The organism is Chryseobacterium arachidis (assembly GCF_900129245.1).
GTDB lineage: Bacteria > Bacteroidota > Bacteroidia > Flavobacteriales > Weeksellaceae > Chryseobacterium > Chryseobacterium arachidis.
Map to the genome: position 1 here is coordinate 285,603 of NZ_FQUT01000002.1, position 57,671 is coordinate 343,273.

52 protein-coding genes (2 of these 52 cut by a window edge) are annotated in these 57,671 nt (G+C 35.3%); 33 read left to right on the top strand and 19 right to left on the bottom strand.

The genetic code is table 11. The features are described from left to right. The 8 genes from BUA89_RS05080 to rimP all read right to left on the bottom strand — a co-directional run. Positions 1-1,094: the 5' portion of a LysM peptidoglycan-binding domain-containing protein gene (locus tag BUA89_RS05080; RefSeq protein WP_072953692.1), read on the bottom strand. The gene continues 838 nt to the left of window position 1, outside the view; the window shows 1,094 of its 1,932 coding nt (coding positions 1-1,094); its start codon is at positions 1,092-1,094; its stop codon lies off the left edge, out of view. A 37-nt stretch (positions 1,095-1,131) separates the two neighbouring features. Beyond that, complete coding sequence (bshC, locus tag BUA89_RS05085) at positions 1,132-2,718, bottom strand: bacillithiol biosynthesis cysteine-adding enzyme BshC (RefSeq protein ID WP_072953694.1); 1,587 nt, start codon at positions 2,716-2,718, stop codon at positions 1,132-1,134. Positions 2,719-2,730: 12 nt separating this feature from the next. After that, on the bottom strand, positions 2,731-4,665 hold the full coding sequence (locus BUA89_RS05090) for a putative porin (protein WP_072953696.1): 1,935 nt from the start codon (positions 4,663-4,665) through the stop codon (positions 2,731-2,733). A gap of 147 nt (positions 4,666-4,812) precedes the next feature. Beyond that, positions 4,813-6,252, bottom strand: a complete 1,440-nt coding sequence (locus BUA89_RS05095) for a RagB/SusD family nutrient uptake outer membrane protein (RefSeq protein WP_072953698.1) — start codon at positions 6,250-6,252, stop codon at positions 4,813-4,815. A 10-nt stretch (positions 6,253-6,262) separates the two neighbouring features. Next, positions 6,263-9,058 carry a SusC/RagA family TonB-linked outer membrane protein gene (locus BUA89_RS05100; RefSeq protein WP_072953700.1) on the bottom strand — a complete coding sequence of 932 codons (2,796 nt, stop codon included), beginning with the start codon at positions 9,056-9,058 and terminating at the stop codon, positions 6,263-6,265. A 298-nt stretch (positions 9,059-9,356) separates the two neighbouring features. After that, a complete protein-coding gene (gene infB, locus BUA89_RS05105) occupies positions 9,357-12,401 on the bottom strand; it encodes a translation initiation factor IF-2 (RefSeq protein WP_072953701.1) in 3,045 nt (1,014 codons plus the stop codon). Positions 12,402-12,479: 78 nt separating this feature from the next. Continuing rightward, the gene (gene nusA, locus BUA89_RS05110; protein WP_072953703.1) at positions 12,480-13,715 is read right to left on the bottom strand and encodes a transcription termination factor NusA; all 1,236 of its coding nucleotides are present in this window, start codon (positions 13,713-13,715) and stop codon (positions 12,480-12,482) included. A gap of 15 nt (positions 13,716-13,730) precedes the next feature. Continuing rightward, positions 13,731-14,198, bottom strand: a complete 468-nt coding sequence (gene rimP / locus BUA89_RS05115) for a ribosome assembly cofactor RimP (RefSeq protein WP_072953705.1) — start codon at positions 14,196-14,198, stop codon at positions 13,731-13,733. Between the two features lie 376 nt (positions 14,199-14,574). On the opposite strand from rimP, the gene BUA89_RS05120 reads away from it, so the two are divergent. The 23 genes from BUA89_RS05120 (at position 14,575) to BUA89_RS05230 (ending at position 37,446) form a co-directional block, all read left to right on the top strand. Then, positions 14,575-15,885 (top strand): UDP-glucose dehydrogenase family protein, encoded by a 1,311-nt coding sequence (locus tag BUA89_RS05120; RefSeq protein ID WP_072954287.1) that lies wholly within the window; start codon positions 14,575-14,577, stop codon positions 15,883-15,885. A gap of 61 nt (positions 15,886-15,946) precedes the next feature. Then, positions 15,947-17,026 (top strand): dTDP-glucose 4,6-dehydratase, encoded by a 1,080-nt coding sequence (gene rfbB, locus BUA89_RS05125; protein ID WP_072953707.1) that lies wholly within the window; start codon positions 15,947-15,949, stop codon positions 17,024-17,026. Positions 17,027-17,042: 16 nt separating this feature from the next. Further along, positions 17,043-17,906, top strand: coding sequence for a glucose-1-phosphate thymidylyltransferase RfbA (gene rfbA, locus BUA89_RS05130; RefSeq protein ID WP_072953709.1), 864 nt, complete (start codon positions 17,043-17,045; stop codon positions 17,904-17,906). Between the two features lie 162 nt (positions 17,907-18,068). Continuing rightward, complete coding sequence (locus BUA89_RS05135) at positions 18,069-18,911, top strand: ABC transporter permease (RefSeq protein ID WP_072953711.1); 843 nt, start codon at positions 18,069-18,071, stop codon at positions 18,909-18,911. Continuing rightward, positions 18,911-20,104 (top strand): ABC transporter ATP-binding protein, encoded by a 1,194-nt coding sequence (locus BUA89_RS05140; RefSeq protein ID WP_072953713.1) that lies wholly within the window; start codon positions 18,911-18,913, stop codon positions 20,102-20,104. Before BUA89_RS05135 ends, BUA89_RS05140 begins: the two co-directional genes overlap by 1 nt. Positions 20,105-20,113: 9 nt before the next feature. After that, on the top strand, positions 20,114-21,196 hold the full coding sequence (locus BUA89_RS05145) for a DegT/DnrJ/EryC1/StrS family aminotransferase (protein ID WP_072953715.1): 1,083 nt from the start codon (positions 20,114-20,116) through the stop codon (positions 21,194-21,196). Positions 21,197-21,198: 2 nt separating this feature from the next. After that, positions 21,199-21,831 (top strand): acetyltransferase, encoded by a 633-nt coding sequence (locus BUA89_RS05150; protein ID WP_072953717.1) that lies wholly within the window; start codon positions 21,199-21,201, stop codon positions 21,829-21,831. Continuing rightward, the gene (locus BUA89_RS05155; protein ID WP_083531609.1) at positions 21,828-22,697 is read left to right on the top strand and encodes a glycosyltransferase family 2 protein; all 870 of its coding nucleotides are present in this window, start codon (positions 21,828-21,830) and stop codon (positions 22,695-22,697) included. The genes BUA89_RS05150 and BUA89_RS05155 overlap by 4 nt, the downstream gene beginning before the upstream one ends. Before the next feature lie 71 nt (positions 22,698-22,768). Further along, a complete protein-coding gene (locus tag BUA89_RS05160) occupies positions 22,769-23,683 on the top strand; it encodes a glycosyltransferase family 2 protein (RefSeq protein ID WP_072953721.1) in 915 nt (304 codons plus the stop codon). Beyond that, positions 23,673-24,488 carry a glycosyltransferase family 2 protein gene (locus tag BUA89_RS05165; RefSeq protein ID WP_072953723.1) on the top strand — a complete coding sequence of 272 codons (816 nt, stop codon included), beginning with the start codon at positions 23,673-23,675 and terminating at the stop codon, positions 24,486-24,488. The genes BUA89_RS05160 and BUA89_RS05165 overlap by 11 nt, the downstream gene beginning before the upstream one ends. Further along, entirely contained in the window at positions 24,488-25,369 is an 882-nt protein-coding gene (locus tag BUA89_RS05170) for a glycosyltransferase (protein ID WP_072953725.1), read from the top strand. The genes BUA89_RS05165 and BUA89_RS05170 overlap by 1 nt, the downstream gene beginning before the upstream one ends. Positions 25,370-25,375: 6 nt before the next feature. Continuing rightward, the gene (locus tag BUA89_RS05175) at positions 25,376-26,044 is read left to right on the top strand and encodes an NAD-dependent epimerase/dehydratase family protein (protein ID WP_072953727.1); all 669 of its coding nucleotides are present in this window, start codon (positions 25,376-25,378) and stop codon (positions 26,042-26,044) included. A gap of 9 nt (positions 26,045-26,053) precedes the next feature. Beyond that, entirely contained in the window at positions 26,054-26,974 is a 921-nt protein-coding gene (locus BUA89_RS05180) for a glycosyltransferase family 2 protein (protein WP_072953728.1), read from the top strand. Between the two features lie 78 nt (positions 26,975-27,052). Further along, positions 27,053-27,982 (top strand): glycosyltransferase family 2 protein, encoded by a 930-nt coding sequence (locus BUA89_RS05185; RefSeq protein ID WP_072953730.1) that lies wholly within the window; start codon positions 27,053-27,055, stop codon positions 27,980-27,982. Beyond that, on the top strand, positions 27,975-28,673 hold the full coding sequence (locus tag BUA89_RS05190) for a WbqC family protein (protein ID WP_072953732.1): 699 nt from the start codon (positions 27,975-27,977) through the stop codon (positions 28,671-28,673). The genes BUA89_RS05185 and BUA89_RS05190 overlap by 8 nt, the downstream gene beginning before the upstream one ends. After that, the gene (locus BUA89_RS05195; protein ID WP_072953734.1) at positions 28,670-29,299 is read left to right on the top strand and encodes an acetyltransferase; all 630 of its coding nucleotides are present in this window, start codon (positions 28,670-28,672) and stop codon (positions 29,297-29,299) included. Before BUA89_RS05190 ends, BUA89_RS05195 begins: the two co-directional genes overlap by 4 nt. Positions 29,300-29,303: 4 nt before the next feature. Next, complete coding sequence (rffA, locus tag BUA89_RS05200; protein ID WP_072953735.1) at positions 29,304-30,428, top strand: dTDP-4-amino-4,6-dideoxygalactose transaminase; 1,125 nt, start codon at positions 29,304-29,306, stop codon at positions 30,426-30,428. 10 nt (positions 30,429-30,438) lie between these two features. After that, entirely contained in the window at positions 30,439-31,224 is a 786-nt protein-coding gene (locus BUA89_RS05205) for a class I SAM-dependent methyltransferase (protein ID WP_072953736.1), read from the top strand. A gap of 3 nt (positions 31,225-31,227) precedes the next feature. Beyond that, on the top strand, positions 31,228-32,799 hold the full coding sequence (locus tag BUA89_RS05210; protein WP_072953737.1) for a hypothetical protein: 1,572 nt from the start codon (positions 31,228-31,230) through the stop codon (positions 32,797-32,799). Between the two features lie 14 nt (positions 32,800-32,813). Next, positions 32,814-34,610 (top strand): asparagine synthase (glutamine-hydrolyzing), encoded by a 1,797-nt coding sequence (asnB, locus tag BUA89_RS05215; RefSeq protein WP_072953738.1) that lies wholly within the window; start codon positions 32,814-32,816, stop codon positions 34,608-34,610. After that, entirely contained in the window at positions 34,610-35,545 is a 936-nt protein-coding gene (locus BUA89_RS05220) for a glycosyltransferase family 2 protein (protein WP_072953739.1), read from the top strand. The genes asnB and BUA89_RS05220 overlap by 1 nt, the downstream gene beginning before the upstream one ends. Further along, positions 35,546-36,487: a glycosyltransferase family 2 protein gene (locus tag BUA89_RS05225; protein ID WP_072953740.1), complete on the top strand. Its 942-nt coding sequence runs from the start codon at positions 35,546-35,548 to the stop codon at positions 36,485-36,487. It abuts the gene before it with no gap. Positions 36,488-36,504: 17 nt separating this feature from the next. Then, positions 36,505-37,446 carry a glycosyltransferase family 2 protein gene (locus BUA89_RS05230; protein ID WP_072953741.1) on the top strand — a complete coding sequence of 314 codons (942 nt, stop codon included), beginning with the start codon at positions 36,505-36,507 and terminating at the stop codon, positions 37,444-37,446. Here the strand turns inward: BUA89_RS05230 and BUA89_RS05235 are convergent. The 4 genes from BUA89_RS05235 to BUA89_RS05250 all read right to left on the bottom strand — a co-directional run bounded on the left by BUA89_RS05235 (position 37,421) and on the right by BUA89_RS05250 (position 41,759). Next, positions 37,421-38,371, bottom strand: coding sequence for a hypothetical protein (locus tag BUA89_RS05235; RefSeq protein WP_228420522.1), 951 nt, complete (start codon positions 38,369-38,371; stop codon positions 37,421-37,423). The two genes, BUA89_RS05230 and BUA89_RS05235, sit on opposite strands and share 26 nt — an antisense overlap. A 1-nt stretch (position 38,372) precedes the next feature. Next, entirely contained in the window at positions 38,373-39,806 is a 1,434-nt protein-coding gene (locus BUA89_RS05240) for an MBOAT family O-acyltransferase (RefSeq protein ID WP_072953742.1), read from the bottom strand. Positions 39,807-39,940: 134 nt separating this feature from the next. Beyond that, entirely contained in the window at positions 39,941-40,969 is a 1,029-nt protein-coding gene (locus BUA89_RS05245) for an acyltransferase family protein (RefSeq protein ID WP_143152266.1), read from the bottom strand. 19 nt (positions 40,970-40,988) lie between these two features. Next, complete coding sequence (locus BUA89_RS05250) at positions 40,989-41,759, bottom strand: class I SAM-dependent methyltransferase (protein ID WP_072953744.1); 771 nt, start codon at positions 41,757-41,759, stop codon at positions 40,989-40,991. Between the two features lie 90 nt (positions 41,760-41,849). Between BUA89_RS05250 and BUA89_RS05255 the strand changes: the two genes are divergently transcribed. The 10 genes from BUA89_RS05255 (at position 41,850) to BUA89_RS05300 (ending at position 50,563) form a co-directional block, all read left to right on the top strand. After that, a complete protein-coding gene (locus tag BUA89_RS05255; protein ID WP_072953746.1) occupies positions 41,850-42,689 on the top strand; it encodes a glycosyltransferase family 2 protein in 840 nt (279 codons plus the stop codon). Continuing rightward, positions 42,689-43,852 carry a glycosyltransferase gene (locus tag BUA89_RS05260; RefSeq protein WP_072953747.1) on the top strand — a complete coding sequence of 388 codons (1,164 nt, stop codon included), beginning with the start codon at positions 42,689-42,691 and terminating at the stop codon, positions 43,850-43,852. Before BUA89_RS05255 ends, BUA89_RS05260 begins: the two co-directional genes overlap by 1 nt. Next, positions 43,849-44,412, top strand: coding sequence for an acyltransferase (locus tag BUA89_RS05265; RefSeq protein ID WP_072953749.1), 564 nt, complete (start codon positions 43,849-43,851; stop codon positions 44,410-44,412). The genes BUA89_RS05260 and BUA89_RS05265 overlap by 4 nt, the downstream gene beginning before the upstream one ends. After that, positions 44,412-45,563: a glycosyltransferase gene (locus BUA89_RS05270; protein ID WP_072953751.1), complete on the top strand. Its 1,152-nt coding sequence runs from the start codon at positions 44,412-44,414 to the stop codon at positions 45,561-45,563. Before BUA89_RS05265 ends, BUA89_RS05270 begins: the two co-directional genes overlap by 1 nt. A 43-nt stretch (positions 45,564-45,606) precedes the next feature. Continuing rightward, positions 45,607-46,164, top strand: coding sequence for a serine acetyltransferase (locus BUA89_RS05275; protein WP_072953753.1), 558 nt, complete (start codon positions 45,607-45,609; stop codon positions 46,162-46,164). Between the two features lie 324 nt (positions 46,165-46,488). Then, a complete protein-coding gene (locus BUA89_RS05280) occupies positions 46,489-47,157 on the top strand; it encodes a carbonic anhydrase (protein ID WP_072953755.1) in 669 nt (222 codons plus the stop codon). A gap of 22 nt (positions 47,158-47,179) precedes the next feature. Then, positions 47,180-47,479, top strand: a complete 300-nt coding sequence (locus BUA89_RS05285) for a hypothetical protein (RefSeq protein ID WP_072953756.1) — start codon at positions 47,180-47,182, stop codon at positions 47,477-47,479. A gap of 135 nt (positions 47,480-47,614) precedes the next feature. After that, the gene (locus tag BUA89_RS05290; protein ID WP_072953758.1) at positions 47,615-49,207 is read left to right on the top strand and encodes a SulP family inorganic anion transporter; all 1,593 of its coding nucleotides are present in this window, start codon (positions 47,615-47,617) and stop codon (positions 49,205-49,207) included. A gap of 62 nt (positions 49,208-49,269) precedes the next feature. Beyond that, positions 49,270-49,905 carry a carbonic anhydrase gene (locus BUA89_RS05295; RefSeq protein WP_072953760.1) on the top strand — a complete coding sequence of 212 codons (636 nt, stop codon included), beginning with the start codon at positions 49,270-49,272 and terminating at the stop codon, positions 49,903-49,905. A 232-nt stretch (positions 49,906-50,137) separates the two neighbouring features. After that, on the top strand, positions 50,138-50,563 hold the full coding sequence (locus tag BUA89_RS05300) for a hypothetical protein (RefSeq protein ID WP_072953762.1): 426 nt from the start codon (positions 50,138-50,140) through the stop codon (positions 50,561-50,563). Between the two features lie 41 nt (positions 50,564-50,604). Here BUA89_RS05300 and pth read toward each other — a convergent pair whose 3' ends face one another. The 7 genes from pth to mfd all read right to left on the bottom strand — a co-directional run. Next, complete coding sequence (gene pth / locus BUA89_RS05305; protein WP_072953764.1) at positions 50,605-51,168, bottom strand: aminoacyl-tRNA hydrolase; 564 nt, start codon at positions 51,166-51,168, stop codon at positions 50,605-50,607. A gap of 89 nt (positions 51,169-51,257) precedes the next feature. Next, a complete protein-coding gene (locus tag BUA89_RS05310; RefSeq protein WP_072953766.1) occupies positions 51,258-52,229 on the bottom strand; it encodes a hypothetical protein in 972 nt (323 codons plus the stop codon). A gap of 102 nt (positions 52,230-52,331) precedes the next feature. Continuing rightward, on the bottom strand, positions 52,332-53,207 hold the full coding sequence (locus tag BUA89_RS05315) for a hypothetical protein (protein ID WP_072953768.1): 876 nt from the start codon (positions 53,205-53,207) through the stop codon (positions 52,332-52,334). 145 nt (positions 53,208-53,352) lie between these two features. Beyond that, complete coding sequence (locus tag BUA89_RS05320) at positions 53,353-54,075, bottom strand: hypothetical protein (protein WP_228420523.1); 723 nt, start codon at positions 54,073-54,075, stop codon at positions 53,353-53,355. A gap of 22 nt (positions 54,076-54,097) precedes the next feature. Continuing rightward, the gene (locus BUA89_RS05325; RefSeq protein ID WP_072953772.1) at positions 54,098-54,919 is read right to left on the bottom strand and encodes a hypothetical protein; all 822 of its coding nucleotides are present in this window, start codon (positions 54,917-54,919) and stop codon (positions 54,098-54,100) included. Positions 54,920-54,934: 15 nt separating this feature from the next. After that, positions 54,935-55,753 carry a hypothetical protein gene (locus BUA89_RS05330; protein ID WP_072953773.1) on the bottom strand — a complete coding sequence of 273 codons (819 nt, stop codon included), beginning with the start codon at positions 55,751-55,753 and terminating at the stop codon, positions 54,935-54,937. A gap of 591 nt (positions 55,754-56,344) precedes the next feature. After that, positions 56,345-57,671 carry the 3' end of a transcription-repair coupling factor gene (gene mfd / locus BUA89_RS05335; RefSeq protein ID WP_072953775.1) on the bottom strand. 2,045 nt of this gene lie beyond the right edge of the window, so the window shows 1,327 of its 3,372 coding nt (coding positions 2,046-3,372); its start codon lies off the right edge, out of view; its stop codon occupies positions 56,345-56,347.

The window sequence follows — 57,671 nt, forward strand, 5'->3', positions numbered from 1 at the left end:
TCGTTTCCTGAATCCACAATTTTTATATCTAATTTCTGTCCGTTTCTGGCATTTCTTTCAATGGCAAGCTTAGCACCTGTAAGGAAATCCATCGCCATAGCTCGGTATTGAGTTTCACCTGTATTATATCCGAAAGGCAACATTAAAACAACACTCAATGCATCTCCGCTTTTCTTTACATAAGCCGGATCCAGTTTTTTAATTTTCAAAACCATTCCGGACTTTAAGCCGTGGGATAATTCCGGATTTAATGCAATTAATTCATCAATCGTAATTCCGAATTTGTTTACGATAGAGAAAACCGTGTCTCCCGACTGAACTGTGTATGTTACATAATCATCAGCAGCAACAGTATTTGTGTTGGTTGAAGATCTTTCATTCCCCGAATCTACTTTTGTTTTGGAGTTTGTTTTCTCTTCAAAAACATCACCTTCCACATTCGTTTTTGCAGCAGATTTAACTTTGATGGCTTCACCCGGCTTCAAGCCTCTTTCTTCAAGACCTGGATTTAAAGCAAACAATTCGTCTTTTGTGATATTGAACTGCTTTGAAATTCTGTAATAGTTATCTTTCTGCTGAACGATATATTCGCCTTCAGAAGCAGTAACAGAAGTTTCAGCGGTGTGTTCATCCGGTTTTGTCGCAGGCAGAGTCGTTGCAACGGCCTGCTGCTGATTACCACCATATTTTTTAATACTTTCAAGAGGTAACGTAATTTCGTCACCGATCTTTGTGTGAGAATCCAGATCAGGATTCAGCTTTCTAAGGTCGGTTTCAGAAATTCTGTATTGCTTCGTAATTCCGTAGATGGTTTGTTTTGGCTGAAGAATAATGGTTCCAACCTTTGTATTTGCAGGAGTAACAGCTTTTGGTGCCGAAGCTGTTGTCTTATCGTTTTTCACTGTCAAAACCTCTCCAAGCGCCAGCTTTCCGTCTTTCACTTTAGGATTTAGTTTCAGCAATTCATCTACTGTCAGTCCGTATTTTTTTGCAACATTATAAGGAGTATCTCCTTTTACAACGGTGTGCGATTTCTGAGCAGAAACGCCCAAAACCATACATAAACTGGATAGTATAAAAAACCTCTTTATCATATTCGGTGATTATATCTGCAAAAATACTTCTTTAAAATTAAATGGCAACTATTATTAGTTTGGACTCTTCAATTTGCATTTCTTCTAAACAAGTTTCAAGCCATGAATATCCGTGATCCGCGAAAAATACGCTGAAATTGTAAACCCTTTCCTGCCAATTTCCGGAAGGATTTACATCTAAAAACAAATTCTCCAGCCTTTCCAGCAATTCGCTCTGTTTTATTTTTTCGGCGTGCAGAAGACGTTTTTTCATTCTTTTGAAAGATTTCAGCTGTCTTACTTCTTCCGCTTTTACCATATTTCCGAAAGATTTTTCGGTAGTTTCGGCGATATTCTTTAATTCTGAGAACTGAGTGATTAAAAGATTTTCTTGCTGGTTTAGTAACTCAAGTATAGCATTATCTTTTAATATTTTGTTGTTGGTAATGGTTGTAAAATTTTGGAAAAAATCTTCAATTTTAAGGTCTAACTTTTCAATCTTACCCAATGTTTTTTCCTTTAAAAACAACATTGAATTTCTAGGAATCAAAACAGGGAAAGGAATATTGAGTTTTGTAAAATAATCTTTCAATTCAAGCCAATACATGATCTCGGCATTTCCTCCAATGTATGCTAAATTCGGTAAAACAGTTTCCTGATACACTGGGCGCATCAAAGCATTTGGACTGAATTTTTCAGGAGAATTTTCCAGTTCATTTAAAATTTCCTCCTCTGTGAATTGGATATTTTTATCAACAATGATATAATTTTTTCCGTCAAAATCTATTCTGTCACGAGTTTCTGAAAGATAAAATAGATTAATCTCTCTCGGATTTACCTGAACTTTTCCGTATTTCTTCGTTAAGAAATCTACCTTTTCTTTCGAGTTTTTATGCAAATTGAAATTCAGCAATTCATCTTTAAAAGTTTCTTTAATCTGATGCTTAAGCTCTTTAGAATCTCCATCTAAAATCAACAGCCCAAATTCTGAAAACAACCTGTTTACCAAAATCTGAATAGCCTGTGTTAAAGTATTTCCGGCCTTATAGGCTTCTTTCAGCATTAAGATCAATTCGGTTCCGAAAACAAAATCCTTAAATTCTTTCTCAAATTCTGAAATAAAAAAGGTATCCGTAATCTCAATTCTTCCAACCGCTCCACCCGATTTTTCGTTGATTTCGTAGAAATTCGTCTCCGTTTTAAAATGATTGATTTCCGCAAAATCGTGATCTTCAGAAGCCATCCAATAAACAGGAACAAAATTGAAATCAGGGAAATTTTCTTTTAAATAAGAGCATGTTTTAATCGTCTGTAAAATTTTATATACGAAAAAAACAGGTCCGGAAAAAAGGTTCAACTGATGTCCGGTGGTAATGGTAAATGTATTGGGAAGCCTTAGATCTTCTAAGTTTCCTTTTTGTTTTGACGAAAGTTTAAGATCAGCAAGCTGCCTTTCTAAAGTATCGGCTAAAATATTTCGTTGATCCATCGTGAAGGAATTTTGCTTCAGATGAATCTGCTTTTTAAAATGATCTAAAGAAAATGTGCTTTCTTCGAAACCCTCAATTTTATGATTCAAAAAATCCTTTATCAGCTGAGGAATGCTTTCTATATCCTGAAAAGATATTTTATTAATAGTTTTCAACTCTGTAAAATTTTAGTTGAACAAATACCACACAATCCCAAGATTCAGCCTGAAATCATACATTGGATAGCTTGGAAATGCATACGATTTGTTGTGTGAAAGAAAAGTTCCGACCTGCTGCCCTTCAATGAAAAAGAACATTTTTTTAACCTTCATATTAAAATAAACATCGGCGATCGGCTGCCCACCAATAGAAAATGAATTGGAATTCGGCAAAATATATTCGTTAAGAATCGGGAAATACTCTCTTGATGCAAATTTCGAGAAATAATATACTTTAATCCCCGCCTGAATTTCTGCTGCTTTTTTAAATGCTTTAGCCTGATAGAAAAAATTAGCACGGCCAATAAAGCCAGGCATCGGTAAAAGATCTTTATTTGTCAACACATTCTGAAACTGCAATCTTGTATTCAAATGGAAATTTCCATAGCTGAACGTTGCATCGCCCCCGATTTGAGAAATATTTAATGAACTTCCACTTTGCCGGGGCATTGCCGCCATATCAAAATAGGTATAGTTGTCGATTCTGAAATAATTGGCAAATAGCTCCGTTTTGAACCATTTCAGTCCAACGCTTCCTCCAATTTCTGTGATGGCCTGATTTTGGGCATTTTGCAGATAATAATTGTAGTTATTATAAATGGAAGTATTCAATAAATAATTGAATGACGGATACACACTTTGGAAATTAACTTTTGCATTGACAAAATAATCTTTGATGGGTTCAAATTTTAAATTGTTCGTGGTTTTCATGTACGTTCCAAATTCGCTCCCGTTAGAAAATTCCAGAAATGAGTTCAGCTGGATTTTATCGAAAAGTTTAATCTGTAAATTTCCAATCGCCCCGATTCTGCTTTCCTTTATTTCTGTCGGAATCTGTAAAAGCGGCAAACTGATTTGATTGGTTCCGAATTTTAACATCTGGTACCGCAGTCCTGCATCCAATTTAAATTTTTCATTATCCCAAACCAAACTCACCGTATTGCTGAAATTGTCAGAATATTTTTTTGAAGTAAGAGGACCTCCATCTACCAATTGTAGCGGTGCATCATACCAGTAAGCTTCCGGAGCATTTTGGGTATAATAGTATTTATTTCCCTGATGAGAAATCGTATGCCTGATCTTAAACGGAATTTTCTCCGAATTAAAAGGCGCAAACTGATGCGTTAAAAAATATCTTCTGTAAGAAAACTGCGAACTCGATCCAGCCAGATTTACCTGCATATTCTGCCGGTTTCGGGAATTGCTGTCACCATTTTGGAAAAGACTATCCACTGCAATTCCTCCATTTTCCTGATTGTTTACATTCTGATGTAAATAATGGGCGAACAATTCATAATTGCCACTTTTTGAAGTATAATGTCCGGTAAACAAGGTATTGTTATTTGATGCAAGGGAATTTCTATACATCCCCTGAGAACGCAACCCGCTGTACTCCATAGAAAAATTGAATCTTTTTCCTATGTTTTGAGTATACATAGATTTCAAAGCTGCCCCATTTTTCATGGCATTATGGTAAATGAAAGTTGCTGTCGGCGTTTTTACATCATAATAGTTGATATCATCTGCACCTAAGATCCAATACGATTTGTTGGTTGGCAACAAAGACAGGTTCTGCTCAGAAATTACTTCATAAGATAAAGGATTAAACCCCGCACCAATATTAGCGAATTGAGCTTTTCCAAAATTATCTTTATTATTATACTGAGAGAAAATATACGTTTTATCGAAAGTCATTACCGTATCAAAAATCTTTTTCTCCGAAAAGTGTTTCTGATATAAGTAATCGTTAATGGTAGGTTTAAATATTTTTAAGGAATCCTTTTTTCCCGAGTCGATGACCAGAGTGTCCTCTTCTTTCGGAAGCTTATTGGAGTCTGTTTTATTTACCACCTGAGCTTGTGCCGTGAGGCTGAGGAAGAGTATTATTGAAAGTATATACTTCATGCGTTAATTTATATTATACAAAATCAACTTTAAACCTAATGGTTTCATTTCAAATTTTGTACAGCAAAAATAAGAAATAATGGGGAATAAAAAACCCCGCAATATTTTGCGGGGTTTAAAAAAATATTCAATTTAAAATTGATTGATTTAGTAACCAGGGTTTTGCTGGATTTGAGTATTATTATCAATTGCTCCTTGTGGTATTGGCAATTGCCATTTATGACTAGCCACAGGAAGTGATAAGATACTTGCCGGATTCCCTGCCCCGTCTGCCTCAGGACCAAAATTAGACCTTTGAACCGGGAGAGCCAATCTTTTTAAAGTAAAAAATCGATCTGTTTCAAATGCTAGTTCCAATCTTCTTTCCAACATGATAGCATTCCAAAGATTTTGACCTGTTTCAATTCCTGGAACATATCCAGTATATCTCTGAGCTCTTAATGTATTCAATAATGCAAGTGCTCCAGACTCATTTCCCTTTTTAAACATTGCTTCAGAAACATTCAGTACCACCTCAGCTGTTCTTAAATACTTAATATCTACAGCTTCAATAGGCTTGCCTGTAGCTTGTTTATACTTAATAACATTATTATATGTTTTACCATTAAAGACTGATGTTAGAATGTAAGAGCTTTTTCTTATATCATTTGCAGCAAACTTAGTATATAGATCATAATCTACAACATATTCAGACTTAATTTGTCCTCCTACAGTTTGATTATAGGCAGAACCAGTTTTAATGTTTTCAATACTTGAGTTTAAAATCTTGAATAAAACTCCATCATTAGATGAATCTGCCCAAATATTTTTGAAATTTGCATTTGTACCAACACTTGGGCTTATAGCCAATGCTTTTTGTCCCCACAAAATTACATTATCATAGTCTCCTTTGTATAAATATACTCTAGATAGCATACCTTGTATTGCTGCTTTAGTAAGTTTACCTACGCTTGCAGTTTGAGATATATTTTGCTCTGCAAATAATAAATCATTTAAAATTTTATCGTACACCTGAGAAACATTTAAGTTTCTTGTTGTAACTAAATAAGGATCATAAATTTCTACATATGCAATGCCTATTGATCCTGCGGCATCAGCTGATTGTGTAGGAATTTTACAATACCTTCTTACAATATCAAAATGAGCAATAGCACGGATCGCTTTAGCTTCCGCCTCTATATTATTTCTAAATGCACCCGGAGATAAATTATTAATTTTATCTAAAACAGCATTAGCTCTTGCAGCTACAGCATATCCTCCTCCATAAGCAGAAGTTACATCCCCTACATTTGCTGCAATATCAAAAATATATGCAGAATTATTAGATCGTCTACCTTGAGGATTTTGAATTAAATTATCGGATAATATATCTGGGATTATAGCTTGTGAATTATCTCCAGAATAATATCCTGCAATTTTAAATGCATCATAAGCATAATCCACTCCTTTTCTAAAGTCATTTTCTGTTGTATAATACGTATCTATTACCAATCTATCATTAGGTAAAACAGTTAGATCATCTGTACATGATACTGCAGTTACAGTCACAGTAAAAAGTGCTACTATTTTTATTATATATTTTTTCATAATAATTTTATTAAAAATTAACTTGTAATCCTAAAAGGAATGTTCTAGTTGTTGGATAGTTATAAAGACTAATAGCTCCTGGAATAAATGTTCCGTTATTAACTTGAGTTTCTGAAGCTACAGCAACTTCTGGATCTCCAGTAAATTTAGTCCATAGTGCTAAGTTTTGACCTGATCCATAAACTCTTACACTACTTAGTGGTAGATTACCTAGGATTTTCTTATCAAATGTATACCCTAACTCTAATGATCTAAATCTAATAAAATCCGTTTTTTGTAAAAATGCATCTGTAGTTTCAAATCCATTAACCGTTGGAGCTGGTAAAACATTTGTATCACCTGGATTTTTCCAATAATTAAAAGCAGCAGTACTTAAATTTTGATTGTAAGCTGAAAAGTCAACTAAGTTTTGAGCCATGATATTATAATTATATCCTCCTGTTTGAAAAGAGAAATCTGCATTTAAATCAAATCCTTTATATCTAAATGTTGTTCCAAACCCACCATAGGCATTTGGTAATGTCGATTTTCCATTTAAGAATTGAGCATCGCTTGAGCTATATACATTAGTTATAGAACCGTCTGGTCTATAATATAAAGCTTCTCCTGTTTGAGTATCTACCCCAGCGCTCTTTACCATTTTGAAAGTTGTTGGCTCCATCCCAATACTCATAAATGTATATCCATCCAGATTTAACTGAGTAGCTGTACCATATAAACTTTTTACTTGATATTTAAGCATTGAAATATTACCTCTTACAGACCAATCAAAATCCGCACTTTTTATTATTTCGACATTTAACTCAGATTCTAAACCTTTAATTTCAATATTACCAGCATTTGTAATACTTGAGAAAAGATATCCACCTCCCTCATATTGTGTACTTGGAATTGCATATAAGAAATCTTTTCTATCATCCTTAAATACCTCAGTGGTAAGTTTAATCCTATTTTTAAACATTGAAATATCTACTCCTAAGTTTTGTGATGTCTTAGACTCCCATTTTAAATCTTTATTACCAACAAAATTTGAAGGTCCAGAAGTTGGATCTGCTCCGTAATCTCCAGATACTATTGAAATAAGATTTTGATAATCGGCTAAAGATGCTACGTTTCCTGTTGTACCTATACTATATCTGAATTTAATATCATTAAAAAACGGCACATTAAAGAATGATTCTTTTGCTAAATTCCAAGCAATTGAAGCAGACCAGAAGTTCCCATATTTGTTATTAGCACCAAGTCTAGAATTCCCATCTCTTCTTATTGATCCAGATAATAAATATCTACCTGCGTAATTATAGTCAACAACTCCTAACATACTTACATATCTTGTGGATGTTGTTGCTCCAGTAATTGCAAAAGGTGTCGCAGCCGAACCGATGTCTGTTACATCTGGGCCTAACATTACTCTTTTAGTTCCAGACAAACTTCCAAATTCTTCTTGGCTATATTCAAAAGCTGCAACAGCACCGATTTTATGTTGTCCAAATGACTTACTAAAATCTAATCTATTATTAAATACATATGTCCAAAAATCAGATCTAGTATCTCTGATACTTCCATCCGGATAGCCATAAACTGCTGCAATATCTGATCCTTTCTTTACAACATATTTATTTTTTCTAAGATCATAGATATTTCCAAAAGTTGACTTAAAAGTCAAACCTTTAAAAAATTCATATGTCCCAGATATCTGAGCATTAAATCTTGTTCTCCAATCTGTAGTAAGTTCATTCCTTCTAAGATCTATTGGATTTATAGAATTTGTTGTTGGATTAAAACTACCATCCGAATCATAAATTGTTTCATATGGATTCAGAGTATATATTGAATAAAACGGACTTAAAGCATTGTATGAAAACCTTTGATCTTGAGTTTTTGTATTTACTATACCAAAATCAAATCCCATCTTTAGTTTATCAGTAATTTTTTGATCAAAATTAAATCTTGCATTATACCTTTTAAATCCGTCAAGTTCCTGTAATATTCCTGAATCTGAATCGTAACCTAATGATACAAAGTAAGAATTGGTTTCACTTCCTCCTCTAATCGATAGATTATGATATTGTATCGTAGAATTTCTTAAAATATCTTTTGACCAATCATGATCATTTGCTAACAGGAGTGCTGCTTCTTCAGATGTATATACTGGATTAGGATTTATACCTAAACCTGACATTTCGTTCTCATATTGTATTTTTTGAGAAGTATTCATCATCGTAAAGTTCTTATCTTTTGGTTTGAAAGCAAATCCAAATCTCGTATCATAAACAATTGATGGCTTACCTGACTTACCTCTTTTAGTAGTTACAACAATAACTCCGTTTGCAGCTCTTGCCCCATAAACAGCAGTAGAAGCTGCATCTTTTAGCTCTGTAACAGATTCTATATCTGATGCAGGTATTGCATTAAATTGACGTTGAGTCATATAAATACCATCAACAACAAAAAGAGGATCTGAAGCTCCCAAAACTGAAGAAACATTAACAGCACCTCTAATTCTAATTGATCCTGGTTCCCCCGGCTTACCCGAATTTGTTGAAACTTGCAGACCAGACATTTTACCCTGCAACATATTCGTAATTCCAGTACTTGACGCTGACATTCTTGTAAGTTCTTCACCCCCAACTACAGAAACAGCCTGAGTAATTTCTTCTTTTTTCTTTTTTTGTACCCCAACTAATACAACTTCTTCAATCTGTTTAACCTTTGTAGTCGTATCTCTTTTAACAGTCTGAGCATTTATAGATTGTCCAGTAAAAAATAGAACACCTACTGTCAATACACATAATTTCACATTCATATTAACAAATTTTAATATTTAAGAAAGCAAATATGTTAATAAATAATAACATTAACAAATTTTTAACTATCGCTAAATAACTTTATTATAATATTTTTAGCTTAATTTACAACGTGATGCATAATTCATTTAAAAGAGTTCAGCTGATTACAATTTTAATTTCAAATATTTTAATAAAACGAAATAACTTTAACAACACTTTGATAATATTTGAAATATTATTTAAAAACATTCTAAATTAAATATAAAAAGACCACTCTATTAAGAGTGGTCTTTTATTTACATCAAAAAAGTAGAGTTATTTCAACTTTTTCTTAACAGCAACCTCTTCGTATACTTCAAGAATGTCACCTTGTTCAATATCGTTGTAACCTTTCAGGTTCAATCCACATTCGTAACCTTTCGTTACTTCTTTTACATCATCTTTGAAACGCTTTAAACTTTCAAGCTCTCCGTCGAATTTCACGATACCGTCTCTTAGTAGTCTTACTTTCGACTGTCTTGTTACTTTTCCGGTAAGAACCATACAACCTGCAATCGTTCCAACTTTAGAAATTTTGAATACCTCACGAATTTCCACGTTACCGATTACCTGTTCCTGAATTTCCGGAGAAAGCATTCCCTCCATCGCTTCTTTCACTTCATCGATGGCTTTATAGATTACAGAATAGGTTCTGATTTCGATTTCTTCACGGTCTGCAAGATCTTTAGCATTTGCTCCAGCTCTTACGTTAAATCCGATAATAATCGCATCTGATGCTGCCGCCAAGTTGATATCAGATTCTGTGATCTGCCCAACACCTGAGTGAAGGATTTTCACGCTGATTTCCTCTGTTGATAATCTCTGTAACTGATCAGAAAGTGCTTCCACAGAACCATCCACGTCACCTTTAAGGATAATGTTCAATTCCTTGAATTCACCCAAAGCAATACGTCTACCCAATTCTTCAAGCGTCGTATGCTTCTTAGTTCTGATTGATAATTCTCTCTGTAATTGCTCTCTCTTGTTTGCAATAGCCTTACCTTCACTTTCGTCGGCATAGACACGGAATTTATCACCTGCTGTAGGCGCTCCGTCTAAACCTAAAATTGTTGCCGGAATTGATGGACCTGCCTCTGCAAGGTTCTTCCCTCTTTCATCAAGCAAAGCTTTTACTTTACCGTGATTTTTACCAGCTACTACATAATCTCCAACTCTTAAAGTTCCTGTCTGTACCAACATGGTTGCCACATACCCTCTACCTTTATCTAAAGATGCTTCGATTACAACTCCGTTTGCTGCTCTGTTAGGATTCGCTTTTAATTCAAGCATTTCTGCCTGCAATAATACTTTCTCTAATAAAAGATCCATATTATTACCCATTTTGGCTGAAATTTCCTGAGCCTGTACATTACCTCCCCACTCTTCTACTAGAATATTCATTCCGGAAAGTTGCTGACGGATGTTATCAGGATTTGCATTCGGTTTATCAACCTTGTTGATGGCAATGATCATCGGTACTCCTGCAGCCTGCGCGTGAGAGATTGCTTCTTTCGTTTGAGGCATAACGTCATCATCGGCAGCAATTACAATAATTGCAATATCCGTAACCTGTGCACCTCTCGCTCTCATCGCGGTAAAGGCCTCGTGACCCGGCGTATCTAAGAATGTAATTCTCTGACCGTTTTCCAGTTTCACGTTATAAGCACCAATGTGCTGTGTAATACCTCCTGATTCACCGGCAATAACGTTAGTTTTTCTGATGTAATCCAATAAGGAAGTCTTACCGTGGTCTACGTGACCCATTACTGTTACAATCGGAGCTCTTGGAAGAAGATCTTCTTCGTTATCGATTTCGTCTTCTGCATCTGTATCTTCAAGATCCGCATCAGAGAACTCAATTTTATATCCGAACTCATCAGCTACCAATAATAAGGTATCGGCTTCCAATCTTTGGTTCATGGTAACCATTACTCCTAATGAGAAACAAGCAGAAATTACTTCTGTAGGAGAAACATTCATTAAACTTGCCAATTCACCAACAGTGATGAATTCCGTTACTTTTAATGTTCTGTCTGCTGCATCAATTTCTTGCTGACGCTCGTCTTGTTCTCTACGGAAGTTTCTCTTATCTTTTCTGTGTTTAGCAGATTTAGATTTACCTCCTTTATTCGTTAATTTTTCAAGGGTTTCCTTGATCTGGTTTTTAACTTGTTCGTCAGTTAATTCAACAGGCATTGTTCTTTGACCAGGTCTGTTACCTCCTTGTCCGCCTCTGTTGAATCCACCTCTGTTACCTCCTTGTCCACCTTGACCCTGAGGACGGTTTCCTTGGTTGTTGCCAAAACGGTTTCCACCTCCTTGACCTCCTTGTCCACCCTGACCTTGAGGACGGTTTCCACCTTGTCCGCCACCTTGGTTGTTGCCAAAACGGTTTCCGCCTTGTCCACCTTGTCCCTGGTTACGGTTTCCACCTTGTCCACCTTGACCTTGAGGGCGGTTTTGTCCACCTTGATTGTTATTTCCTCCTTGCTGATTATTGTTTCCACCTTGTTGGTTGTTACCTCCTCCAGGTTTCTCAATTCTCTTTCTTTTCTTCTTAGCTCCGGCTCCTTGTTTAGGGGCAAACTGAGTTAGGTCGATTTTTTCACCAACAATTTTAGGACCGTCCAGTTTTTGGTAAACTGTTTCGATTTTTTGAGGTTCCTGAGATTCTTCCTCAGTTTTTGCCGGCTCAGCAGCTTTTACCTCAGCTGGTTTTGCAGGTGCCTGAACTGGTGTTTCAGCAACCGGCTTTGGAGTTTCTTTTACAGATTCCACAGGTTTTTCTATAGGTTTTTCCTCTTCTTTTTTCTCCTCCAATTTTGGTTTGTCTTTTTTTACGGGTCTGTTTCTAGACTCGATTTGAGACAAATCTATTTTATCCAGAACTTTGAATTCCTGTTTCTCAGGAGTTGCTTTTACTTCAGGAGCAGGGGCAACTTCTTCTTTCTTCTCTTCTACCACAGGTTCCGGTTTTGGAGCAGGAGTTTCTTCAATTTCAGGTTTTTTAGGCTCTAAGTCTATTTTACCTAAAATTTTAGTTTCTGGCTTGTTTGCTTTAGCTCTTATTACTTCAGGGGTTTTCTTTTCCTCAATTTCCAGTTTTTCTTCCGGAACTTTTGTGATCACCACCTCATGGGAAGCCTTTCTTTGTTCGCCGTCCTTGGCAAACTCAGCCTCCAATGCAGAATATGCCGCTTCTTCCAATTGAGCGTTAGGATTGCTTTCAACCTCGATACCCTTAGCTTGTAAAAATTCTACTAATCTGGACATCGAAATATTGAATTCCTTAACCGCTTTATTTAATCTAATTTTTGGCATCTATATTATTTACTGTTTTTTAATTCTTAAAATTAAAGTATTTCTTTTTTACTGTTTATTAAAATTTATTTAAAAATCTTAATCTTCAAATTCTTCTCTCAGAATACGTTTCACCTCTTCAATTGTTTCCTCTTCAAGATCAACCATATTCAGTAAGCTCTCAGTTTCTTTATCCAGAACCGATTTTGCAGTAGTAAGACCTACTTTCTTAAATTCATCCAAAATCCACTGCTCGATATCATCATTGAATTCTCTTAATTCAACATCATCATCTTCGCTGGACTCTCTGTGTACATCAATTTCATAACCTGACAACCAAGAAGCAAGTCTGATATTCTGACCTTGTTTTCCGATTACTTTAGAAATCTCTTCAACCGGCGTATATACTAATGCGTAAGTACTGTCCTCGTTGATGTCAATTTTATTGATGGTAACATTTCCTAAAGCTCTCTTCACCAAAATCTCAGGGTTTTTCGACCACTGAATAACATCGATGTTCTCATTTTTCAACTCTCTTACCACTCCGTGAATTCTCGAACCTTTCACACCCACACAAGCTCCTACAGGATCGATTCTGTCGTCGTAAGCATCCACTGCGATCTTTGCCTTCTCACCAGGAATTCTCACTACCTTTTTCAAGATAATGGTTCCGTCCTGAATTTCAGGAATTTCCAGCTCTAATAATTTCTCCAAGAATTTAGGCGCAGTTCTGGAAATAATAATCTGTGGTTTTGAACCCTTGAAATCTACTGTTTCAACAATAGCTCTGATATTCTCACCCTTTTTAAAGAAATCCGACGGAATCTGATTTTCTTTAGGCAAAATGAATTCGTTCCCTTCATCATCCAACAAAATCACGTGCTTGTGACGGATATGGTGGATCTCTCCTACTACAATCTCCCCGATTTTATCTTTAAACTGCTCGTACAACATTGCATTGTTGTGTTCCTGCAATTTCGTAGCCAAAATCTGCTTCAAAGTAAGGATATTTCTTCTCCCCAACTGGGCAACAGGAATTTCCATTGTAAAGTCTTCACCTACTTCGAAAGTAGGGTCGATTTTCTTGGCTTCAGAGATCTCAATTTCCAAATCATCATCTTCCGACATTTCGTCTTCTACGATTGTTTTATTTAAAAATATCTGAAAATCTCCTTTATCAGGGTTTACAATCACATCGAAGTGGTCATCCGAATCGTACCTTTTTCTCAAAAGTGTCTTCAGTGAATCTTCAATAATTGCCATAAGATCAATCTTACTGATCCCTTTTTCGTCTTTAAAATCACCAAAGGATTCAATCAACGCTATATTGTCCATTTTTTCTTTTTTCTTTTAAAATTTAATTGTTACTAATGCTTTCTTAATCTCAGAGTACGGAATTTCTTTTTCCTCCTCCACATCTACTTTCCCCTTCCCGATATCTTTCGGCTTGCGGTAACGCAGAATAAGCGTGATCTTTTCTTCATCTACTTTTGCTAATTCACCTTCAATTTTTTCTGAGTCATTCAGTAAAACTTCAATTTCTCTTCCTAAATTCTTAGCAAACTGTCTCGGAGTTGCCAAAGGCTCGCTCAATCCTGCAGACATTACCTGAAGGCTGAAATCGTGCTCCTCACGATCCATATTGAATTCTATGGCACGGCTTGCATCCAGACAATCCTGTAAAGAAACCCCGTTGTCGCCATCTAAAATCACTGTGATGTCATCCCCTGCAGAAAATTTTAAATCAATAAGAAATAAATCTTTTCTGGTCTCAAGGAATTCATTTAATAATTCTTCAATTCTTTTTCTAAACTCCATACGTTATTTAAAATCTTGATTTACCGTACGAAAAAAGGCTTTCTTCCGAAGGCCTTCCCATGTTTTTCCGTAAATCCACTGCAAATATACAACTTTTTTATAAAACATCCAAATAAGACTCATAATCAGCTTAATAACTTATATATTTTCATAAATCATAAAAAAGCAAAAGAATAATATATTTGGCAACAATATACTCGATTTACTTAATCGAATACAACGAAACCTCCATTAACTGTACTTTTTTTCATTTTAATACAATTAAAAGTATTAATCAAACCATGGTATTATATTAAATTTCATTTACACTCAAGTTAAAAGCTTTGGTGATGGTATTTTTACTATTTTTGTGATTAAATTTTTAAAAACATACATTTTGAATATTACTATTGTAGGAACAGGCTATGTAGGATTGGTTACAGGAACTACCCTGGCAGAGCTTGGCAATTCAGTATACTGTGTGGATATTGATGAGAAAAAAGTAGAAGGCATGAAAAACGGCGTAGTTCCCATCTATGAGCCGAATCTTGAAGAGATGTTTCTGAGAAATATTCAGGCAGAAAGATTGTTTTTCACAACCGATTTAAAAGAAGCATTAGATAAAAGCGAAGTTATTTACTTAGCTTTACCCACTCCTCCTGGAGAAGACGGCTCGGCAGACCTTTCTTATGTACTGAAAGTAGCTAACGACATCGGAGAAATGATGACGGGATACAAAGTCGTTGTGAATAAAAGTACTGTTCCGGTAGGTACAGCCGACAAAGTAAGAGAAGTTATTGCCTCTAAAACGCAAATCCCTTTTGACGTAGTTTCTAACCCTGAATTTTTAAGAGAAGGGTTTGCCGTGGACGATTCTATGAATCCTGCAAGAGTAGTTGTAGGATCCAGTTCTGACAAGGCTAAAGATATTATGGCTAAAATTTATCAGCCTTTTACCAATACAGGGATTCCGATTATTTTCATGGACGAAAAATCGTCTGAGTTAACGAAATATGCAGCCAACTCATTCTTAGCCGTAAAGATTACATTTATGAATGAGATTGCCAACTATTGTGAAAAAGTAGGCGCAGACGTGGATAAAGTAAGATTAGGGATGGGAAGTGACGACAGAATTGGCCAACGATTTTTGTTTCCGGGAATCGGATACGGAGGAAGCTGTTTCCCGAAAGACGTGAAGGCATTGATAAAATCCGGAAAGCAGGAAGATTTTAATTTTCAGATCTTAGAAGCAACTGAAAACGTAAATATAGCCCAGAAAGTAATCCTTGTTTCTGAAATTGAAAAATATTTCGGTGGAAATCTTGAAGGAAAGACGATCGCCATGTGGGGATTGGCCTTCAAAGCGAATACTGACGATATCCGTGAAGCATCTTCATTAGACAATATCGCATTACTTTTAGAAAAAGGAGCCAAAATCGTTGCATATGATGCCGTTGCAGAAAACAATGTTCAAAAACTTTTAGGAGACAAGATTCAATATGCGAAAAGCATGTATGAAGCACTTGAAAATGCAGACGCCTTATTCATTGCTACAGAATGGTCGGAATTTAAAAATCCTAATTTTGAATTAATGGCTCAGAAAATGAATAACAAGGCTATTTTCGACGGAAGAAACATGTACCCACTGGAAATTCCCGAACAAAACGGTTTTTATTATAAGAGTATTGGCCGTAAAACCATTCAGTAAGAATCAAGTTAAGAGTAAAAAAAATACAACAATTAGCAAACGCTAAAAGTATATTATAAATATGAAAAATATTATTATCACCGGAGGAGCCGGCTTTATTGGATCACACGTTGTAAGAGAGTTTGTAAAAAACAATCCTGAAACAACGATCATCAATCTTGACGCGCTTACTTACGCCGGAAACCTTGAAAACTTAAAGGACATTGAAAATGAGCCTAATTATGTTTTCGAAAAAGCCGATATCACAAAACCTGAAGAACTAAGAAAAGTATTCGAAAAATATAATCCGGACGCCGTTGTACATTTAGCTGCAGAAAGCCATGTGGACAGAAGCATTACCGATCCGATGGCATTCATCAATACAAACGTAAACGGCACTGCCAACCTTTTGAATCTTTGCAAAGAATTCTGGACGTTAAATCCGGATCATACTCACGGAAGATTTCCGGACGAAAAAAGAACCAACCTTTTTTATCATGTTTCCACAGACGAAGTGTATGGAAGCTTAGGAGAAACCGGTTTTTTCTTAGAAACTACGGCTTATGATCCGCAATCTCCATATTCAGCTTCAAAAGCGGCTTCTGATCATTTGGTAAGAGCTTACGGAAATACCTATGGAATGCCTTTCATTATTTCAAACTGCTCTAACAACTACGGACCGAATCACTTCCCCGAAAAACTGATTCCTCTTTGTATTTCAAATATCATCAATGAAAGACCTTTGCCGATATACGGTGACGGAAAGTATACGAGAGACTGGTTATTTGTCATCGACCACGCCAAAGGAATCCACCAGATTTTCAATGAAGCTAAAACCGGAGAAACTTACAATATCGGAGGTTTCAACGAATGGCAGAATATTGATTTGGTAAAAGAACTAATCAAGCAAATGGATGCAAAACTAGGAAGAGAAGAAGGTTACTCTGAGAAATTAATCACTTTTGTAAAAGACAGACCCGGTCATGATAAACGTTACGCTATCGATGCTACAAAGCTGAACTCTGATCTTGGATGGAAACCCTCTGTAACTTTCGAGGAAGGTTTAGGAAAAACCATCGACTGGTATCTGGAAAACAAAGAATGGCTGGAAAATGTAACCAGTGGAGATTATCAGAAATATTACGAAAAACAATACAATTAATAACACACAAGAATAGATGAAAGGTATAATTTTAGCCGGAGGTTCCGGAACAAGACTTTACCCTCTTACGATCGCCGTGAGCAAGCAATTAATGCCTGTTTACGACAAGCCAATGATCTACTATCCGCTGTCTACCTTATTACTGGCAGGGATTAAAGATATTTTAATTATCACGACTCCACATGATCAGGCTGGGTTCGTTAAGCTTTTAGGTGACGGATCACAAATCGGCTGTAATATCGAGTATGTAGTTCAGCCAAGTCCGGATGGTCTTGCACAGGCATTCATTTTAGGAGATCAATTCATTGGGAATGATGCGGCAGCATTGGTTTTGGGGGATAATATTTTCTACGGTTCAGAAATGGGAACTTTATTGAAAAACAAAACAAATCCTGATGGAGGAGTAGTTTTCGCCTATCACGTTTCAGACCCTGAAAGATATGGTGTTGTAGAATTTGATGATGATTTAAAAGCCGTTTCTATTGAAGAAAAACCCTTACAGCCAAAATCAAATTATGCCGTTCCGGGACTCTATTTCTATGACAATGATGTGGTAGATATTGCGAAAAATATTAAACCGTCCCACAGAGGCGAGCTTGAAATCACTGACGTGAATAATGTATACCTTCAAAATGGGAAACTTGAAGTGGGTGTTTTGGACAGAGGAACTGCATGGCTGGATACCGGAACATTCGACTCCCTTAACGACGCTTCAGAATTTGTACGAGTAATTGAAAAAAGACAGGGTTTCAAAATCGGATGTATTGAAGAAATAGCCTTCAGAAACAAATTCATTAACGAAGAGAAATTACTGGAAACCGCTACCAAATATGGAAAAAGCGGGTATGGTGAGTACCTTAAGCAACTAATCAACAAATAATTCAAATATTTTGATATTATAGAAACTATTGGCTTTTATAGTCAATAGTTTTTGTTAATTACACTAAAGATTAATATATTAGTTTCTAATTTCAATGTATGAAGAATTATTCACACAACAGAATAACGAAATTAATTATCATAAATTTGAAAAAAATCTACTTTGAAAACCGTAGTATACACATCTGACAAAAAAACACATTTTTTTCAAGAACTTAAATTCATTTACAGGGATATTAAATCGTCTAACTTTTTAGCCTATCAAATGACTAAAAGAGATATACAGTCTCAACATAGGCAATCTCTGTTAGGTTTTTTCTGGATACTGGCTCCCGTAATTGTCAATTCCTTAATCTGGCTATTTTTAAATGGTTCAGGAGTTGTGAGTGTAAATTCGCCAGGAGGAATACCTTACCCTGTTTTTGTGATATTGGGTACAACAATATGGAATATTTTTGCCGAAGCATTACAAAGCCCTATAAACTCAGTAAATGCAGGAAGAGCAATCATTTCCAAAATTAATTTTCCAAAAGAAGCATTATTAATGAAAGGATTGTACACTACTTTTTTTAATTTAACGATAAAAATGATTCCTGCTGTTGCTATTTTGATAATATATCAGATTGCACCATCATGGAGTTTACTTCTTTTTCCTTTTTATATTATTGCTTTAACAGTCTTTGCTTTTACCATTGGGCTCATTATTACTCCATTAGGATTAATCTATACCGATATAAGTAAAGTATTAACCACAGGTATTCCTTTTTTAATGTACCTAACCCCGGTAGTATATGCTGTTCCTAAAATGGGTATTTTTAAATTCTTGTTTAAATTAAATCCTTTAACATATATTATCAATGATACCCGAAATACATTGGTAGGTATGGAAGCACAGTCTCTGTTATTTACAGTGATCTTAACAGCGATTAGCCTTATTGTTTTATTAATAGGCTTAGTGATTTTCAGGAAATCGATGCCGATAGTAATAGAAAAAATTGCAGGATAATGAAAGATAAAGAGGTATTAGTATCAGCACAGAACGTATCAAAAAAATTCAGTAAAAATCTGAAGAGTTCACTTAAATATGGAGCTTCGGATATCATCCGCAGTACCCTGGGCTTAAAAGTAAATAAAGATTTGCGTCCCCAGGAATTTTGGGCCGTTCAAGACGTAAGCTTTGAGCTGAGGAGAGGCGAATGTATCGGGCTGATTGGTCACAACGGTGCCGGAAAATCTACCCTCTTAAAAGTTTTGAACGGATTATATGCTCCCGACAAAGGGCAAATTGTAATGAAAGGTAAAATTGGCGCTCTTATCGAATTAGGTGCGGGCTTCAATCCTATACTTACAGGAAGAGAAAATATTTATAACAATGCTTCCATTTTAGGATTTACCAGAAAGGAGGTTGAAGAAAAAATAGAATCAATCATTGATTTTTCAGAAATAAGAGATTTTATAGATACACCAGTGCAAAACTATTCTTCCGGAATGAAGGTTCGTTTAGGTTTTGCCGTTGCTGCCCATTTAGAACCTGATATTTTAATTATTGACGAAGTACTGGCAGTAGGTGACTTAGGATTTGTTTTGAAGTGTTTTAGTAAAATAGACGAATTACTTCCTTATACCGCTGTTATCTTTGTTTCGCACAGTATGCCTATGGTATCCAGAATATGCAATGAAATCATTTTGATGGATCATGGTAAGGTTGAATACCAAGGAAAAGAAATAGGAAAAGGAGTACAACTGTATTATAATAAATTTTCCAACAACAGCCAAAATACGGTGTATAATAGCCAAACTTTCGAACTTATTTCCGCAAAATCGGATCTTGTAAATAACGAAATACGGCGGCATCAAGATTTTAATCTCACTTTTGAGTTCAAAATTAATAAGCCTATTGAAGAACTGCCTCTGTTATACTTGGAATTTAAGGATAAAGAGCAGAAACCAATTGCAGGAATTACTGTTAAAGAATATAAAGAAGACGTAAATAAAGGCAACAGATTGATTTATAAAACAACAATCAAAAATCCACTTTTCACTTTAGGAAAATATATTCTTGATGTAGGATTATATGAGGCAGCTACAGAATCACCCCATCTTCGAATTAACAATATTATTGAATTTACAGTGGGGGGTGAAAAAGAACAGTGGATACCTTTCGAGCTTGATAGTGAAAATATCATAACTTTACATTAAAATTTATTTATGATTCCCGTGACACAACCTTTTCTTCCGCCTCAGGAAGAATATCAAAAATATATAGACGGTATCTGGAAAAGAAACTGGTTAACCAATATGGGGCCCCTAGCAAGTCAATTAGAGATGGAGCTTAAAGATCATCTCAATGTACAGCACTTGCTTTTTGTCACCAACGGAACTGTTGCTATCCAAATGGCTATAAAAGCATTGGAAGTCTCTGGTGAGGTAATTACAACTCCATTTTCTTTTATTGCAACCACAAGTTCAATTGTCTGGGAAGGATGTACTCCTGTTTTTGTGGATATCGACTCTAAAAGTCTATGCATTGATCCCAAAAAAATAGAGGAAGCAATCACAGAAAAAACAAGTGCAATTCTCGCTACTCATGTTTATGGAAACCCATGTGATGTAGAAGCCATTGATGCGATAGCTAAAAAACATAATCTAAAAGTGATCTACGATGCGGCACACGCTTTCGGAGTAGAAGTAAATGGAAGATCTATCTTTGATTATGGTGATGTTTCAACCTGTTCTTTACACGCAACCAAACTCTACCATAGTGTTGAAGGTGGTTTACTAATCACTAAAGATCCGGAACTGCTGAAAAAGCTGGCCTACATTAGAAATTTTGGGATTTCAGGATTTGATTCCTTTGCAGAATTGGGGCTTAATGGGAAAAACTCCGAGTTTCATGCAGCAATGGGACTTGTAAATCTGAAATATATCTCTGAAATTTCTGAAAAAAGAACAGCATTAGCTAATCTTTATGATGAAAAGCTTAAAAATTTAAAAGCGGTACAACCATTTTGGCATTCTAAGGCAAATAATAATCATGCGTACTATCCGGTAATTTTAGAAAGTGAGGAATTACTCCTTAAACTTAAAACAGAGATGGATAAGCAGGAAATTTTTACAAGAAGATATTTTTACCCAAGTCTTGCTTCCGCTTTACCCTATCTTCCTAAGGTGGAATTGCCGGTTACCGAAGATATTGCGAAAAGAGTTCTTTGCCTTCCTTTTTACTACGATCTTACTTTTGAAGAAGTGGAACTTATAGCTCGCATAATGTTAAGAACACAAAATAATTAATTATGCTGATCGTAGGTGCTAAAGGTTTTGCCAAAGAAATTCTCGAAATATGTCATCAGAAAAATGAACTGAAAGATTTAGTTTTTTATGATGACGTAAACGAAAATGCAGATCTACTTTATGAAAAATTTCCTATTCTTAAAAATATGGAAAAGGCAGAACATTATTTTAGAACTGTCGATAAAAGATTTACTTTAGGAATTGGAAATCCATATTTAAGAAAGAAATTAGCTGATAAATTTATCCATATTCGTGGAGAACTTTCTTCCACAATTAGCTCAAAAGCAGATATCGGATCTTACGGAATAAAAATAGGGGAAGGTGCAAATATTTTAGATGGAGTAAAAATTTCCAATGATGTAACCATCGGAAAGGCATCTATTATTTATTATAATTCAATTGTAACTCATGATGTTACCATTGGCGATTTTGTAGAAATTTCTCCGGATGTCAAAATATTAGGAAGAGTAACAATTGGAAACTTTTGCCAGCTTGGCTCCGGCACAATTATACTGCCCGATATAACGATTGGGAATCATGTAATAATAGGTGCTGGAACGGTCGTTACTAAAGATTTGCCGGATCATTGTACCGCAGTAGGTGTCCCTTCAAAAATTATAAAACAGAGCCAATGATGAAACCTTTAGTAAGTGTGGTGATGATCACCTACGGTCATGAAAAGTATATTGAGGAAAGCATTAACGGAGTGTTGTCTCAAGTATTAGACGCTGAGATTGAACTTCTCATTTCCGATGATTGTTCTCCCGACAATACTGAAATTATTGTAAAAAAAATAATAGACACTCATCCAAACGGCTCTTGGATAAAATATATTAGACATACCGAAAATAAAGGAGCTATTCCTAATTTTGCATGGACAATATCTCAATCAACCGGAAAATATGTTGCTTTATGTGAGGGTGATGACTACTGGACAGATCCTTTAAAGCTGAAAAAGCAGGTCGATTTTTTAGAGAGAAATGAAGACTATATTCTTTGTTTCCATAAAGTCAAAATACTGAAAACCGATGGAGTAATTGTTGAAGATTTTATTACAAAAATTCCAGAAAACTATGAACTTAGAAAAACCTTAGCCGAAAATTCGAATTATATTCATACCCCGAGTGTATTATTCAGAAATATCAAATTAAATGAGCTTAATAGTTTAGAATTTCAAAATACTCCTATTGGTGATTACTTTTTATATCTGATTCTAACAAAGTATGGTAAAATTGGATATTTGGAAGATGAAATGTGTGTGTATAGATATGGTGTTGGAATTTTCAGCTCACTAGACGAATTTAAACAATTAAAAATCAATTCGTTACTTTATGCCAATCTATACTCTCTTGAAAAAGACCCAAATATAAAAGCAATATTTTATAAAAATCTATACAATATAATTTCTCAAATTGAACATCAATATATCGTCAATGCCAAATTATTAGCAACTAGAAGACATAAGATGATTGAAAAGATCTACAAAAAACTAAAAAAATAATATTCTAAATATAAAACAAAATTATAGTAAGATTTGATTACAAAGTATTGTTTAAAACTTAATAAAAGATTTTGAATAAACAAAATAAGCTCGCCATAGTAATCCCCTATTACAAAATAGATTTTTTTGAAAAAACAATACAGTCTATTGCTTCGCAAAGCAATAAAAATTTCGCGTTATATATAGGTAATGATGCAAGTTCTGAAAATCCGCTCCCAATCATAAAAAAACATTTTACACCGGAAAAATATCATTATTTTGAGTATACGAATAATTTAGGAGGCAAAAATTTAGCACTACAATGGGAAAGAGTCTTAGAAAATGTAAAAGAAGATTGGTTTCAGATTCTTGGTGATGATGATACCATTTCGGAAAACTTCGTAGAAGAATTTTATAAAAATCTTCACACTGCAGAAGATAAAAGTATATCTGTTATAAAATTTTCTCATCAATGGATCAATGATAGGGATGAAATACTTGAAGATTTTAATTATCCTTTTAAAGAAATAAGTGCAACGGACTTTTTTATAAAAAAATATAACAACGAAATCAGAAGCAGTTTATCCGAAAATATTTTCAAGAGATCGTTTTATTTACAGTACAAGTTTGAAAAACTGCCTTTAGCATGGGGAAGTGATGATCTTGCCATACTTTCATTTTCAGACTTCAAAAAAATACTTTACGTCAATAGTACAAAAGTAAAAGTAAGAATTTCCGAAGCGAGTATTTCCGGATCAGAAAGTAATTTAGAGGAAAAATTAAAAGCCGATCACGAATTAAAAAGAATACTCATTATAAAATATGCCGACCGTTTTAATTATCAATTTATCGATTCAGTTATAGAAAGTTATCTTTACCATTGTTATATTAAAAATTATAATTTAGATGCTCGAATTATTTTTTATTATCTAAGAAAATTAAAGCCCATAAAGTTCCTAAAAGCCTTAAAACAAATATATTACATTAGAAAAAAACATGCATCCTAAAATTTCAATCGTTGTTCCTGCATATAATCAGGCTGAATATCTTGATGAATGTTTGCAGTCTGTAATGTACCAAACTTATACAGATTGGGAATGTATCATTATTGATGATGGCTCCACAGACCACACAAAAGAAGTGGCTCAAACCTGGACGCAGAAGGATTCAAGATTCAAATATCTTGCAAAAATAAATGGCGGGGTATCTTCAGCCAGAAATTTAGGAATAGAAAATGCATCAGCAACATGGATCTTGCCACTGGATGGTGATGATAAGATAGCATCAGAATATTTAGAGCTTGCTTCCGGAGAGTTTCATAAAAATCCGGATGTTATTTACTGCAAAGCAGCTTTCTTCGGCAATGTGAATGACGATTTCATTCTCGATGATTTTTCTTACGAACAGTTACTTTTAAACAATCTTATTTTTTGTTCAGGATTCTTTAAAAAGGAAGCTTGGCAAAAAACAGAAGGCTATGATGAAAAACTTATCCATGGTTTTGAAGATTGGGATTTCTGGATTGAACTTTTAAAAAATTCTGAAAAAAAAGTAACACGTTTAGATTATTTAGGATTTTATTATCGTAGAAAAGATTCTTCCAGAGATGTCAACATTAATAAAAATCTACAACAAAAAGAAGAGGCTTTTAATTATATCTTCAATAAACATCAAAAAGAATATTACAGAATTTATGGAAATTTTTTCGATCTGGTAAAACAAAACAAAAAACTTAAAGAAGATAACAGGAAACTTACAGCTGCTGTAAACGAATCTATTTTAAAAAAAATAATTAGAAAAATTAGAAAATAATGCTTTCCATTATCATTTCATCCTATCAAAAACATTACTTTGATCAGCTTACTAAAAATATTAGCGAGACAATCGGAGATGGTTTTCAGTATGAGATTATCCAGATATGGAATCCGAATTTGATGAGTATTACAAAGGCCTATAATTCTGGCGCAGAGCAAGCAAAGTTCGAGAATCTTCTGTTTCTTCATGAAGATTTGATTTTTCATACACAAAATTGGGGTAGTCTTTTAATAGATCACATCAACCAAGAAAGTACCGGCATAATAGGAGTTGCAGGATCTTCATACGTTCCCCACGCTCCTTCGAGCTGGACTGTGGCAGAGAAATATAATTTTGTGAATATCCTGCAGGGAAATAAAAAAAATACCGATTACACTACCATCACTTCAGCAAATAAACTTCGAACTAAAGTTTTTGCTATTGACGGCGTTTTTTTAGCAGTTGCTAAAGAGCATTACAAGAAAATTCTATTTGACGAAGATGTATCCGGATTTCATGGCTATGATCTGGATTTTAGCTTGAGAGCTTCAGAAAAATTTGATAATTATATTATTAACAATATTCTTGTACAACATTTTTCTTCCGGAAATCTTGACAAGACGTGGCTGGATGCCAATATTCGCATTAAAGAAAAATTAAAAGCAACTTTTCACAAGAATTTTGATTCTGAAGTTGAGAAAAACGTTTTCCTTAGCTTTTTATATAAATATTTTAGCTATTACCCTGTTAATCTCAAAAACTTACTGTTCACTTTTAGGTTTTATCCATCAGGAAAGTTGAGTTTTGCTGATAAAAAACTTATTTTTAAAAAATATTTTAACTATCTGAGCTATGCATCAAGTATTAATAAAAAGATAAACCATTCACAAAAAGATTAAAAATTTATGATAGTTGGTTCTGGCCTTGTCGCAAATTCACTAAAAAACATAGACTCCGAAGATATTTTATTCTTTGCTTCGGGAGTTTCCAATTCCCTGGAAACAAGAAGTTCAGAATTTGAAAGAGAATTTTCACTTTTAAAAAATAGTATTAAGGCTAATAGCACAAGCAAGCTGGTATATTTTTCTACCTTAAGTGTAAACGACCAATCTAAGCAGGACAGCCAGTATGTTTTGCACAAACTGCATATTGAAGATTATATTAAAAACAATTGTGACAATTACCTGATCCTGAGAATCGGAAATATCGTAGGAAATGGCGGAAATCCGAATACTTTGTTTAATTTTCTGAAAAATCAGATTACAAATAACATTCAGTTTAAAGTGCATAACAAAGCAAGAAGGCTTTTACTGGATATTGATGATATTGCAAAATTTTTATACACCAACTGTATCGACACAAAGAATAAAACACTTAATTTCGCTTATCCCTATTATTATGATTTAAAAGAAATTATCGATGCTATCCAGCAACAGATAAAGAAAGATGCAGATTATACCGAATCTGAGGAAGGAGACTTTTACAAAGTGGAATTTGATGAAACCACAAATATTTTTTTTGAAGGAATAAATTCAGATCAATATTTAAAGACTTTAGCTGAAAAATATATTTAATAAACACACATGCCTAAAATTTATTTCATTATCGTTACTTATAATGCCATGAAATGGGCAGAGAAATGCTTTACCAGCCTTAGAAAATCTTCTGTTCCTGTACATTGTATTGTTATTGATAATGGTTCCACAGACGGTACCCAAGATTATATAAAAAGTCATTTTCCTGAAGTGTCTTTCCTACAGTCTGAAAAAAACTTAGGATTCGGAAAAGCCAACAACATTGGAATAGAACAGGCTTATAAAGAAGGTGCCGATTTTGTTTACTTAATGAATCAGGATGCCTGGCTCTACGAAGATAGCCTTGAAAAACTTTTGAACGTTTACAATTCTCATCAAAATAAAGAAGAAATCGGAATTATAAGCCCGATGCATATTGACGGAACAGAGAAAAAGCTGGATATTTTTTTGGATAAATACATCTCTTATACCTGTGATAAGACCAGACTGATTTCCGACCTGTATTTTCAGACCTTGAAACCTGCCTACGAGCTTGATTTTGTAAACGCAGCCCATTGGTTAATGCCCAAAAGCACAATAGAAATTGTGGGTGGTTTTAATCCCTTCTTTTTTCATTATGGTGAAGACAATGAATATGTTAACAGGCTGCATTATCATAAAAAGAAAATCCTGCTGGTTCCTTCAAGCAAAGTTGTGCATGACGGCAAACAGTCTCTGGATAAAGTAGATTATACCAAATACAAAGATCTTTCAATAGAAACAAAAATCCTGAATCCAAATTTCCCAAACGCTTTACAGCAGGAAAAGAAAGCTTTACTTCAAAGTATTTTTAAAAATTTTCTTACAGGAAATATAAGTAAGGCAAAAAAACACTACAAAAGTTATAACAGCATCAAGAAAAACACAGCCGAATTAATAAAAATTAAAGAAAAAATAACAAATGATGCACATTGTTTTCTCGATCTATAAGAAAAAAGGATTATTTTTATCATTCAAAATGTGGTAGATTGAAAAAAATGAAAAAAACTTTATTGTCCCTAAACATTCATGATTAGTATTGTAAGTCCTGTTTATCGCGCAGAGAAAATATTACCCCTTCTGGTTTCCGAGATTTCAAAAGTTGCTGAAAAGATTGGCGAAGATTATGAAATCATTCTTGTTGACGACCGCAGCCCCGATAATTCCTGGGAAGTAATGAAATCCCTTGCAAAAGTAAATCCCAAGCTTCAAGTATACAGGCTGAGCCGTAATTTCGGACAGCACCCAACCATTATGGCCGGTTTAAGCAAAACAAAAGGTGATTGGATTGTGGTGATGGATTGTGATATGCAGGATCAGCCAAAGGAAATAGAAAAGCTTTATAACAAAGCCATTGAGGGCTATGATATGGTACAGGCTAAGCGAAAAGAAAGAAAAGATAACTTTATAAAAAAAATTTCTTCTCAGTATTTCATTAAAACGTTCAACTATCTTACCGACATGAAGGTGAATGATGAGGTCGCTAATTTTGGAATCTACCATAGGAAAGTTATAAACAGTATTTTATCTGTCAATGATTATATCAAGGCCTTCCCGCTTTTTGTGAATTGGGTTGGTTTTAATCGCTATGAAGTAAATGTGGAACATAATGAAAGGTTCGAAGGTAAAAGTAACTACAGCTTTGCAAAACTTCTTTCTTTGGCATTTAATATTATTGTTTCTTTTTCTAATAAACCTTTAAAAATATGTGTAAGCTTTGGAGGAAGTATATCTTTGCTTTCCATTTTTGTTGGCATATTCTTTTTGGTTCAGACTCTTCGTGGTAAAATTACAGAACCAGGCTATAGCTCCCTGATTTTATCCATCTGGTTTTTGTCCGGAGCCATTATCTGCTGTATTGGGATTGTGGGTTTATATGTCGGAAAAACTTTCGACGAAGTGAAAAACCGACCTGTATATATTATTGATGAAGAAATAAAACACAATAACGATGAATAAAATACTTATCCTTCAGTCCAACTATATTCCATGGAAGGGCTATTTTGATCTCATCAATGCCAGCGATGTCTTTGTTGTGTATGATGATATGCAATACACCAAAGGAGACTGGAGAAACAGAAACATGATAAAAACGGATAAAGGCCTGAAATGGCTCACGATACCCGTTGAAAAAATATCTCTACATCAAAAGATCAACGAGACAAAAGTTGTTTCCAATAAATGGAATCTGGCTCATTGGGAAACCTTAAAACAAAATTATAAGGGTGCAAAATGCTTTGCTGAGGTAAAAGATTTTGTACAGTCATTATACGTTAATGCAACTCAGGAATATCTTACAGATGTAAACATCTATTTCCTGGATAAACTTTGTGACTTTTTGGATATCGATTTCAATATCAGATCATCTAAAGAATTCAACTTGGTGGAGGACAGAACCCAAAGACTTGTGGACATCTGTAAAAACCTTAATGGAAATGAATATATTTCCGGACCTGCAGCCAGGGTATATATGAACGAAGACCTGTTTAAAGAGGCAGACATCAATGTTCATTTTTTCGATTATTCAGGCTATCCGGAATATGCTCAGCTTCACTCACCTTTTGAGCATGGCGTTACAATTTTAGATTTAATTTTTAATGAAGGGGCCAACGCCAAAAACTTTCTAAAAACCAAATCTTTACAAAAATGAAAACACTTGCCATAATCGGGTCGGGCGAATTGGGAATGCAGATTGCCAACTTTGCCGTTCAGGACAACCATTATCAAAAAGTTGTATTTTTTGACGATTTTGAGCATAATACCGAAAAGAATGGATATCAGGTATTAGGAGCTACTGATAAAATTAATCAGGCTTTCGAAGAGAAAAAATTTGATGAGTTGATGATTGGTATCGGCTATAATCACTTGGAAAAAAGGAAAGAGATTTATTTACAATTCAAAAATGATATTCCTTTCGGAAACATGATCCATTCAACAACAATTAAAGATATCACCAGCAAAATAATGCCGGGAACTGTTATTTATCCCGGAACCATTTTAGATAAAAATGTGGTAATCTCTGAAAATTGCCTTCTAAATTTAGGATGCGTTATTGCACATGACAGTACAATCGGAGACCATTCTTTTTTGGCTCCTGCGGTAAAAATTGCAGGATTTGTAACAGTGGGCGAGAAATGCTTTTTAGGAATCAACTCCACAATTATAGATAATAAAAAAATCACAAATGATGTTAAACTTGGCGGTGGAAGCACAGTAACAAAAGATATTGACGAGCCCGGAACGTATGTTGGCAGCCCCGCAAGAAAAATAAAATAACCACATGATCCCATTCAATAAACCTTACCTTACAGGAAAAGAAACAAAATATATCGAAGAAGCCGTAGCCACCGGAAAAATTTCCGGAAACGGTCTTTTCACCCAAAAATGTCAGCAGTTTTTTGAGGATACTTATGGCTTCAAAAAAGTATTGCTCACCACTTCCTGCACCGATGCACTGGAGATGTGTGCTATTCTGGCAGATATTAATGCCGGGGACGAAATAATTGTTCCCAGCTACACCTTTGTATCTTCAGCTCTGCCTTTTGTACGGCAAAATGCCCATATTGTTTTTGCAGATTCTTATCCCGACAATCCTAATATTGATGCGAATACAATAGAGAATTTAGTTACAGAAAAAACAAAAGCGATCGTTGTTGTTCATTATGCGGGAATTGCCTGTGATATGGAAAAAATTCTTGAGATTGCAGAAAAATACAACCTCATCGTGATTGAAGATGCGGCTCAGGCCATCGACAGTTTCTACACCTTCAAAGACGGAACAAAAAAAGCATTGGGAAGCATTGGCCATTTGGGAGCATTTTCTTTTCATGAAACTAAAAATATAATTGCCGGAGAGGGAGGCATGCTGACGATTAATGATGAAAAGTTTATCAACAGAGCCGAAATTATCTGGGAAAAAGGAACCAACCGTTCTATGTTTTTCCGCGGAGAAATCAATAAATATGGATGGGTAGATACCGGTTCTTCATTTTTACCCAGTGAAATTATTTCAGCTTTTCTGTGGGCTCAGTTAGAAAATATCAATCCTATTCAGGAAAAAAGATTAGCGATATGGAACAGATATTTTGAAGGTCTTAAAGATTGTAAAAACATCACTTTACCTGTTATCCCCGATTATGCGACCAATAATGCGCACATGTTCTATATTGTTTGTAAGGATTTAGATTCCAGAACGGCGCTTATTAAAAAACTGAAAGAAAATGACGTTTTGGCTGTATTCCATTATTTATCATTGCATAAAAGTGAGTTTTATACCCAGAAACATAAAAACGGTGCACTTCACAATTCAGATCATTTTGAAGAATGCCTGCTAAGGCTTCCTTTTTATTTTGAACTGACAGAAGCCCAACAGCAAAAAATAATTAATACAATTAATGAGTTTTAAAGTACGTTAGATGAAAAAAATTAACCCTGAGATATTTAAAGATCAATTTGAGGAAAGAAACGGAAAATACATTTTTATTCCCGTTCAGGAAGAGGTTGTAACAGATTTTCTTGATAAGATTAAATATAAACTAAAAAAATTCGGGAAGTTTTATAATTTATTAATTGAATTTATAAGCCCTGTATACCCTCAACCACTTTTTGATATCAGAAAGATCATCAGAAACGAAATTAAGGGCAAAAATGTAGTCGCCTTGAATTTAGGAAGTGGCAGCTCTGACTTGGGAGAAGATCTGTTGAATGTAGATTTACTTCCTTATGAAACTGTAGATGTCATTTGTGATATTGAAAATATTCCTTTTAAAGATAATTCGGTTGATTACATTATTAATATTGCCGTTTTAGAACACGTTCCTAATCCTCAAAAAGTAATCTCCGAAATTCATAGAATTTTGAAACCAGGAGGTAAAATATACTGCTTTATTCCTTTTATGCAACCTTTCCATGCCTCGCCTTACGATTTTCAAAGATTTACTTACGAGGGGATGAAGCATCAATTCAGGGAGTTTGATATTTTAAAATTAACCCCGATAGGTCCTACTTCCGGGATGCTTTGGGTGGTACAGGAATGGTTTGCCCTAATTTTTTCTTTCGGTATAAAGCCTCTTCACACCATACTTTATTTACTTTTTATGGTTCTCACGTTCCCGATTAAATTTCTGGACGTAATATTTCAATTTTATCCTATGAGTAAAAATGTGGCTTCAGGATTTAGTATTTGGGCACAAAAAAAGTAGTGTATGGAAAGGGTACAGGATAAATATACAAACATATTAAGTTGGCTATTTCTCGTTGGATGCTTTTTCATGGGATTTATAGTCTATACGAATCTTGACAAAGGATTAATCTTCAATGATGAAGTGTTTTATCTTTTTCTCTATAAAGATCATCAAAGCTTACCCACCGTAGACTCTACCAACTTTTATAGAATATTTCATTTTCTCTTTACTGAAAACATTTTTAAATTTAGAGTAATAACGTATGGATTATTAAACATTTCTACTTTTATACTGTATTTTTTTACCAGTAAATATTATCAACTTAAAGTTCATCCTTTCCTGTTAGGATTTTTAGGAATAGGTTTCAATTTTCTTGCTTGGGGAATGAGCAATATCGTTCTGCATCAGTACATTGGAAATACAATTCTGATTAACCTTTCTTTGGCGTTGATTTTTATTTATCTGATTTATAAAAAATTATTCCCTTTAATAATCTCAGGGGCTTTTCTGGGTTTAGTTTTATTTAACGGAATTCCACATACTATTGTAGTTGTACCCATTGCTTTATTTTTGCTGTACAATTTCTGGAAAAAAGATAAGAAACCGATTATTTACATCATTGGTGGCGGGATTTTAGGTATTCTTTTCTATTTCACCTGCATAGAAAGCTTCTCAAAATTTGTTGCACAGTTTGAATGGATAAGATATTACCAAAAGTTCCATACAAAACAGCACCCTAAAAGATTTTTTGTATTCTGGATTCTGAAGGTGTTAGGATTTTTTATTATTCCCGCTTCAGCCTTAATTGGATATCTGATAAAGTTCTCGAAAAATAAAATCCAGCATACCAATTATATTTTAATTGCTTTAGCTACTCTTTCCGTTATCTCCTATTTTGTATATCCATTCATATATATTAATTATATTTTATTCTCTTTACTAATTTACAGATACTTTTTAGAACCTGAAATCAGTAGGGAGAAAAAAACGATGTTGATTGTTCTCACCTTACTACCTTTCGGACTGTCCTTTGGTTCCGGAGCTTATTTTGAAGTAAGAGGACCGGCATATAGTATTTATTACTATTTAACTTTAATTATTGTTATTTTATCAATCTATAACAGTAAAGTATATGGTATTTTCACCGCCTTTTTTCTTTATCAATGTTTTGTTTTCCCTAACTTACTGAAAGAGAAAGGCTGGAAAGACTTTATGTTCACAGAACAGACAGAAAAAATAAAAATCAATGGTTACGATTTATATGTAGATAAAGGCCGAAAAAAAGATATTGAAGATCTGCGTCCTTATTTGGAAAATCAGAAGAACGTTATCTATTCCAGTAATCATCTCATGGGTTATCTGTATATTTTAAATGCAAAACCGCCTATTTATTATTATTTTACCTTAAAAGATTATATTAAATTTATTATCGAAAAAGAAGGTAAAACTCCCGATGATTTCATTTATATTGAAAGCAACGACTATCCTTTCTATCCTAAAGAAATCGTACCTTTAAAGTTTGTAAACCATCCGGAAGATTACAAGACTGTGAAAACCGGAAGATTTACATTATACATTCCCTCTAAAAAATAAAAGAAAAAAGAAAAATGTGTGGAATAGCCGGAATCATTACCAATAATGCCCGAAACTATCAGGAAGAACTCAAGAGAATGACAGATGCCATAGCACATCGTGGTCCGGACTCCTCCGATTTTGAATTTTATGAAAATGCGGCATTAGGACATCGCAGACTTTCCATTATTGATCTTTCGGAAAACGGAAAACAGCCGATGTTTTCTAGCACAAAGAACGAATGCATTGTCTTGAATGGTGAAATTTACGGCTATCAGGAGATCAAAGCCCAATATCCGGAATATCCTTTCCATGGAAGTTCCGATACAGAGGTGATTTTGGCCATGTACCGGAGAAAAAAAGAAAACCTCATCCATGATCTTCCGGGAATGTTTGCCTTTGCCATCTGGGATAATGGGAAACAGGAGCTTTTCTGCGCAAGAGACAGATTTGGCGAGAAACCTTTTTTCTATGCCATCGGAAAAAATAATGAGTTTATTTTTGCCTCGGAAATCAAGGCAATCCTAGCTTCAGGATTAATTCAGCCCCAGGTAAACCAAGAAGCAATTTCTTATTATTTACAATACGGATATGTAAGCACGTATCACAGTATTTACAAAAATATCCACACCCTTCCTCCTGCTCACCAGTTGATCTGGAAAGACGGAGAAATCAATATTTCAAGATACTACAGCTTGCCTGCAAAAGATCGTATTTTAAGCTTATCAGATGCACAGGAAGAATTTACTTACCTCCTGAAAAAAGCAGTGCAAAAGCAGCTCATTGCAGATGTAGAAGTAGGAAGTTTTTTAAGCGGCGGACTCGATTCCTCGTCTATTGTAGCTTTAGTAGCAGAATATCTTCCCAAACAAACCACCATCAGTTTTGGGTACGACCATGAAAACAGCGAACTAAAATATGCCAAGGAAATTGCAGAAAAATATCAGACCAATCATATTGAGGTTCATGAGAAAAAAGAAGATTTAGCGACTTCTCTGTTAAAGATTTCCCCATTTTTCGATGAACCTTTCGCCGATATTTCTTTTATTCCGCATTTTGAGATCTGCAGAAATGCCCGAAAAGATCTTACTGTGGTACTCTCCGGAGATGTGGGTGACGAATTATTCGGCGGCTACAATTTTTATAAGGTTGAAAATCAACTAAGAAAACATTTCAGCTATAAAAACATCATTGCTCAGTTTGGCTTGAATTTATATCAGAAAATAAAACCTATTTCTTTCCTTTCTCAAAAAAATCTTCAGCACGAAAATATTCTCGATTTCCATCAGAATTATGTGAGAAATGCTTTTAACACGAAAGAAAAAAATGCATTGGGAGTAACCTCAACGTTTTCATATCCTTATAGCTTCACTCCTGATCCCGATTCATTGAATGACATCATGAGAGTAGATCTGGAAGGCTATGTTCCCAGTAATATGATGGTAAAATCCGACAGAATGGCCATGGCGAATTCTCTTGAAGTAAGAACACCTTTCCTGGATATTGATTTCGCCGAATTCTGCATTCAGCTTCCTGAGCAGTTAAAAATCGATAGTGAAAATGATAAAATAATTCTTCGTGAAGCGATGGGATCGTATTGGACAGAAACTATCCGACAACGCCATAAGCAGGGGTTTGGAATGAGTGTAAAAAGCTGGTTTGAGGAAGAAAACCTTATCAATTTATCAAATGATCTGTTAAAAAATCCGGATCAGAAAATATTTAATTATATTGATTTTAAAGCGACTCAGAAATTTTTAAATAAAGACCATAAGCACTGGAATATCCTTCAGTTAGCTCTTTGGGCACATAATAATCAAAATGTTTTGTAATGTTGGATATTTCTGTAATTATTCCGGTATATAACGCAGGGCAGTTCCTTGAAAAATCGGTCAGTTCTGCCGTACATTTTGATGAAGTAAAAGAGGTGATTTTAGTGGAAGACAAATCGACAGACAATTCTCTGGAAATTTGCCAGAAATTAGCATCCGAAAATCCCAAAATAAAATTATTTCAACATCCTGATAAAGAAAACCACGGCGCCGGTGCAACCCGAAATCTCGGAATTGAAAAAGCAACCGGAAATTTCATTACCTTTCTGGATGCCGATGACTATTATCTTCCGAACCGATTTGATGCAGAAAAAGAACTTTTTAAAGATGCTAAAACAGAAGGCGTTTTTGGAGCAATTGGGGTTGATTATCTTACAGAAAAAGGAAAGCAGGAATATCAGATAAAATTCAAAGACGCGCCGCTTACAACAGTTCATTATCCTGCCGAAGGAGAAGAGGTTTTCAGGGGATTGTTAAGCTTAACCTCCAAAACTTTTGGTACATTTTTTCATTTGAATGCATTAACCATCAGAAAATCTGCATTGAAAAGAGCCCAGCTTACATTCAACAAAAATCTTCGGGTACATCAGGATTCGGATTTTATTATCAAACTGGCTTACCACTGTTATCTGAAATCAGGAATTATTGATAAAGCTGTTGCGATGAGAGGCATTCATGATGACAACAGAATAACGAAAATTGTCCAGTATTCGCCTCAGTACAACCAGAGGCAACTTCTTTACTGGAAGTCTCTGAAAGATTGGTCTGAAACCAACAATTTACCATCTGAATATAAAAAAAGAATTTACTTAAGCTACAAGTCTTATGATTTGGCTCAGAAAAAAGGACTGACAAAATACTGTAATATTGTAATTGAAGGACTAAAAAATCCTGAAATATTAAAAACAAAATACCGTTTCAATTATTACAGATAAATGAAAGTTTCAGTCATCATCCCCGTTTACAATGCAGAAAAATATGTGACCAAAGCTGTGGAGTCTGCTCTTCAGTTTGAGGAAGTATATGAAGTTATTTTAATTGAAGACCAATCACCGGACAATGCTCTGGAGGTTTGCAGGAGCTTATCCGAAAGATATGATCGAGTAAAATTTTTTCAGCATCCCGATAAGGCAAATCATGGTGCTTCAGCTTCCAGAAATCTGGGAATAAAAAAAGCTTCAGGAGATTTTATTGCATTTTTAGATGCCGACGATTACTATCTGGCAAACCGTTTCGACGCGGAAAAAGATCTTTTTCAAGATCCTAAAGTAGAAGGCGTTTACGGAGCGCTGGGAGTCCATTTTTATTCGGAAAAAGCCAAGGAACAATATTATAAAGTTTTCAGAAATTCTATTACAACGGTGTATGAAAAGCACCCGCCAAAAGATGTCTTTCCCGGACAGCTCAATATGAAGGGTAGCTTCGGGATGTTCAGTATTGATACTTTAACGGTGAGAAGAAATCCCTTACTCAATAAAATGCAGATCTTTTTCAGGCCTGATTTGAAACTTCATGAAGATACCGAATTTCTTTTCCGTCTGTCTTATTTTCTTAATCTTTATCCCGGAATTATTGATGAGGCAATAGCTTTAAGAGGGGTTCATGAAGAAAACAGAATAACAGAAATCGGAATTAATAAAAAAATCCCTGCGAAAACGAGATCCATTATGTGGAGGTACGTCCACGATTGGGCACAAAAAGAGGAATCAATGCCTGAAAACTTCAGAATTCATATTCAAAGGATGAAAAGAAGTTTTGATATTGCTACTGCTTCAAATCCTAAAAAGCTGATCATGATTTTAAAATATTTAATTCTTGATTATCAAAGTATCCGGTCCGGTTTATATAATATCAATTTCAGAAAAACTATAATTTAAGATACACATTTTATTCCATGAAAATCTCCGTAATTATTCCCGTTTATAATGCCGAAAAATATGTAACCCAGGCTGTAGAATCAGCACTTCAGTTTAGCGAAGTATATGAAGTGATTTTAGTTGAGGACCAGTCGCCTGATAATGCATTGCAGGTTTGCCGGCAATTGGCTGAAAAATATGATCGGGTTAAACTTTTTCAACATCCCGACCGAGGAAATCACGGGGCAGGACCAACAAGAAATCTGGGCTTAGAGAAAGCCACAGGAGATTTTATTGCATTTCTGGATGCAGACGATTATTATCTTCCGAACCGTTTCGATGCGGAAAAAGAATTATTTAAAGATCCTAAGGTTGAAGGAGTTTATGGGGCATTAGGGGTTCACTATTATTCTGAAAAGGCAAAAGAACAGTATTATCGTCTTTTCGGAGACCAATTAACCACGGTGTATAAAAAGCATGATCCCAAAGATGTTTTTCCCGGACAGCTCAATATGAAGGGAAGTTTTGGGCTTTTCAGTATTGATTGTCTCACGATACGAAGAGAACCAATGGTAAAAAAGCTAAAACCTTTCTTTAAAACAACTTTAAGGCTTCATCAGGACACAGAATTTCTTTTCAGACTTTCCTACTATCTTGATCTCTATCCCGGAATTCTGGATAAAGCCGTTGCCGTAAGAGGTGTTCATGAAAGCAATAGAATTACCGCTGTAGATTCAAAAAAAATAAAACCTGCCACAACAAGAGTTCTCCTTTGGAATGAAGTTAATACCTGGGCACAACAAGAAAATACGATTCCGGAAGATATAAAGTTGCACATCAGGAGAATGCACCGAAGCTACGAGATTGCTCTAGCCCCAACCCTAAAAAAATGGGGAATGATTACCAGATACCTCATTACAGATTACAAAAGCATTCGTTCCGGATTATATAATATTAATTTCCGTGAATATTTATTTTGATTTTTTTTGTATACACCAATATTGAATCTGCGATCTGAGCCGTAAAAACTTTTCCGGATTCTTTGTACATGTGATTTCCGTCGGTGTAGATGTAATCTTTGGCCTTTGGAGAGAAGTCGAAATATTGAACTGAATGCCTTCGGGAGATCGATTTCATTCTCTCATTAAAATCCGGAGCATAAGAATTCTCAATCAGCATTGTTCTTTCAGAGCCGGGAATTCTGACGATATATACAGTCCCTTTACTTTTAAGAAATTTAATAATATCCTCGAAAGCAGTAAGTCTTTTTGAGGATATGTTCTGTGTTTTGGCAATATCATCTCTGTAAAATTCCAGCTTTGACAACTCTCTTTTTTCCACTGAGTCTTTCTCCATATTAACATTGACTTCCATCCACCCATCTTTGTGCAGATAGGTATTTGATCTTCCTGCTTTCTCTCGTTCCGTAAAAATTTTGAACCAGCTTCTTGAATAGTTTTTTAAAAGATATTCGTAATTAGGAGACCTATCATAGCTACACATATTTCCTAAAGGAGAATTTTTACGCTCCGGAAGATCCTTAGATACGTCCGTATAGGTTTTACTTACAGATAAGTTCCAGGGATCAACAGTCAAGATAAAGATCCCGTTTTTCGTATCAGGATTCAGCTTTCTTTTCAGTGCTTCCAGATATACAGGACCATAAGGGGATTGTACAACATTAAGTGCAAAATTGTCAAATTTTTGCTGAAGCTTTCCTTGTAAAATTCGTGGCTGCACGGCCTGTGAACCTCTGGAGTCACCCAAAATAATATTATGAGGTTTTTCAACAGCAAAGTGCATATAGTTATCATCCGTATTTCCATCTGCAAAAGATCCCAGGACAGCAAACAAGACAATGCATCCTAAAAGATAAAACGATATTTTGAACAAAAATTTTTTCATACTAAAACTGAAAATAAATGAATTCATTATTCCCGAAATTAGCATAACGGAGAATGATATAGATAATCACCAGGTACAATCCTCTTCTGAGCCAAGGGTTGAATCTTTTTATTTCAAGACCATGAAAACGGCTTCTGTTGATCCATTCAACAATAATCATTACACTGATTAATGCCATGACTTTATAAGGAAAATGCGGAGGAATGGAAAGAATGGTTTTACTGAATATTTTTGTGATATATGAGACAGCCTGAGAAACTGACGACGCTCTAAAGAATATCCAGGCAAAGCATGTAAGCGAAAAAGTAACCAGGATCTGAAAAATTTCTTTAAAAGATGGTAAAATTTTATCCATCGCCACAACTTCCAGGTTCTGTCTGTTTCTGTCCATTAGCAGTAAAGGCATAAAATATAAGGCGTTCAGCCCACCCCAGATAATAAAAGTCCAGTTTGCGCCATGCCAAAATCCGGATACAAGAAAAATGATAAAAGTGTTCCGTACCTTCATCATCAATCCTCCTTTGCTTCCGCCTAAAGGGATATAAAGATAGTCTCTGAACCAGGATGACAGTGAAATATGCCAGCGTCTCCAGAACTCAGCAATATCCCTCGAAAAATACGGAAACGAAAAATTCTTTAACAATTCTATTCCGAATAATCTTGAAACTCCCAAGGCGATATCGGAATATCCGGAAAAATCCCCATAAATCTGGAAAGCAAACAGTACAGCTCCTAAAACCAGATTGCTTGCACTCTCCGTATGATAATGGGCAAAAATTTCATTTACCAATGGTGCACAATTGTCCGCAATAACCATTTTTTTAAAAAACCCCCAAAGTATCTGTCGCATACCATCTGCGGCCTGCTCATAATTAAATATTCTCTTTTTTTGAATTTGTGGCAAAAGATGGGTAGCTCTTTCAATAGGTCCTGCCACTAATAAAGGAAAATAGCTTACGAAAACAGCATAATCTATAAAATTTCTTTCTGCAGAAATCCTTTTTTTATAAATATCAATTACATAAGAAAGCCCATGAAAAGTATAAAATGAAATCCCGACGGGAAGTACAATTTTCAACAGCCATACATTGGCATGAAAACCAAAACCGTCCAACAGATCAGAAAAACTTTCTACAAAAAAATTGTAATATTTAAAAAAACCTAGGAAACCGAGATTGATGATAATGCTGAGTGCCAGCCAAAACGTAGCCTCTTTTTTATTTTTGCTTTTCTCTATCATGATTCCGGAAACGAAATCCAAACCAATAGAAAACATCAGCAAGAAGAGAAATCTCCAATCCCAACAGGCATAAAAATAGAAACTTGCCACAAGAACAAGCACATTCTGATGCTGATATTTTTTATTGAAAACAAACCAATACAGTATAAATACGATTGGTAAAAAGATTAAAAAACCTATTGAATTAAATAGCATAAAGTCTTCTTAAAAATTATATTCTTTTTATGAAACCCTTATGGTATTATTTAATTTTTTTAGAGTAAAAATATTTTCAGGGAACATTATTTTAGACATGGTGTATTCATTTATGTTTAACAAAAATAAAAATTTTATCCGATTTTCACCCGCTTTAAATAATCTCTTAAAGGTTTTTCCACGGTCTGATACAAAATAGCCGAAACCAAAAGCAAGACCGGGATATAAATACAGAATACTTCATTGCTGTCGTGAATCTGAAAATAGTCCCATAAAATCATCCTTAAAATATACAGAACCGGAATATGAACAATATACACGGCATAGCTTATTTCACCAAGATATTCCAGAGGTTTTAGGGAAAATATTTTCGTTAAAAACCCATTGTTGCTAGAAATCAGGTAAATTAATGGAACAAATAAAACAGCCATCAGCCCGTTGTGAAAGTTTAACGGAATCAGAATTAAGGAGAATAAAACGGCTAAGAAAATTAATACAATCTTAATATCATGATTATTCTGCCTGAAGTGTTTTACAAAAAATAATCCTGCCAGATTTCCTACTAAAAATTCATTGATATGCCAAAGCGGAAAGTAATGGCTAAACTCATGGCTCAGCGTATGCGGGCCTTTATACGCCAAAGAAGTGACATAAAGATTCGAAAAAATCTGAGTAACGATCCAGATGAAAATAGTAATCAGCCAAATCCTCTTATTCCCTTTTGAGTAAAAATAATTATACAAGACCGGAAAAAGAAGATAAAATAAAAACTCAACAGAAATAGACCAGCCCGGGAAATTCAAAACCAAAGCTTTTCCGGGCAGCCAGCTTTGAAGTCCGGATAAGTACAAAAACAGTTTATAAAAACTGAAATCAGCATATTTCATGACCAGATACAGCAAAAGCCCGACAACATACAGTGGATATATCCTGGCAAACCTGTTCCTGTAAAAGTCTTTATAATCGATCTGTGATTTTTTATGATACGCTACAATCATAATAAATCCGGAAAGGATAAAAAAGTAACTGACACCGACATTCGCCCTGAGGAAAATGTCGGAGATATATTTAATTTTATATAAAAAAAGATCTTTATTAAAATGGGAAATAACAATCGCCATGGCAGCGACAAACCGGGTAAATGTAATCTGAGTTATCTTCACGAATCAAAATACACTGAAATTACTTGATAAATACACCGATATATTTTCCTTCATATTCTACAACCGTGGTTTCGATCGCATTTTTTTCACAGAAATCCTGATAAGCAGAGTTATCTCCGATATCATCACTGATGAAAACTCCTCCTTTTCTCAGTCTTTTATACAATTCGCCGTATGCCCAGAATCTTCCGTTATAGCTCTTATCAGAATCATAATGAACCACATCAAAAGAAGGACTTTCAACGAAAATCTTCGGTAAAGATTCCTTATCTGCAAAACGGAATAGCTTCCAGTTTGGTTTAAGATTTTCTGGAACGACATATCCTACATACTGATCGCCATCCTGTGCAAGGTAAGGCATGTCTGAGCTGTATAATGTCCCGTTTCTTTTTTCTAAAGACAAAAGCGCCGCTAAAGACGACCATCCGTAGGCAACTCCCGTTTCTACAGCATTTTTTGCATTTGCAAATTCACAGGAATAATAAATAAGCTCCAAAGCTCCTGCCCCGCCCATTTTTATCGGACATTCATTCTGTCTTCTTTCCGCTTCGGCAAGGATATCAGAATAGATATTTCTAAAAGAATCGATGTCTGTCCCGAAAAGTTTTAGCACCGCTTCTTTTTGAGAAACAGCTCTGGAAGCAGCCCAGGAATTCGTTTTTTCTTTTCCTTTGAACGCATTTCCCCTATTTACGGTGTTTTTAACGATTTTTCGACCTAACTCGGGATAAAGATCCGGTCTTTTAAGATAAGCTATAAATGTTTTGAGAACTCTTGATACTTCGCTCACTGTGTTAAATTTAAGATACAAAAATAAAGATTTTTATGTTATCTTTATGATATAATTATCTTTGTAAAAATTTATTAACACAAGTGGTTTATGAAATTTTCTGTTCTGATTGCCAATTACAATAATGGAAAGTTCTTTAAGGAATGCTACGACTCTATTCTTGCACAGGAATATAAAAATTGGGAAGCTGTTATTTTAGACGATGCTTCTACGGATAATTCTGTAGAAGTTATTAAAAAAATAATCGGGAATGATGAGCGCTTTAAGTTTTTTGCAAATGCTGAAAACAGCGGTGTAGGAATTACCAAAAGTAAGCTTATTGATCTTGCAACCGGTAATATCTGTGGTTTTGTAGACCCGGATGATGCCATAACCCCCAATGCACTCTCTTCAAGCATCAAAGTTTTTGAAAACAAAAAAGATGTTGTACTTACCTATACCAAATTCTTTAAATGTGATGAAAACCTGAAACCTTTGGAAGTTTCTAAGATGGCAGATCAGGTCGTCAACAATAATCCATACTTTTTCAATTGTCCGGTAAATATTGTTCATTTCGTATCGTTCAGAAAATGCGTTTACGATACAACTGAAAAAATGAATACCGTGATGAAAATAGCAGAAGATCAGGATTTGTATTTAAAAATGTATGAAAAAGGCAAAGTACAGTTTATTAATGAAGTAAACTATTTCTACAGACTTCATTCTGGAGGAATTTCTCAGAACGACAATAAACTGAAATCCAGAGAATATTTTGCTAAAGTAATTTTCAATACGATGAAACGCAGGAATCTGACTAGCATTAACGGTAAAAAAATCCCGGAAGTATACACAAATTCTCAGGATATTTACGGACTTTTGGAATATCAGAACTCAATTTCATTTAAAATAAAGAAGAAACTGACCATTTTTGCCCAACAAATCTTTAGTTAATGACAAAACACAATACTATAAAAGTGCTTTTCAGGCATCGTTCCATGGAAATGGGCGGTGTAGAAAAAGTAATCTTAAGCATGCTCAATCACCTCAACAAAGATCGGTTTGATATGACGATCTGCCTTAATATCAACCAAGGAGAATTGAGGAATGAGATCCCCAGGCATGTAAGAAAAGTTTCCCTCACAGACGGAAGAGAAGATCTTTCTAAAAATTCTCTGATTCAAAAAGTACAGTTGGCAAAAAGAAAATTAAGACTTCAGAAAGCATTGAAAAACCCTTCAATAGCTCAGAAAATTCTTAATGATGAATATGATGTAGAAATCGCTCCGACGTATGCCGCTTTTTCAGCAGTTTTAAACTCTGTCAATAAAAAGTCTAAAAAAATAGGATGGTTTCATTCTGATATTACTTTGCCTAAACTTCAGCCCTTGGTTCCGGAAATTTTAAAACAAATTCCTCAGTTTGATTATTTTATTTTTGGTTCTCAACAGACAAAGGATATTTTAGTTGAAACCTATCCAAATCTCAAGATTCCTGAAAGCCAGGTTATTAAAAACGCAATCCCGATTGAAGAACTTAAGGAAAAAGCATTGTCTTTTAAACCTGAATTTCCTGATAAACCGGTTTTCGTTTCCGTAGCAAGACTTCACAGCCGAAAGGGTTTTCATAAGCTGATGGACGCTCATGCTAAATTGTTAAAAGATGGGTTTGATCATCATATGATCATTATTGGTGATGGTGAAGAAATGGAAAACCTGAAAAAACAGGCAGAAAAACTGAATGTTACCAAAAGCTTCCAGCTGCTGGGTTCTTTAATGAATCCTTATCCGTATGTAAAAAATGCAGACTTTTTTATCCTTCCTTCTGAATCCGAAAGCTGGCCATTGATCATTGCAGACAGCCTGATTCTTCAAAAACCGATTATTTCAACCAATGTAGGAGGAATTCCCGAGATGATTGAACATGGAAAAACGGGCTACCTTATCAACTATGAAACAGATGAAATGTACGATTCGATGAAAAAGTTTCTTACTGATAAAGAATTGGTTTCGACGATTAAAGACCATTTAAAAGACATTGAAAAACAGTTTGACAATCAGAAAATATTTGATGCTGTAGAAAATATCATTACGAACTTAGTAAAAAAAGAACAATGATTTTTATATACCGACTTATCCTGAAATGTCATACAACTTATCAAAAAATTATTCAGAATATTTACATCAAGATTTCTATTTCAAGAGGGTTAAAAGTAGGTAAAGATGTAATATTTGTAGAAGCACCTGATTTTGGCTCTGAACCTTTCTTAATTGAAATCGGTGACAGAACGAAAATCACGGCAGGTTGCAAATTCATCAATCATGATGGCGCAATGTATGTGATCCGAAGCATGGAAAAATATCAGGATGCCAGAAATTTTGGCAGAATAAAACTCGGGAAAAACTGTTTCGTAGGAAACAATTGTATTTTTCTTCCCGGCTCACAGATGGGTAACAACTGTATTTTGGGGGCGGGTTCTGTACTTAATTCCAGCATGCCGGATAATTCTGTGTATGCAGGAACTCCCGCAAAATTCATTTGCACTGTTGAAGAATATGGTGATAAAGCTCTTGAAAATAATGTAATGTATCCTAGAGAATTAGAACCTGACAGAGCCAAACTGGAAGCCTATATTAAAGAACACCTTCCCCACAAATATAAACCCGTAAAAAAATAATGCCTGAAAAAAAGAAAATACTGATCCGGATCGGGTCTCTGCGTCATGGTGGCGCAGAAAAAGTATTGGTTACCTTTCTTAAAAATCTCCCTCAACATAAATATGAGATTGATTTATTGCTTAATCTTAATTCGGGAAAGTATTTGCCGGAAGTTCCGGGCTGGATCAACATTTTGTACCTGCATCAAGGCGAGATGATCACTACCAACCGGCCTCACGAGATCCCCAGAAAGGCAGCAAGAGTCATTCATGAAAAAATATTAAAAAAGTTCCCGAACCTACTTTACAAAGGGAAATTAAATAACAAAAAATACGATATTGAGTTCGCCGCAATCCACGGTATGCGCGACGAAATTTTAGGTTCACCTCTTCAGTCTTCAAAAAAAATCGTGTGGATTCACAATGATCTTTCCCAGGTGAAAGGCTACACTGACGACGAAATCCGTAAGTTTTTCGGGTTTGATAAAATCATGGTGATCTCTGAAAAGATTGAGCACCTTTTCCATAGTTTAGCCAAAAATGATGTTGAAAAACAGAAAATCGTAAAGATCTACAATCCATTAGACACAGAAGAATTTATTTCAAAGGCAGATCTGCCCGTTTTACATTATCAATTTGATCAGAATATTCCCACATTTATTTCTGTCGGAACCGTTTTTCCACAGAAAGGCTTTGACAGATTGCTGAAAGTTCATAAAAAGCTTTTAGACGAAGGTTTTCAGCATAAAGTTTTAATTGTAGGTGATGGTTATGATTTTGAAAATATTAAAAAATTAAAATCGGATCTTGGAGTTGATGAAACTGCGACAATGCTTGGCTTTACCGACAATCCTTATCCTTATTTCAAACAGGCAGATTTTTATATTTTAAGTTCCAGATATGAAGGTTTTCCGACCGTTCTTTTTGAAGCGATTACTTTAAAAAAGAATATTATTTCTACAGAAGTTTCAGGGGCTCATGAAATGCTGAATAATGGGGAATTCGGATTGATTGTTGGAAACTCCGAAGAAGGAATTTATGAAGGAATGAAAAAAGCGTTATCGCAGCCGGAATCGTTCGACTCTTATTCAGAAAAGCTAAAAAACTACAAAATGCCTTTCAGTCTTGAGAATTCGGTGAGTAAAATTGTATCTATTTTAGATGAATTATAATTAATTTAATCCCACAAAACTTCAGCTTTCTTACATTTGTTTTATGGCAGATCAATACTCTACTCTTCAAAAAGATTTTTACCGGGAAAGTGGGACATGGCTTTCCACCTTTCAGATTTGGGCAAAATGTATCAACCCGAATCTTCATTTTATTTATGTTTTAAGAAAAGCCCAACAATACAGGAAAACACCTTTGCTTAATATTTTCTGGAAGTTTGTTTTAAGACATTATCAGATTAAATACGGATTCCAGATTTATCCTGAAACAGAAATCGGCGAAGGCTTTTATCTGGGACATTGGGGTAGCCTGGTGATTAATCCGCAAGCCAAAATCGGTAAAAACTGCAATATCGCTCAGGGTGTCACAATCGGGCAGCAAAATCGTGGAAAAAATATGGGCTTTCCAATCATTAAAGATGAAGTGTGGATCGGAACCAATGCCGTTATTGTAGGAGGAATTACGATTGGAACCAATGTTTTAATTGCGCCCAACTCTTATGTTAATTTTGATGTTCCCGACAATTCTGTTGTGATGGGAAATCCCGGTAAGATTTATCCTTCAGAAAATGCTACGGAAGGCTATATCAATCATAAAATTTAAAGTAAATAAACAACAGCAAACGTCTTTTTTGTAAATCATCCGATTTGTTTAACATAATTATTTTCTGTGAAAGTAATTTTTCTGCAAATTGTTTGTATTTTTATGGTAGGATTGAAAGCGTTTGAATGACAAAAAATAGATCTTAAAAGTAGATTTAAATTGATAAAACTCTTTGATGATAAAGTTTTTAAGAATTTTTTAATATTAAACTTTGTTAAAAATGTTTGCTATATCAACAAAAATCATATTTTTGCATCATTATCGATTTGATCTATTGAATTTGAAAATAATTTAAACGAAATAAATAATTACACTCATAAAATTATGGCATCATCGTACGAAGTTATTTTTGAAAACAATAAGAAATGGGTAGCCTCTAAGATTGCGGACAATCCGGAATTCTTTCATGAATTGGCCAAAACCCAACATCCTGAGTTTTTATATATCGGATGTTCGGATAGCAGGGCAACTGCTGAAGAGCTCATGGGAGCAAAACCAGGTGAAGTCTTTGTCCACAGAAATATTGCCAATGTGGTGAATACTTTGGATATGAGTTCAACGGCTGTTATTCAGTACGCTGTAGAACATCTGAAGGTAAAACACATTATCGTCTGCGGACATTATAACTGCGGCGGGGTAAAAGCAGCGATGACTCCTCAGGATTTGGGTTTATTGAACCCGTGGCTGAGAAATATCCGTGATGTTTACCGATTGCATCAGGCAGAGCTGGACGCAATTGAAGATGAAGCAAAACGTTATGACAGACTTGTAGAACTGAATGTTCAGGAGCAGTGTATTAACGTGATAAAAATGGCCTGTGTGCAGGAAAGGTATATTTTAGAAGAATATCCTGTAGTACACGGCTGGGTTTTTGACCTGAGAACTGGGAAGATCATAGATCTGGAAATTGATTTTGAAAACATTTTGAAAGATATCCAGAAAATCTACAACCTTACAAGTTCAGATTGGGTCATGAGCAGAAAGACCAAATAACTTTTTTATATAAGAAGGTGAAATGAAACTTTGGAGTATTATTACATTATTATTCTTCCTCAATTTCACGGCTCTACCCAGTATTGCCGCTGTTTTTGGCTGGGACCTTACGAGAACCAATGTAATAATCAATGAAGAAGAGCCACATTCTCATCCAACCTCATTTTCGGTGTACGAAAAGACACTTCCTAAAACTTTAGATGTATTCGACTACTTGAAGTTTTTTGAACCATCTCTGGAAGATTCTGTCTTTGTACTGATTGATGATTCTTTTCATCTGTCGCCTTTTCTATCTATATTCTCCCCTCCTCCGGAAGCTTAATTTTTTATTTTTTTCGACGCTCATTCTCTATCATTTTTGATACGGAATACACATGCATTTATTTAAATAATTAATTTTCCATTTTATCCCCGGTAATCACTGATAGTTACCGGTTTACACACAGCAGCTTTTATCATGAAAAAAACATCATTCATTGGAGGAATCAAGGAGAACTTTCCATCAGGACTCGTTGTATTCTTAGTAGCACTTCCTTTATGCCTCGGCATCGCTTTAGCTTCAGGGGCTCCACCATTATCCGGAATTATTGCAGGTATTGTGGGAGGTTTGGTCGTGGGATCCATCAGTAATTCTAATATTTCGGTTTCAGGGCCTGCGGCGGGATTGACAGCCATTGTTTTAACAGCCATTACAGATCTTGGTGCATTCGAGCTTTTCCTTTGTGCCGGAATTATTGCAGGGCTTATTCAGCTGATATTAGGATTTATAAGAGCCGGAAGTATATCCAATTACTTCCCCAACAACGTAATCGAGGGGATGCTTGCTGCTATTGGCATCATTATTATATTAAAGCAGATCCCTCATGCATTAGGTTTTGACAAAGATTATGAAGGACATGAATCTATATTCGACAACGGCTTAAACTTCGGATACTTCACAGAACTTTTCGGTGCTATACAGCCTGGAGCTATTATTGTGACCTTAGTTTCCGTAGCCATCCTGATTGCATGGGACAGAATCCATGTTCTGAAAAGAATGAAAATGCTTCCGGGAGCCTTGGTTGCCGTGGTGACAGGAATTATCCTAAACCAGATCTTTAAGATGACAGGCAGCTCACTGGCAATCCAGCCTCAGCATCTGGTTTCTCTGCCCGTTCCCCAGTCTTTTGATGATTTTAAAAACCTGGTGACCATGCCGGATTTTAATGGATTTACCAATCCGAAAGTATGGATCGTAGGAGCTACTATTGCCATTGTAGCATCTATTGAAACACTCCTTTGTATCGAAGCATCAGACAGATTAGACCAGCAAAGAAGAATCACAGACACCAATCTGGAACTGAAAGCCCAGGGAATCGGAAACCTGATCAGTTCATTCATCGGGGGACTTCCAATGACTTCGGTAGTAGTAAGAAGTTCTGCCAATGCCAATGCAGGAGCAACTTCCAAATCTTCTACCATTATTCACGGGGTTCTTCTTTTGATCTGTGTACTTTCTATTCCTGTTATTTTAAATTTAATTCCGCTGGCGACTTTGGCAGCCGTTTTAATCTTGGTGGGATACAAATTGGCAAAACCAGCTACATTTAAACATTTCTGGCATTTAGGAAAGTTCCAGTTTATTCCGTTTGTAGCCACTGTAGCAGCCGTTGTAGCAACAGATTTACTAAAAGGTGTAGGAATTGGTCTTGCAATTTCCGTCTTTTACATCCTTCAGGGAAATATGAAGCGAGCTTATTATTTAAGCCGTGAAAAGCTGGATGATGCTGATGAAATTACGATAAAATTAGCAGAGGAAGTTTCATTTTTAAATAAAGCAGCGATCAAAAAAACGCTTAAAAATATAAAGCCTAACTCAACGGTGATTATTGATGCGAGAACCACATCATACATTGCCACTGATGTTCTGGAAATGATTCAGGATTTTGCGAATATCCGAGCCAAAGAAGAAGATATTTCGGTGCAGCTTTTAGGCTTTAAAACATCGTACAGAGATTATGAAAGAGACGAAGAATCTCATATTTTGGTCACCCATAAAAGAGCGATGTAAATTCGTAACAAGATTTTTTTTAATTTTAATACATTCAATACAAAAAATAAACAGTAAATTATATGAAAGCACACACGCACGAAACTCAGTCTACAATTACTCCTGAAAAAGCTTTAGACTTTCTGAAGGAAGGAAACCAGAGATTTGTAAACAACCTGAAGGCAAACAGAGACCTTCTGGAGCAGGTAAATGCTACCCGTGAAGGGCAATGGCCTTTTGCAGTGGTTTTGAGCTGTATAGACAGCCGTACTTCTGCTGAGCTTATCTTTGATCAGGGGCTGGGTGATGTTTTCAGCATCAGAATTGCAGGAAATTTCGTTAATCAGGACATTTTAGGGTCTATGGAATTTGGTTGTAACGTTGCAGGTTCAAAGCTTATTGTCGTTTTAGGACACACAAAATGCGGGGCTCTGAAAGGAGGCTTAGATGCCGCTCAGATCGAAGGTATGGGTATGGACAACCTAAATCATTTGATTAACCATTTCGATGCGACTATCAACGAGATCATTGAAGAAGGTGAAGAGCGTTCGTCTAAAAACAGTGCATTGCTGGAAAGACTGAATCAGCAGAATGTAAAGCATGCGATTGAGGATATCCGTAAGCAAAGCTCGACTCTAAGAAACCTTGAAGAAGAAGGAAAAATCAAGATTGTAGGAGCCAACTATGATGTTGAAACCGGAGTTGTAACTTGGTTATAAACCATTTCCTTTCTTAAACTATTCAATATAGAAATGTTATAGTTTAGATAAATTGACAGAAATTACTCTTAAAAGTATGTCGGAGACCATCGAATTTCGGTGGTCTTTTTATTTTCTCCCTTAGATTCTTGAAACGATTGTGGAAATCTATAACCAAATTTAAATAAGTTTTAACTTAATCCATTATCAAAATACCTACATTTGATATTCAGAAAAAACGATTTCAAATCTTATGAAACTTCAGACAACTCTATTTTTTACTGCGTTTTTACTTTTCTTAACCGGATTCAGTAAAGCTCAAAAACCGGTAAGTGATACTTTAGCGTATGCCAAAAAATTCGAAACCAATAAAGACAAATACAGAGGAAAACCTTTTTCTTTATTAATGAAAGACATGACGCAGCTGCAGTTTAAAAAAGCAAAATCAGACATTAAGCAAGACGAGAACAATCCTTTGCCGAGTACATTATTTAGATTTTCGGACAAAGATATAAGCGCTGGAAATGAAGTTACGTTTGTTATCAAATGGAAACCGGATCCTTCTTCAACAATCCCGTTAGAGCTTTTTCAGGAGGAGCATAATTATGGTTTCACAGTGAGTGAGAGAAATTTTTTCGATAAAAAGATCATCGCAGATATTGTCGTTTACAAACAATAAAACCTCCTTTTCGGGAGGTTTCTTTTTATATTTTAGTTTAATTATTTCCCGTTAAAGGCAGACATTGTATTATTGATTCCTGCAAAAACGAAAGATAAAGATGCTTTGGTAAACTTTTCTATTCTTTCGGGCAGTTTTTCAGATTCTTCTTCATTCCATGTTCCTAACACATAATCTACCTGTCTCCCCTCCGAAAAATCTGCAGAAATACCGAAACGCAGCCTTGCATAATTCTGTGTCTGAAGAACCTCATTAATATTCTTCAATCCGTTGTGCCCGGCATCAGAACCTTTCCCTTTCATCCTTAATGTTCCGAAAGGCAGTGCCAGATCATCAGTTACGATCAATACGTTTTCCAAAGGTATATTTTCTTTCTGCATCCAATATCTCACGGCATTTCCGGAAAGATTCATATAGGTATCCGGTTTCAGGACAAGCACTCTCCTGCCTTTATATTTCCCGTCTGCCATCCAGCCGAAATTGGTGGTATTGAAAGAAACTTCCATTGTTTCTGCGAGTTTATCCGCTACTTTAAATCCTATATTGTGACGTGTATTTTCGTATTCTGCACCTTTGTTTCCAAGGCCAACAATTAAATATTTCATTGAGAAATTTTTTGCAAAATTAAGGCATTAAAAATAAAAACTCAACCTTAGAAAAGATTGAGTTTTAAATATTGTTTAAAATTGTTTTTTTACAATGGTTTGTACATGTAATTTACTGTATAACCCACCGTCATATACGTTTGTGGATCGTAACGGTAGTTTGTTGAAAAGAAAGTTGGCGTAGGCACCGGAACTGCAAGATCTGTAATAGACAATCTTTTCGGGTTGTTAGGGGATATCATCCAACCATTCGGATGTTTCTCATTAGCAAGATACGGTGTTGTAAGACCCGCCAGATAAATATCCATATCAATAAGTCTTGTCACTTTATATTCGAATGGCAATAAAGTAAACGGATTGATATTCGCATCGTAATTATTGTACTCGAAACCTAATTTTCTCGTAGCCGCTCCCGGTACTCCCGCTGTGATAGGCCCGTAGTTTTTAACTACTTTTGATACGTTATCTCCAGAGTACTCATATTTTGTATCAGCATAGGTATCGAAATTGACTCCCGGACCATCCGGCCCGCTTTTCATATTGGTCGATTCCAGCTTACCTGTTGATGAAGAATATTTTAAATCAAAAAGACTGCTTACTTTTTTGTACAGCGTCTGAGGACTTGGGTTGGTCACCGAGAAAGGAGCTGTCGTTATTCTGTGATAGTAAGAACGGTTCTCTGAAATCTTCTCTAATTTCCCAGTTCCCGCGTATGTAAACTGCTGTGTATAAACGATACTGTCTTTCTCCATTTTTCCGTTTTTGTCAAGATCAAGAAAACCTCTGAAGTCGATTCTGCTGATTTTATTACCGCTCCAGGCAATATCCGCAGTAGAGTTCATACTATCTGTAACTACTTTAGACAACTGCAATCCGTTATAATGATAGGTTGCCAATGTATCTGCATTTGTAATTTCTCTGTATAAAGCTCTTGGCCCGTTCAGCCCTGTGTTTTCATTAATATCCAATAGAGGATTTCCGTCTTCATCCAGCAAATCTTTACAAGAATGTACTGTAGAAACACCTACTAAAAGTAAAATAAAATAAAAAAGTCGTTTCATTCCAATAGGGATTATTTATTTTTTCACAAATATAATTTTTTTTTGCATAAAAATCATATATTTCTTTAATTTAAAGCAAAACTATTAAAAGATAATTCTATCTTATAACGGTTTATATATGTATTTCATTGCCTGCCCCTGGTCTGAAACCGGAAAATTCTGAGAATCATACAAATATCCTTTAGGAATGCTGATTGGTGAGCCTGTAGGCGGATACATGGTAAGTTTCCCCATATTGTTAGAAGAGATATTGCTAAAGTTGATCGGGAAAAGCGTATTGATTACCATGAAATATTCTTTTGGTAACGTAGTATACGGATTTATTTTACTATCGTAATTTTCGTAAGCATAAGTCATTGTAGAAGACGTGGAAGCATCCGGAGTCGGAGTACTACCACCACTCATCAACATCGTAGTATAATCTAATTTAACAACATTACTTGCGGAGAACGTAAACTTACATTCAGCATAATGTGTATAGTTGGCACTTCCCATTTTTTTCTTTTCAATAATTCTGTACAGCTGTCCGTTAGCATCGTAAATAACCTCGAAATCACTATGGGTAGTTGTTGTCACTATAGTCTGATCCATCGTAAATGAAGTCAGTTTTCCGGAAGTGTAGGTAAGATTGTAAGTATTATCAATAACATGAGGATTCACATTATCAATGTATCTGATCTTAGAAATTTTATCTCCGGAATATGTAACCGTAGCTGTTGTCATATTACTGGATCCCGCATCTCTTAAAAATGCCTGCGAAAGAATCCCTGTGTTTGTAATATACTCTTCCGTATCCTTAGTTTCCGTAGCACTTATCTTGCTGTTTATTTTAGCAAGAATTCTCGGGCCTGTAATGGTATTTCCCGACGAACCATTATTGTTATTCTGATTAGGCGGGTCATCTGTTGTATTGTCACACGAAACTACGAACCCCAATGCTACTGCCGCTAAAGTGGAAAGAAAGTATTTTTTTGTCATACAATTATTAATTTTTAATGGTGTCAAATATAATTGTTTTTCTCTTATAATTGACTTAAATTCTCAAAATAAATGCCTAAAAAATAAAGAATCTAAAAGCATAAGCCTTTAGATCCTCATTTTCATCATTTATATTTTCAAAATCCTAATAAGGTTGTAAAACCGATAGTGTGAGAACAGACTTAGCCATATCCGGGGTAAGAATGCTTGTGTCTACCGCTCTTCCAATTCCTAAACTATTGGAATTAATATTCCTTTTTATACATGCCGCCTTTACAGTATAATTATTTTTCGGAGTAAGATTTGTTAATGTTGCATTCAGGTTAAAAATCTTGTAAGAACCTGCTCCTTCCGTAATAACATCTACTCTTACCGCTCTTAATTTATCATCTACAAAAATCCCACAGGCAAAACTTGTAGAGGCATCTCCGTTTCCTGTTTTTTGCGCTAAAGTCTGGAAATTGAACGTGACTTTATTGGTAGCATTGGTAATGGAAAATGTAGAAGACGTTCCCTGCAAAACGCCCCAAGAGCTTGTAATATTCCCTCCTTCATCATAAGGCAGAGTAGCTCCATCACTCCCGGAAAAAGATACTCCGGTCTTGTCTTCCAATGTGTTCATAGAAAACAAAGACATGCTTGTTAATCCGTCTGCAACCTTAATATCCTTCCAGTCGTTTACATTAAGACCGGTCGTATTATGAAAAATTGTCCCTGCTGCGCCTGCAGACCCTTTCACGGTGTTGGTACCTCCTATTCTCAGTTCCTTTCTTACATTGAGGTCACCGTTGATATCAAGCATGTTTACCGGAGTATTAGTATTGATTCCCACCTGAGCATTATATAAAAATACTGCAAGCAAATTCATTAGTAGTAATATTTTTTTCATCTTAATTTGTAATTGCGTTAAACTGTTGGGGAACTTCATATACATCTACCTTCAGGGTAGATTCTGCAATAAAGGAATCGATATTGCCAGCCACAGCTCTTCCGATACCTAATACCGTATTGTCGGCAACATTAAAAGAAGCCATTCTGGAACATGCCACACTTACGGTGTGTTGTCCTTTGGATAGATTTTCAGCCATACCGATCTGGTTGTGGGTAAGGAAGGTATTGTTTGCACTGCTCGATCTTAAATTTCCCTGTCTCAGATTAATTAATTTATCATCAACAAAAATCCCGCAAGCATAATCTATTGACCGGTCTGAGGATGAACTTCCTGTATAGGTAGCCTGAACTACAGTTTCAAACTGGAAATATGCTTTGCTGACCGTGCTGTATACATTAATGGTCTGGGTAAGGCTCGGAATTTTTTTAAATCTTGGAAAGTTGGTAGCATTATAATCTTTATTTTTAACAAATGCCGCCGATCTTGAACTGATCGTACTTTCTTCTGAACCGGAAAATGAGACTCCCGTAACATCAGCAAAAGAATTATTAAAAATCAGATAAAATTTATTCGCTTCGTATTGAGGGATTCTTAAGCTTTTCCAAACCGGTGCATATCCTTCCCCCTGAGAAACCAGGATCTGGTCTGCAGCACCTTCAGACAAAGCACTGTTTGTTGTGTTGGAAACGGCAAGTTTTCCACGCAAATTCATGTCTCCGTTAACGTCCAGGCGTGCTTTTGGCGATTCTGTTTTTATTCCCACTTGGGCATAGAGTGATAACCCTACTGCAATGAATAGGATAGAAAATATGTTTTTCATGAATGTTTTTAGTGTTTAGTTATAGCTTACGTATTCTATAATATCGATTTTCATCATAGACTCTAAAGTAAATGCATTCGAAATATTGTTAGAATTGGATATATTCTTTCCGATTGTAAACTGAGAACCGGAATTGGAAGAACTAATCTTTCTGCAGGCAACTTCTACCGTTTGCTCTCCTGCCGGAACATTCTGCTCGGTATAATTCAGTGTGAAAATATAATCCTGGAAACCTCCTTTTCCCGAACTGTCAGTAGAGGAAATCTTATCCGGACGTACCGCAACAAGTTTATTATTCCTGAAAACCCCACAGGCAAAATTTATATTCTGAGGTTCTGTAGCAGTAGGAGCTTTCATTTCAGCTCCCGTCTGAAACTGATAAGTCAGCTTATTTCTGCTGTCTTTTACGGTAAAGACATTTTTAAGCCCGCTGATTTTTACCCATCTCCCTTTGGTAAGATCAGTAATATCATCACCGATATTGTTTTTGTAGATACCATCTGCGGCATTACTACTGGAAAGATTCGTAATACCAGCCTGATCACTTGAAAGATAAGAGTTTACCAATTTGTACTGACCTTCTTCTATGAAGGAAACATTCAATGATTTCCAGACAGGGGGTAAATTTTGTCCCTGGGAAACCAGCACCTGGCCGTTTAAGCCGGCATTACCGACCTGAGAGGAAGTACCGCCTACTCTAAGTTCTTTTCTTAAGGTGGTTTTCCCGTTTACATCGAGAATAGAATTGGGGGTACTCGTACCAACTCCCACCTGAGCGTAGGCTTGGATTGATGTTAACAATCCAGCCACGCAGCAATACACAGTTTTTTTCATAATAAGGGACCACAAAGGTATATAAAAAAAACATCAAAAAGTAGACTTATAAATCGTAAACCAATATATAATAGCTAATTACAACAAATTTTGAATCAATAAAAAATAGAATTAATTCTACGAACAAGTGTTAGGATCATATAATCCCAAATAGTGGAGTTATTATATAATTCACCGTAAAGAAACTTAATATGTGGTATTTTATCCTCACAAAGTGATTTTTATAATTATTTAATTCTTTATTTAATGGTATTCCATAAAGTATATAGATAACAATAATGCATTATTATTAATCTATTTAGTGTGATTAAATTATTAGAATTATATTTAAAACGCAGTAGAAAACATTGGATTTTCTGTTACAATTTCTTCGAATAAAAAACAGAAAATTTCTCCCATTCAACTTCATTATTTTTTTGTAGATTTTTTTCTACAAGCATCAAAATCTGATGAATATCATACTTTTAAAGCTAAAACTTTGCATACTTCATTTATTTTCACACCTTAAAATCAGCGGATAAGGTACAAAATGAAACTGCCGTACTGAAATGGCTTCAATACGGCAGCTTATAATTTTCACTGTTGATGGAACTATACTTCGCTCTTCAAAATAGATCGCAGAAGATAATTCACTTCGTCGACATTTATCACTTTATCTTTTCTCATCATGAGGTGATTTCCGTCTTTACCCACTTTCTCCTTCAATTGGGCTTCAGCAGGATTTTTTGTTAAATAATTAATGATATTTCTGAACTTATTGGTCTGGTAAAACTTATCCTGAGGATTGCCCGGGAAGTATCCTAAAAACACTCCGTTTTTCATTACAATCTTCTCAAAACCAATGTCTGCAGCCAGCCATTTTAAGCTTACACTTTTCAATAAATTGACAGCTTCTTTTGGCAAATTCCCAAAACGGTCTATTAATTCAGATTCAAACTTCAATAAGTTTTCTTCATTATCTACTTCAGCTAATTTTTGATACAATAATAATCTTTCTTCCGTATTCGAGATATACCAATCCGGCAACATCAGTTCCAGATCCGTATCGATATTCACATCTTTTGTAGACTTAAAGAGTTTATTTCTATCTTCTTCATTCTCGAATAAGTTTTCGAATTCTTCATCATCTTTCAATTCTTCTAGCGCTTCCTGCATTAATTTCTGATAGGTTTCAAATCCCATTTCATTAATAAATCCACTCTGCTCTGCACCCAACAAATCCCCTGCTCCACGAATTTCCAAATCCTTCATTGCAATCTGAAAGCCGCTTCCCAAATCAGAAAACTGCTCAATCGCTTCCAGACGTTTTCTTGCATCTGCAGTCATCATGTCATAAGGCGGCGTGATCAGATAACAAAATGCTTTTCTGTTACTCCGTCCGACGCGGCCTCTCATCTGGTGAAGATCCGCCATCCCGAAACGTTGCGCATCATTAATAAAAATAGTATTCGCATTCGGAACATCTACCCCACTTTCTACAATCGTTGTGGAAACCAAAACGTCATACTTTCCTTCCATAAAATCCAGCACGTTTTTCTCAAGCTGCTTTCCTTCCATTTGTCCGTGACCGGTGATCACTCTTGCATCAGGAACCAACCTTTGGATTAATCCGGCGATATCTTTCAGGTTTTCAATCCTGTTGTTGATAAAATAAACCTGCCCGTCACGCTGAAGTTCGTAAGAAACAGCATCACGAAGAATTTCTTCATTGAAACCGATCAATTGTGTATCAACTGGCTGCCTGTTGGGTGGTGGAGTTTTTATAACTGATAAGTCTCTCGCCGCCATCAAAGAAAACTGCAGGGTTCTCGGAATTGGTGTTGCCGTTAATGTTAACGTATCAACATCCGCTTTCAGTGTTTTTAATTTATCCTTTACAGAAACTCCGAATTTATGTTCTTCATCAATAATTAATAAT

Excerpts from the sequence above, each read along its gene's own strand:
- BUA89_RS05090 (WP_072953696.1), bottom strand. The coding sequence starts at position 4,665 with ATGAAGTATATACTTTCAATAATACTCTTCCTCAGCCTCACGGCACAA.
- BUA89_RS05095 (WP_072953698.1), bottom strand. The coding sequence starts at position 6,252 with ATGAAAAAATATATAATAAAAATAGTAGCACTTTTTACTGTGACTGTA.
- BUA89_RS05100 (WP_072953700.1), bottom strand. The coding sequence starts at position 9,058 with ATGAATGTGAAATTATGTGTATTGACAGTAGGTGTTCTATTTTTTACT.
- infB (WP_072953701.1), bottom strand. The coding sequence starts at position 12,401 with ATGCCAAAAATTAGATTAAATAAAGCGGTTAAGGAATTCAATATTTCG.
- nusA (WP_072953703.1), bottom strand. The coding sequence starts at position 13,715 with ATGGACAATATAGCGTTGATTGAATCCTTTGGTGATTTTAAAGACGAA.
- rimP (WP_072953705.1), bottom strand. The coding sequence starts at position 14,198 with ATGGAGTTTAGAAAAAGAATTGAAGAATTATTAAATGAATTCCTTGAG.
- rfbB (WP_072953707.1), top strand. The coding sequence starts at position 15,947 with ATGAAAAATATTATTATCACCGGAGGAGCCGGCTTTATTGGATCACAC.
- rfbA (WP_072953709.1), top strand. The coding sequence starts at position 17,043 with ATGAAAGGTATAATTTTAGCCGGAGGTTCCGGAACAAGACTTTACCCT.
- BUA89_RS05140 (WP_072953713.1), top strand. The coding sequence starts at position 18,911 with ATGAAAGATAAAGAGGTATTAGTATCAGCACAGAACGTATCAAAAAAA.
- BUA89_RS05145 (WP_072953715.1), top strand. The coding sequence starts at position 20,114 with ATGATTCCCGTGACACAACCTTTTCTTCCGCCTCAGGAAGAATATCAA.
- BUA89_RS05150 (WP_072953717.1), top strand. The coding sequence starts at position 21,199 with ATGCTGATCGTAGGTGCTAAAGGTTTTGCCAAAGAAATTCTCGAAATA.
- BUA89_RS05155 (WP_083531609.1), top strand. The coding sequence starts at position 21,828 with ATGATGAAACCTTTAGTAAGTGTGGTGATGATCACCTACGGTCATGAA.
- BUA89_RS05165 (WP_072953723.1), top strand. The coding sequence starts at position 23,673 with ATGCATCCTAAAATTTCAATCGTTGTTCCTGCATATAATCAGGCTGAA.
- BUA89_RS05170 (WP_072953725.1), top strand. The coding sequence starts at position 24,488 with ATGCTTTCCATTATCATTTCATCCTATCAAAAACATTACTTTGATCAG.
- BUA89_RS05175 (WP_072953727.1), top strand. The coding sequence starts at position 25,376 with ATGATAGTTGGTTCTGGCCTTGTCGCAAATTCACTAAAAAACATAGAC.
- BUA89_RS05180 (WP_072953728.1), top strand. The coding sequence starts at position 26,054 with ATGCCTAAAATTTATTTCATTATCGTTACTTATAATGCCATGAAATGG.
- BUA89_RS05185 (WP_072953730.1), top strand. The coding sequence starts at position 27,053 with ATGATTAGTATTGTAAGTCCTGTTTATCGCGCAGAGAAAATATTACCC.
- BUA89_RS05190 (WP_072953732.1), top strand. The coding sequence starts at position 27,975 with ATGAATAAAATACTTATCCTTCAGTCCAACTATATTCCATGGAAGGGC.
- BUA89_RS05195 (WP_072953734.1), top strand. The coding sequence starts at position 28,670 with ATGAAAACACTTGCCATAATCGGGTCGGGCGAATTGGGAATGCAGATT.
- rffA (WP_072953735.1), top strand. The coding sequence starts at position 29,304 with ATGATCCCATTCAATAAACCTTACCTTACAGGAAAAGAAACAAAATAT.
- BUA89_RS05205 (WP_072953736.1), top strand. The coding sequence starts at position 30,439 with ATGAAAAAAATTAACCCTGAGATATTTAAAGATCAATTTGAGGAAAGA.
- BUA89_RS05210 (WP_072953737.1), top strand. The coding sequence starts at position 31,228 with ATGGAAAGGGTACAGGATAAATATACAAACATATTAAGTTGGCTATTT.
- asnB (WP_072953738.1), top strand. The coding sequence starts at position 32,814 with ATGTGTGGAATAGCCGGAATCATTACCAATAATGCCCGAAACTATCAG.
- BUA89_RS05220 (WP_072953739.1), top strand. The coding sequence starts at position 34,610 with ATGTTGGATATTTCTGTAATTATTCCGGTATATAACGCAGGGCAGTTC.
- BUA89_RS05225 (WP_072953740.1), top strand. The coding sequence starts at position 35,546 with ATGAAAGTTTCAGTCATCATCCCCGTTTACAATGCAGAAAAATATGTG.
- BUA89_RS05230 (WP_072953741.1), top strand. The coding sequence starts at position 36,505 with ATGAAAATCTCCGTAATTATTCCCGTTTATAATGCCGAAAAATATGTA.
- BUA89_RS05235 (WP_228420522.1), bottom strand. The coding sequence starts at position 38,371 with ATGAAAAAATTTTTGTTCAAAATATCGTTTTATCTTTTAGGATGCATT.
- BUA89_RS05240 (WP_072953742.1), bottom strand. The coding sequence starts at position 39,806 with ATGCTATTTAATTCAATAGGTTTTTTAATCTTTTTACCAATCGTATTT.
- BUA89_RS05255 (WP_072953746.1), top strand. The coding sequence starts at position 41,850 with ATGAAATTTTCTGTTCTGATTGCCAATTACAATAATGGAAAGTTCTTT.
- BUA89_RS05260 (WP_072953747.1), top strand. The coding sequence starts at position 42,689 with ATGACAAAACACAATACTATAAAAGTGCTTTTCAGGCATCGTTCCATG.
- BUA89_RS05265 (WP_072953749.1), top strand. The coding sequence starts at position 43,849 with ATGATTTTTATATACCGACTTATCCTGAAATGTCATACAACTTATCAA.
- BUA89_RS05270 (WP_072953751.1), top strand. The coding sequence starts at position 44,412 with ATGCCTGAAAAAAAGAAAATACTGATCCGGATCGGGTCTCTGCGTCAT.
- BUA89_RS05275 (WP_072953753.1), top strand. The coding sequence starts at position 45,607 with ATGGCAGATCAATACTCTACTCTTCAAAAAGATTTTTACCGGGAAAGT.
- BUA89_RS05280 (WP_072953755.1), top strand. The coding sequence starts at position 46,489 with ATGGCATCATCGTACGAAGTTATTTTTGAAAACAATAAGAAATGGGTA.
- BUA89_RS05285 (WP_072953756.1), top strand. The coding sequence starts at position 47,180 with ATGAAACTTTGGAGTATTATTACATTATTATTCTTCCTCAATTTCACG.
- BUA89_RS05290 (WP_072953758.1), top strand. The coding sequence starts at position 47,615 with ATGAAAAAAACATCATTCATTGGAGGAATCAAGGAGAACTTTCCATCA.
- BUA89_RS05295 (WP_072953760.1), top strand. The coding sequence starts at position 49,270 with ATGAAAGCACACACGCACGAAACTCAGTCTACAATTACTCCTGAAAAA.
- BUA89_RS05300 (WP_072953762.1), top strand. The coding sequence starts at position 50,138 with ATGAAACTTCAGACAACTCTATTTTTTACTGCGTTTTTACTTTTCTTA.
- pth (WP_072953764.1), bottom strand. The coding sequence starts at position 51,168 with ATGAAATATTTAATTGTTGGCCTTGGAAACAAAGGTGCAGAATACGAA.
- BUA89_RS05310 (WP_072953766.1), bottom strand. The coding sequence starts at position 52,229 with ATGAAACGACTTTTTTATTTTATTTTACTTTTAGTAGGTGTTTCTACA.
- BUA89_RS05315 (WP_072953768.1), bottom strand. The coding sequence starts at position 53,207 with ATGACAAAAAAATACTTTCTTTCCACTTTAGCGGCAGTAGCATTGGGG.
- BUA89_RS05320 (WP_228420523.1), bottom strand. The coding sequence starts at position 54,075 with ATGAATTTGCTTGCAGTATTTTTATATAATGCTCAGGTGGGAATCAAT.
- BUA89_RS05325 (WP_072953772.1), bottom strand. The coding sequence starts at position 54,919 with ATGAAAAACATATTTTCTATCCTATTCATTGCAGTAGGGTTATCACTC.
- BUA89_RS05330 (WP_072953773.1), bottom strand. The coding sequence starts at position 55,753 with ATGAAAAAAACTGTGTATTGCTGCGTGGCTGGATTGTTAACATCAATC.